This is a genomic window from Paenibacillus sp. TY11 (genome assembly GCF_059772165.1).
In genome coordinates, this window is the sequence record NZ_JCBAIQ010000011.1 from 1 (window position 1) to 57,671 (window position 57,671).

The window sequence follows — 57,671 nt, forward strand, 5'->3', positions numbered from 1 at the left end:
TGGACGTACCGCTGGTGTACCAGTTGTTCCGCCAGGAGCACCGCTGGGTAGCTATGTACGGAAGGGATAAGCGCTGAAAGCATCTAAGCGTGAAGCCCCCCTCAAGATGAGATTTCCCAATTAGTAAGACCCCTTGAAGACGACGAGGTAGATAGGTTGGGGGTGGAAGTGCAGTAATGCATGGAGCTGACCAATACTAATCGGTCGAGGGCTTATCCTAAGATAAAACGCAAATGAGTTTCGGATCCAGTTTTCAGGGTGTAACCTTGAAATTGCGCTTGATATTCCAAATCACATTGGTGAGATACAGAATAACTTGCGGAGTTTTGCTAAGCGAGTCCATTTATATGGAGAGATACCCAAGTGGCTATAAGGGGACCCTCTGCTAAGGGGTTAGACTGCGAAAGTGGTGCGAGGGTTCGAATCCCTCTCTCTCCGCCATTTAGGACAAGCTAGCGAAATATTATGTTATGGCGGTGTAGCTCAGCTGGCTAGAGCGTACGGTTCATACCCGTGAGGTCGGGGGTTCGATCCCCTCCGCCGCTACCATACATACCCAGGAGGCTTAGCTCAGCTGGGAGAGCATCTGCCTTACAAGCAGAGGGTCGGGGGTTCGATCCCCTCAGCCTCCACCATTGTGCCGGTGTAGCTCAACTGGTAGAGCAACTGACTTGTAATCAGTAGGTTGGGGGTTCAAGTCCTCTCGCCGGCACCATTTTTGAATTTTGAAAAATCTAGGGAACTGTGGTGTAGAGGCCTAACATGCCTGCCTGTCACGCAGGAGATCGCGGGTTCGAATCCCGTCAGTTCCGCCATTTTTCAATTCAATAGTTTTACCGTACTAAAGTGGGAAGGGGTATCCCTCCGCACTTTATTTTTTTGTTAATGGGTATGGCTCGGTAGCTCAGTCGGTAGAGCAGAGGACTGAAAATCCTCGTGTCGGCGGTTCGATTCCGTCCCGAGCCACCTTTATATGGAGGATTAGCGAAGTGGCCAAACGCATCAGACTGTAAATCTGCTCCCTTACGGGTTCGGTGGTTCGAATCCATCATCCTCCACCAGTTTTACGAGCCATTAGCTCAGTTGGTAGAGCACCTGACTTTTAATCAGGGTGTCGAAGGTTCGAGTCCTTCATGGCTCATCAGAAGTCATCAACTATAGGTTGATGGCTTTTTTGTATTATTTTAAGTTGTGTTTTTATATAGCTTTTTTATTTTACGGTATCGACAGGTTATAATGAGTTCATTATATTCGCTTAGTGCTTATTCTATATTCTAAAAAAAAGTGAAGTGGTGATCGCGTGACTCTGGATACAGAATGGATTCAACAACAGCTTCAGAATATTATTCAAGCGCCTTTTACCATAGTGCCTTGGTGCCCGGAAATGATGGCAGAGGGAGAGACAGCCGATTCAGTTATTCCGAATAGATCGTTTGTACGTGACAACAAGTTATATTTTCCGTTTCGTGCGTCAGCAGGTGAACTGGCTACCTTTGTGGTAGAGGCCAGATATTTGACGGATCGAGAACGGAAACTGGTAGAAGCGCTATTGGGGAACATGGAGCAGGTCTGGCAGAACGGTCCACAATTGTCAGATAACCCGGTTTATAGCGAGGAAGAGCGGATGAATCGTTTTGGACAATGGCTCATACAGCAGGCTGCCAATCTAAACAGGGAAGAAGAGGTTCCTGATGAATTGCAGCTTCGTGATTCGCTATCAGCGTGTATGGTTCCGATTTTACTGAATGGAGAGGGAACACAGGAGGGGGCTATTACTTATACGCAGCTCCATCGATTGTTCGCGAGCTATTTTGGAGGGGATGTGTTACTTACTCCATTGGACGAACAGTCTTGGCTGATTATGGCTAAAAAGGAGCTTTTATTAGGAGCGGACGATGAACGGGATAAAGACACTGAGTCCAGGGATGCAGATTTTACGGAATCGCTGGAAGAGGTTCTTACGGCTTTTAGCTTGGGCCTATATGAGCTTATTGCGAATGAGTGGGTGGGTGTATTCCATTTGGCGGTTTCTAAGCCTTCGATCCCTTTGCAAAGTCTTTCCCAAGAGCTGAATTTGTTATGGGAGACGATACATCTGGGCAAGATTTTTCATGTAACAGAGCACATCCACTTTTCATGGGAGCTTCATTTAGAAAGGCTATTAAGCCGCATTCCCAAGGAACAACGCGTACTATTTTTAGAGCAGGTAATGAAATCATCTGTCATACTGGAAGACTCAGAAACGATGGCTACATTAGATATCTTTTTTCAACTGGATTGTAATGTGAGTGAGACAGCTAAGCGTCTCTATGTGCATCGAAATACATTGATTTACCGTTTGGACAAGATCAAACAGGAGACCGGATTGGACGTGCGGACGTTTAATGATGCAGTTTTGGTCAAGCTCTATCTGCTATTGTACAAAGTGACAAAAAGGAAATAGCATCTTTGTGCAGTTTGCGAATAGCCACGCTACGTGGACTAGGGTAAGATACAAGTAAGAAATGTATTCGATTTCATAACTTGATCTTAGGGAGGCAGAAGCTATGGCTGGTGTACGTTTAGAGCATATTTTCAAAAAATATCCGGGTGCAGATAAAGCTACGGTTGTTGATGTCAATTTGGACATTCGAGATAAAGAATTCCTCGTATTGGTTGGTCCCTCCGGTTGCGGGAAGTCTACTACACTTCGTATGATTGCTGGTCTGGAGGAAATTTCAGATGGTAAATTGTACATTGGGGATCGTGTTGTGAATGACGTGGCTCCAAAGGACCGCGATATCGCGATGGTATTCCAATCCTACGCCCTGTATCCGCACATGAGCGTGTACCAGAACATGGCGTTCGGTCTGAAACTGCGCAAAGTGAAGAAAGAAGAAATCGACAAGAAAGTACGCGAAGCTGCCAAAATCCTCGATATCGAGCACTTGCTGGAACGTAAACCTAAGGCGCTGTCCGGTGGTCAACGCCAACGTGTCGCTCTGGGCCGTGCGATCGTCCGCGATCCTCAAGTCTTCCTGATGGATGAGCCGCTCTCCAACTTGGATGCTAAACTTCGTGGTCAAATGCGTGCTGAAATCACTAAACTGGTTAAACGCCTTGAAACCACTTGTATCTATGTAACACATGACCAGATTGAAGCCATGACGATGGGTGATCGGATTGTCGTTATGAAGGATGGTATTATCCAACAAGCTGCATCCCCAGATGAACTGTACAACCGTCCAGTGAATCTGTTTGTAGCTGGTTTTATCGGCTCTCCTACGATGAACTTTATCACGGGTAAGCTGGTTGAAAAAGACGGTGCATTACATTTCACTGCACCAGGTCTGGATCTGTTCGTACCTGAAGGTAAGGGACAGATTTTAAAAGCGAAGGGCTATATCGGCAAAGAAGTGATCTTGGGTATCCGTCCTGAGGATATTCATGAAGAGCCTGTATTCTTGGAGGCTTCTCCGAATACGATCTTTACATCCACTGTGGATGTAACGGAAAATCTCGGTCATGAAATGCTGTTGTACCTGAGCGGTGCTGGAAACGATACGATTATTGCCCGTGTAGACGGACGCTCCAATACTCGTGATGGTGTTAAAGCGAAGTTGGCTGTTGATATGAACAAGGTTCATATTTTTGATAAGGAATCGGAATTGAGTGTTCTGGTTGGCGAATAAGATCAGCCTCTGGAAGAGAGTCGCAGTTTTCCCCAAGCGGAGAACTGCGACTCTTTTTGTATATCGTATACAGCTACCAGCTTCGGCATTGCATTCATTGGAAAATTCCGATACGATGGGTACAATGGTACAGGTCTAGGTTCAGGCAAGGTTCGTTGGCAGGAGTCCTAGGTTGGATCAATCCAACTGTCGGAATAGAGGTAACCTGGAATCATATTGTTGAATCAAGTGAAGTGTGGACTGGCGCAGGATAGACTGGCGTTGGGCTGTATGGTTAATAGGGTAAAGTTACATAAATCAAATGACGTATAGAATCCGGTTTTGCAGATGAAGGGGAGAATACAATGGCTAAACAGGTAAAGGTATCCGAGCTTGTACAGCAGTTTCAAATGGAGGTTATTTCCGGTGAAAAGGGTCTGCGCAGACTGATCACAGTGGACGATTTGAATCGTCCAGGTCTGGAGATGGCCGGGTATTTTGAATACCATACACAGGAGCGGGTACAGCTTTTGGGAAGGTCTGAGTTGGCCTTTCTGGGTATGCTGCCTCCTGAGGAGAGACGGGATCGGATGGAGCGTCTGTGTACAGAGCTGACTCCATGTATCATCATCACACGTGGTCTGGAGGTACCTGCTGAGTTAGTGGAGGCAAGCGCGGAGCGAGATATTCCCGTACTGCGAACCAATATGGCGACGACGATTTTATCAAGTCGCATTACAGGTTTTCTCGAAAGAAAGCTGGCTCCTACGGCGACTATTCATGGTGTACTGTGTGATGTCTATGGCGTGGGAATGCTTATCACAGGCAGTAGTGGAATTGGTAAAAGTGAAACGGCACTGGAACTGGTTAAACGTGGACATCGCTTGGTAGCAGATGATGCGGTAGAAATTCGGCAAACGTCCGATTTTCAGCTGCATGGTACAGCACCTGAGCTGATCCGTCACCTGTTGGAAATTCGTGGCGTGGGCATTATTAATGTGATGACGCTATTTGGTGCTGGTGCAGTTCGTAATAACAAACGGATTACATTGGTTGTCCGTCTGGAGGCATGGCAGCAGGACAAACAGTATGACCGTCTTGGTCTCGATGAGGAAACGACACGCATTATTGATACAGATGTTCCACTGGTTACGATCCCAGTTCGTCCGGGCCGAAACTTGGCTGTTATTATCGAGGTGGCGGCGATGAACTATCGTTTGAAACAAATGGGCGTTAATGCTGCCCTGCAATTTACAAACAAGCTGACTGCTACGATTTCTGAAGATATGGAAGAGATGGATTAAGGTTCGTTCGTTTGCAAGGAAGAACAAGGAGTGAGAGAAACATATGTCAACGGCAACATTACTGCTGAATCCGATCGCTTTTTCAATCGGGGCAATTAAGGTCCATTGGTATGGGCTTATTTTGGGGCTGGCGGCGCTTGTGGGTTTATATCTCGCCATCCGTGAAGGAAAAAGATTCGGTATTCCGCAGGATTTCTTTATGGATATGCTGCTTCTGGGTGTTCCATCGGCTATTATTGGAGCGCGTATTTATTATGTAGCCTTCAAATGGGAAGACTACCGAGATAATCTATGGGATGTCTTTAAAATTTGGAATGGCGGTATTGCGATATACGGTGCCTTGATCGGTGCCATTATATGTGCGGTCATTTATTTCCGCTACAAAGGGTATAATTTCTGGCGTATCGCTGATATTTGTGCGCCGGGTCTATTGATTGGTCAAGCGATTGGACGTTGGGGTAATTTTGTTAATCAGGAAGCCTACGGTGGACCGACGGAAGAAACGTTTTTGCGGAATCAACTGCATCTGCCGGATTTCATTGTAAATCAAATGAACGTTAATGGGGTATTCCACCACCCTACATTCCTGTATGAATCACTGTGGAGTATTGTAGGTGTGATTTTGCTGCTCGTTATTCGACGGATGAAATTTGTACGTGCGGGCGAAATGTTTGCGTTTTATTTCATTTGGTACTCGATTGGCCGTTTTTTCATCGAGCGTGTACGGACAGACAGTTTGGCTTTTCAGGGGCCGGATTGGCTGGCTTCCTTTGTGAATGCTCTGTGGTCACCTATGGTGTGGCTAGGGTTTGAACCAGGGCATCTGGACCCGAGTTACGGTAATGTACGGATCTCGCAACTACTCCCTATTTTCATTGTTGTAGCTGCCGTGATTTTCATCTTGATTCGTCGCCGGAAAGGGACATCTGTTGCGCTGTATAGCGATCCGATTGTCTCCAGCAAGGCGGGGATTGATCAGGTACCTGACGTGACGCCAGAACAGGTATCCCGTCCAGGACAAGATGCGGTCCCTCCAACAGCCACGGCGGATAAGCTACCTAAGGAAGACACGGACGAGGACAAGAAGGAGCATCTATGATAAATACGATTTTGTTTGATTTAGACGGTACCATTATGGATACGAATGAGCTGATTATCAGCACATTTTTACACATTTTGAATCATCCGGATGCTGACCCGCTGACTCGGGAGCATATTATTCCCCATATGGGTGGAACGCTGGATGATCAACTCCGTACTTTTTCGGGATTAACGGATGTATCTGAACTAGTTAAAGACTACCGTGCTTATAATCAGATTCACCATGATCAAATGGTGAAGCCATTTCCGTATGTCATTGAGGTTATTCAGGAGTTGCGTGCGCGAGGAATTAAGCTAGGGGTTGTGACAACTAAAATACGACCATCCACGATACGTGTACTTAATCTGTTCAATCTGACCTCCTCTATGGACTATATTGTGACGGTAGACGATGTGGAGCATCCGAAGCCACACGCTGAGCCAGTGCTCAAGGCATTGGCTGGTTTGAACGCTGAGGCAGAGCACACATTGATGGTTGGAGACAGTTCCTTTGATATTTTATCAGCTCAGGCGGCAGGTGCTAAATCTGCTGGTGTAGCCTGGTCGCTCAAGGGTGAGGAAACTCTGCGCGGATATGGGCCAGACTACATATTGCATGATATGCGGGATTTGCTGAAGCTGGAGCTTCAAGGTGTAAATGTATCGTGAGAAAGGTAAACCGCTATCCCGTAGAAGGTCCCAATGCGTTGTGGCAGATTTATCGGACGGTGAGCCGCTGGAAAGGCATTAAAAACTTCATTTTTATACAGATTGCCCGGTATTGTCCTGTGCTTTCTCTGAAAAACGTCATTTACCGCAGAATACTTGGGATGAAGGTGGGCCAACATGCGGCCTTCGGTCTGATGGTGATGGTGGATGTGTTTTTTCCGGAGCATATTACGATAGGGAACAATTCGGTCATTGGATATAACACGACTATACTGGCTCATGAATACCTCATACAGGAGTATCGTATCGGTAAAGTGGTAATCGGGGATCACGTGCTGATCGGCGCAAACACAACCATTTTGCCGGGTGTCACCATTGGTGATGGAGCTATAGTAGCGGCCGGAGCGGTCGTGCATAAAGACGTGCCTGCAGGAGCATTTGTAGGTGGCAATCCGTTGCGTGATTTAAAACGCACTGGTGTGGATGAGTAGTAAATAGCACAACAAGAAAGGCCCCTTATGTATTAAGGGGTCTTTCTTGCGCTGTTTTTCTGTATAATAAATGGGGTAATGCATGTTAGTTATGTTTAAAACTTGATAATAGACATATTTGCAAGGTGATATGGGAGCGTGTTGATTTGGCTAAAAAAGAACGTATACCAGAGCTTGATATTTATCGGGGAATGTTAATAGCAGCCGTTGTTACCATTCATGCGACTTCAATGGCTTTGATTGATGCGCGTCATTCGCTATTGTTTTATCCCTTTTTATTTTTAAATGTGTTTAGTAGCTTTGCGGTGCCAGTATTTATTTTTGTGAGCGGGTTTGTTTTATTTTACAATTATGTCGATAGGCCGCTTCATGGTAAGAATATGCTTGTGTTTTTTCGAAAAAGACTGATGTTTATTGTGTTACCCTACGTTTTGTTTTCTCTTATGTACTATTTGACCTTGGTGACACGCGGGCTGATGCCGCTCAGTGATCTTCCGCTTGTGCTGTTAACGGGAAAGGCGTACACGCATTTGTATTATGTCATCATCATAATCCAATTTTATTTGGTCTTTCCGCTGTTGCTGTGGGGAGTGCAGCGTTTACGCCATTGGATATCGAGCCCACGGAGAGCAGCCTTAGTCATTTTGACAGTAGGGTTAGTCATTCAATGGGGGTTTGTACTGCTGAACAAATACGTTTGGCAAGAGGAAAGAGGAAGTCTTGCGATTACGTATATCAGTTATTTTGCCTTGGGTGCAGCTGTCGCGATTGGATATGAAGGGTTTAAAAAGTGGTTTTTTCCGGTGTCAGGTACGGCAGTTGGTCGCGGTCAGTTGATCAGTTGGTGGGCCTTGTGGGTGGCTTGGCTACTCCTGGGTATAGCTTATGTGCAAATATGGTTTGTAGCATATGGCAAAGCCATCTATGCAGACTCGCTGATCTATGAACTGCTCCGTAACGCACATGCCCTCGTATCTGCGCTGGTGCTGTTTCAGTTCTCGGTTTTAATATATCGTCATACTAACGATAGGCTGCGAATGTTAATCAGTTGGCTGGGAGCATGCTCTTTCGGTATTTATTTACTTCACCCGGCGTTACTGCGGGTATACCGCAAGCTGGATTTGCATGGAACGCCGGTAGAATATATCTTCTTTGTTGCCGGTGGATGGTTGTTGGCGCTGTTTGGCTCATGGCTGATTGTGACGTTGTGTTTTCGATATGTACCATTTTCATGGATCGGTTTGGGCACGGTTCCGAAGTTTCCGTCCCAGAGTAAAGATGAACAGGTAAATAGCTAAATATTTTGACATGGACTGTTGGCTGAAAGGCTGGCAGTCTTTTTTTAGGGTTCATGCATTTTGCATTGGATAAAATATAGAGAGGGGCAACGTCTTGACGTGTCTGTAAAAATGGGCTACTCCGTTCGGTTGACGTTCACAAGTAGGGCATGATAATATATCGAATATACTTTAGTTTGTTAGCACTTTACCATGATAAAGATATTGTGAAATCATGAGGTGATAGAGATGTCTAAGCCAAAAGGATTCGAGATTCCTGTAGGGGTTCGAGATTATCTTCCACGTGCAGTGTCGAAGCTGCGGGCCATTGAACTCAATGTACTCGAATGCATGGAGCGTTGGGGTTACCGTCAGATTATGACGCCTACGATGGAATACTACGATACGGTGGGAGTGGCTAGTTCTACTTCCGATCGGAAGCTGTTTAAATTGCTCAATAACCGGGGGACTACGTTGGTGCTGCGATCTGATATGACCGCTCCCATTGCACGGGTGGTATCTTCGTTGCTAAAGGAAGAGGAAGTACCACTCCGGCTTTCCTATCACGCAAATGTATTTCGGGCCATTGAGGAAGAGGCAGGAAGAGAAGCAGAGTTTTTTCAAACGGGTGTGGAGCTGGTAGGTGATGATTCGCCTGAGGCTGATGCAGAAGTTGTAGCGTTGGCGATTGCATCGTTGCAGGCTGCAGGAGTTACTTCTTTTAAAATTGCCATGGGGCATGTGGGATTCCTGAACGGTTTATTTGAGGAAATCATTCCTGGTCGTCAGGCCGAACAGCAAGCGCTAAAGGAACTGTTGCTCAGTCGTGATGTAGTGGGCTACCGAACAGCGATTGAAGCTTTGGGCTTGGGTCCCGAACATCGGGATAAGCTGGAGGCTATCCTTCGGCTGCGCGGTGGAAAAGAAATTTGCGAACAGGCTACCCGCCTTAGTGTGGAGCAGCAGACGATTCAATCCATTGCGCATTTGTGCGAGGTGTGGGAAGTACTGGAGGCTTACGGCGTATCTGAGCATGTGTTAATCGATCTTACCATGATCGGGGATTTTTCATATTATACAGGAATGACTTTTGAGGGCTATGCGGCGGAAATCGGGTTCCCGGTATGCAACGGAGGTCGCTATGACAATCTGCTTCAGCAGTTTGGTCGATCCGTACCTGCGACGGGATTTGCATTGAAGACGAACCGGATCGTCGATGGTGTGGATGGAATACAGATTGAGACGAAGCGTCCTGTACTTATCCGTTATGACGAGCAGGGACGCCAAGAGGCGTTATCCGCAGCGGCACAGCTACGTGCAACAGGTCTTACTGTGGTGACAGGGCTCACGAGCGGACCAGAAGACCGACGTCGTGAGCAGCAGGGCCTGTACGCAGAGGTATACAGCTATACAGTCGAAGGTAGACAGCCAGTACAAAGGAGGGAATTACCATGACGGAAACATTAAAGGTAGCCATGCCGAAGGGACGGATTTATAAGCAGGCTTCCGAGCTGTTTCGCCAGGCAGGGGTTCCGATTCCACTGGATGTGGACGAAACGCGCAAGTTGGTCATTCCACTGCCCGAGCTGGGAATGGAATTTATTATGGCGAAGCCCGTCGATGTTCCTACGTATGTGGAGTATGGGGCGGCGGACATCGGCATTGTGGGCAAGGATGTTTTGCTGGAAGAAAACAAGGATGTGTATGAACTGCTGGATCTGGGGATTGCCCGTTGTCGGATGTCGGTGATTACTTTATTGGATTGGCAGCCAGGTATTCGTCAGCGGGTCGCTACAAAATATCCGAACGTGGCTTCCCAGTATTTTCGGGAGCAAGGCCAACAGGTGGAGGTTATTAAGCTGAATGGCTCCATCGAGCTGGCGCCGTTAATTGGTCTGGCAGACCGCATTGTTGATATGGTGGAAACGGGGCAGACCTTGCGGGAGAATGGATTGGTCGAGCAGATCAGCATACTGGATATTACCAGTCGTTTGATTGCCAACCGGGTCAGCTACCGGATGAAAAACAGCTCGATTCAGGCATTGTGTGATCGATTGCATCAGGTGATTCCAGCTGCGGTGGCACCCCAGGAGTAAATGAACTAAAGGAATAAGCCAATGGTTAAATGAACATTCTGCAAGTTGCAAGTAAGGGGGAATGGACAAATGAAGATCGTATCAGCCCGTGATTTCAGTCTCCAACGGGAGGTGGATTACGGCACACCTGAGCAAAATGAGGCTGTACGTACCATTATTCATTCGGTACGCCAAGAGGGAGATGAGGCTGTCCTGCGTTATGCGGAAACGTTTGATGGTGTATCGCTGATGGCGGAGCAACTTCGTGTGACGGAGGAAGAATTGAAGGCGGCATACGACAAGGTAGAGCCTTCTTTTTTACAGGCGATTCGAGAGGCGGCGGATAATATCCGTGCTTTTCACATGAAGCAAAAACGTAATTCGTGGATGGATTTACAGCCGGACGGTAGCTTGCTCGGTCAAATTATCCGACCGTTGAAACGTGTAGGCGTGTATGTTCCGGGCGGTAAAGCGGCCTATCCATCCTCGGTGCTGATGAATGTCATTCCTGCTCAGGTGGCTGGTGTACCGGAGATTGTCATGGTGACACCCCCGGCGACGGGCGGCAAGGCAGGGATAGATCCATATACACTGGTAGCTGCGGCAGAGGCTGGTGTAACGGAAATATACAGGGTTGGCGGAGCGCAGGCTATTGCCGCTCTCGCTTATGGGACAGATAGTATTGAACCGGTCGATAAAATTTGCGGTCCCGGCAACATTTATGTAGCGCTGGCAAAGCGCGAGGTGTACGGCGCGGTGGATATCGACAGTATTGCGGGACCGAGTGAAATTGTCGTGTTGGCTGACGATACAGCGAATGCCTCTTATGTAGCGGCTGATCTGCTTTCGCAGGCGGAACATGACGAAATGGCTTCAGCCATTCTGGTTACGCCCTCGCAACGCTTGGCCGAAGAAGTATCAGCTGAGGTACAGCGCCAATTGGCAGAGTTGCCGCGCAGAGATATTGCTGCTGCATCGGTGGAGGCATACGGGGCCATCATTGTCGTAGACACTTTGGAAGAGGGCATCCATATTGTAAACCGATTGGCACCGGAACATCTGGAAATCATGACAGAGCAGCCGATGGAACATGTGGGTCTGATCGAAAACGCGGGAGCTATTTTCCTGGGAGCGTACAGCTCGGAGCCGGTAGGCGATTATTTTGCAGGACCGAACCACATTATTCCGACGAATGGAACGGCGCGGTTTTCTTCGCCAGTGGATATAGATGATTTTATCAAGAAGTCGAGTATGATCTATTACAGCAAGGAAGCGCTGCTGCGCAATGGAGAGACAATTATGCAGCTTGCCCGGCATGAAGGGCTGGAAGGCCACGCAAGGGCGATACAAGTTCGATTGGACAATGAAAAGAAGGCGGTGGATGGCGATGGGGAACGAAAATAACGTAACAGAACGTACAGGGAGTGTCAGCCGAAAGACGAACGAAACCGATATTCAGCTGTCATTTGCAGTAGATGGGACAGGGCAGGCCGAGATTGAAACGGATGTTCCTTTTCTAAATCACATGCTGGATTTGTTCACCAAGCACGGACACTTTGACCTGAATGTACAGGCCAGAGGGGATGTTGATATCGACGATCATCATACCGTAGAGGACATTGGTATCTGTCTGGGGCAAACCTTGCTGGAAGCATTGGGTGATAAAAAAGGAATCAAGCGCTATGCCAGTGTCTTTGTACCGATGGATGAAGCGCTCGCGCAGGTTGTCATTGACCTGAGTAACCGCCCTCATTTTGAGTATCGTGCGGAGTATCCGTCACAGCAGGTAGGGAGCTTTTCGACAGAGTTGGTGCATGAATTTCTATGGAAATTTGCGTTGGAGGCTCGCATGACGCTACACGTCATCGTTCACTACGGGCAAAATACCCACCATATGATTGAGGCGGTGTTCAAAGCGCTGGGGCGTGCACTGGATGAAGCGACATCCATTGATCCGCGGGTGACGGGAGTGCCTTCAACGAAGGGAGTGCTGTAGTCCATGTCCATTGCCATTGTGGATTACGGCAGAGGCAATCTGCATAGTGTGAGCAAGGCGGTCGAGCGTCTTGGCTATGAGGCTGTAGTAACGGGAGATGCCCAAGTGATTCGTTCCTCCAGCGGTGTGATTTTGCCGGGTGTAGGGGCATTCGGAGACGCTATGGAGCATTTGCGTTCCAGCGGATTGGATCGGGTTATTCAGGAGGTTGCGAGTGCTGGACAACCGCTGCTTGGTGTTTGTCTGGGAATGCAACTGTTGTTCACCCGTGGTGAAGAATACGGCAGTCATGAAGGGCTTAATATTTTACCAGGAGAGGTCGTTCGATTTGCTCCTGATCTGGGCGTTAAAGTGCCGCATATGGGCTGGAATCGTCTGCGTATCACACAGCCGGAGCACCCGTTGCTGCGAGGCTTAGAGGAAGGACATGTGTATTTTGTGCATTCCTATCATGCGAAGCCGGAGGTCGAAAGTGATCTGCTGGCGGTAACTGACTATGGCGGGCCCGTAACAGCTATCGTTGGCAGGGGCCATGTATACGGCATGCAGTTCCATCCGGAAAAAAGTGGGGAAATGGGGATGCGGCTGCTTCGTCAGTTTTTGGAACTGGCGGAGACGGGAAAGCGACCGTAAGTACTCGTCAGTATGCGGTTTGTGGTACGGCCAACTTTGGCGTTGATTGATGTGAAGGTATATAGATGTTGAATAGCTCACAAGGGGGTCATACTTTGTTCACGATATACCCGGCGATTGATATTCGCGATGGCAAATGTGTACGACTGGTACAAGGAGATTATAACCAGGAGACGATATACAACGAAAATCCGGTGGAGGTTGCCCGAGAATGGGAGCGTTTGGGCGGCTCCTACATTCATTTGGTTGATTTGGACGGTGCTAAAGCAGGTCAACCGGTGAACGATGAGCTCATTGGGCGCATCGCTTCTGCGGTGCAAGTACCTGTACAAGTGGGCGGCGGCTTACGTACACGTGAGCATGTAGAGCGGCTATTGTCGCTGGGCGTGAGCCGTGTGATTTTGGGCACGGCGGCTATTGAGGACCGTGCTTTTACGGAAGCGGTATTGGGTACCTATGGTGACCGGATCGCCATCGGCCTGGATGCGCGGAATGGCTATGTAGCCACGCGCGGATGGCTCGAAACCTCGGAGGTTCGAGCGGACGAATTGGCTGCTGAATTGGCCTCCAAGGGAGCGGAAACGTTCATTTTCACAGACATTTCCCGCGACGGAATGATGCAAGGCCCGAATGTCGGGGCTATCGTAGCTCTTGCGAAAAGCAGTGGACAAACCGTGATCGCTTCCGGCGGTGTCAGCAAGATGGACGACCTAATCACGCTGAACACCTATGCGCAAGAAGGTGTAGGCGGTGCTATTGTGGGTAAGGCATTGTATACAGGAAGCATTGATTTACAGGTCGCCGTACAAGCTGTAGCAAAGGCATAGGGGGAGTAGGCATGCTGGCTAAACGTATTATTCCCTGCTTGGATGTAAAGGATGGCAGGGTGGTTAAGGGCGTTAATTTTGTAAACTTACGCGATGCAGGCGATCCTGTGGAACTGGCGGCGCTTTATGACCGGGAGGGGGCGGACGAAATCGTATTTCTGGATATTTCCGCTTCAGTTGAAGGTCGTGCCACCATGGAAGAAGTAGTTCGTCAGACAGCGGGGGAGATTGCCATTCCTTTCACCGTAGGTGGCGGGATATCTCATGTCGATGATATGAAACGTATTTTGCGTGCCGGAGCTGATAAAATCGGCGTAAATACGGCGGCTGTCCGTAACCCTCAGCTGATTGCGGAGGGTGCACGCAGCTTTGGCTCACAATGTATCGTTGTTGCCATTGATGCCAAGTACAATGAGGCGTGGGGCGAGTGGGAAGTATATACGCACGGAGGCCGCACGCCATCCGGTATCCGTGCCTTGGCCTGGGCCAAGGAAGCTGAACAGTTGGGAGCCGGCGAGATTCTGCTGACCAGCATGAATGCGGACGGAACCAAGGATGGCTTTGACCTGCCACTGACTTCCGCGGTGTCGGATACCGTCGGGATTCCAGTAATCGCTTCCGGCGGAGCAGGCAAACAGGAGCATTTCTATGACGTGTTTACGGCGGGCAAGGCGGATGCTGGATTAGCGGCAACGATTTTTCACTATAAAGAAATAGGAATCCCTGAGCTAAAACGGGATTTGAAGCGCAGAGGAGTGGAGATACGATGAGCAACGACTTGAACCAACAGCTATCTCTGGAGCAGATACTGGATAATGTCCGCTGGAATGAGGCAGGTCTTGTCTCGGCGATTGTGCAGGATAATGCTACGCTTCAGGTGCTGACGCTGGCCTACATGAACCGCGAGTCGCTGAAACTGTCTTTGGAGTCGGGAGAGACCTGGTTCTGGTCTCGCTCCAGACAGGAGCTGTGGCACAAGGGGGCAACTTCGGGGAATACGCAAAAAATCACCTCCATCCAGCTGGATTGTGACGGTGATGCTCTGTTGGTACGTGTCATTCCGAGCGGTCCTGCCTGTCATACAGGAGCAACGAGCTGCTTTTTCCGTGATATTTCCGCGCCAGGAACGGCTGTAGCACCTGTTGCAGGAAATGCAGGAGACCACGCGTTGGTAACTCGAACTAATGGTACTTCCAGCGCTACAACAGACCGCTTTGAGGTGCTTGCCCAGTTGGAGGCGATTATTAAGGAGCGCGAAGAGACACGTCCTGAAGGAGCCTATACGACCTATCTCTTTGATAAAGGCGTAGACAAAATCTTGAAAAAGGTTGGCGAAGAAGCATCCGAGACGATCATTGCCGCCAAAAATAAAGATAATGAGGAGCTGCGCCTGGAGGTCAGTGATTTGATTTATCACCTGCTAGTGCTGTTGCAGGAGCGCAAACTACCGCTCGATGACGTGCTGGCTGAGCTGAATCGCCGTCATGAACGTCCTCGCCGTGATTAGAACGGGTGTTGTAGTGTTGAAAGGGGGAGGGACGCATGAAAATTGACTATCATACGCATCATGCTCGCTGTGGGCATGCAATAGGAAGTCTGGAAGAGTATGTGCAGCAGGGGATTCGACTGGGGCTGGATCAGCTCGGCTTGTCCGATCACATGCCGTTGCTACATGTAAAACCGGCCGACTATTACCCCAAAATGGCGATGCCTATGGATGAGCTGCCCCGATACGTGGAAGAATGTTTGGAACTGAAGGAACGTTATAAAGAGCAAATTGATATTCGTGTCGGCTTGGAAGGCGACTACATCGAGGGATGGGAACGAGAAATCGAAGACATCATCACCGCGTACCCATGGGATTATGTGATTGGTTCCGTCCACTTTCTCGGTGAGTGGGATGTCACGGACTTCCGTCAGGTACATCATTGGGAAGGCAAAAACGTGCTGGAGGTGTACCGTACGTATTATGATGCGGTTTCAAATGCAGCAGCTACCGGTTTGTATGACATCATGGGTCATCTGGATGTCATTAAGCGCTTCGGCTATCATCCGAAGCCAGAGGAAAAGGAGGAGCTGCGTGAACTGGAGCGCTCCGCACTCTCAGCCGTTGCCCGCAGCGGTCAGGCAATGGAACTGAATGCATCAGGGCTTTCCAAGCCCTGTGCCGAGATGTTCCCGAGCCGTAGCATGCTGGAGGAAGCTTTTTTGCTAGGCATTCCGCTGACCGTAGGCTCGGATGCCCATGATCCGGCAAAGCTGTCCGAGCACTTAGAGAAGGCACGCGCCCTACTATATGAGGTCGGCTATCGACAGCTTGCCGTATTTCAGCATCGCGAGCGCTCGTTGGTGCCGCTGACGCTTTAATTACTATGCTTATTTGGTCTAAGTGTCGTATCCAGTGACTAGCCGAACGCTCCCTTTTTTTACAGGGACAAAGCGCTCGGCTATTTAGCATTTTCTTGTATACATATCTATCGGTATACGAGTAGGTATCCGTTTTTTGGAATGAGGTAGGATCGACTGTCAAGTCGTTTTGAAGTTGTGGTATACTGAAGGGTATGAACATGCCAGTTACTTTTAAAGGAGGTGCCTTGGTTATTTATGAAAGGGAAACATCTGCGAGTTTCGGAACCTAGCCCTAAGATTATTGCTTTGCGTTTCGACGCATCTTTCTTTTTTGAGAAAGCTGTGCGCTCGCTTGATCGCAATCATTATGACAAGGCATTGAAATATTTTCGCAAAGCCGTTGAATATGAACCGGATAATCCGGTGAATCATTGCAATATGGCGGGTATATTATCAGAGATGGGGGATTATGCAGGTTCGAATGAGATCCTGTCCTCCGTTCTGAGCGACGTAGACTCGTCGATGACAGAGTGTTATTTCTATATGGCGAATAATTACGCTAATATGGAGCAGTTTGAAGAAGCGGAGAAAGCATTGGTCACGTACCTGGAGGAGGACGAAGAAGGGCAGTTTCTTGATGAGGCGGAGGAAATGATGGAGCTGCTCTATTATGAGCTGGACCGTCCAACGAAGCTGAACCGCATTAAGGCCCGGCAAGGAGTGGTCGAGCATGATCAGGCCCGTGTCCTGCTGGAGGAGGGGAAATTTGCTCAGGCAGCCCAATTGCTCAAGCAAATTTCGGAGGAACAACCGGATATGTTCGCTGCGCGGAATAATCTGGCGCTGGCGTATTACTACATGGGATTGTTCCAAAATGCTAAGGCTACCATTATTCAAGTGCTGGAGGATGAGCCTGGTAATTTACACGCATTGTGCAACTTGGCAATCTTTTATCAGCACGAGGGCGGCGGCCCGGAATTGGATCGTCTGGTTCAAACCTTGGCGGTAACTATACCGTTTCAGGAGGAGCAGGTGTTTAAGCTGGCGACCACCATGGGAATTCTCGGACGCCATGAGGAGGCCTACAGACATTTCCGCAGGTTGCTTCATGGCGATGGAGAGAACAATGCTGACGCTTCTTTGTACCATTACACGGCGGTAGCTGCCAGCAATACGGGAAGATATGCGGAAGCTCGGCGGTTATGGAGTCATTTGCAAAAGCAGGATGCTTCCTCGGAAGTTCCGCGGTTTTTCCTGTCCCGGCTGGAGGAGCTCCAGCAGGAGGGTACACCGCTGCAAGTGCTCAGCTATCATTATCATCTCCCGTTTGAGGAGCAATTCCGCATGTGGGAGAAGTTTGGCGCTGACCAGGTGCCTGACAGTATGAAGAAGGACCCGCTAATCCGGTCATCCTTCTTCTGGGCCTTGCGCCATGGAGACCGGGCAACTCAGCTTCAGGTCATTCAGGCGTTAAGCTTGATCGGTGATGATGAGGTGCGTCAGGCACTGGAGTCCTTCGTAGAAGACCCGGATCAGGAGGGTGAGCTGAAACGCCGTGCCTTGCAAGTATTGCAAGAGCTGGCGGAGCAGGATGGGCAGAAAATGCCCTCGGAAACAGAACATTCTGAGCGGTTGGAGGTTGAAAAAGATCCACATACAACCGAAGGTGATGTATCTGCTTCCCCGGTCGATCCCCAATGGCAGGCAGTGCTGGATAAGGTACTGACCGTCATGAGCAAGCCATCAGATCCGGCCATGCAGCACGATTTGAGATCGCTTTGGCTGGAGTATTTGGATCGGCTTGCTCCGGAAGTCCCGATGGTTCAGCATACCGAGGGATGGGCAGCGGCGCTGGAATATTTGACAGCCAAAATGCATCATCATTCAGTCACCTATCAGGAAGTCGCCGACCGCTATGGTATTTCCGTATCGACCGTAAGTCGCTATGCACGTCAGATTGACAGCGTGTGTGGTATCAAACAGAAGCTGAAGCAGCCGCTCTCCACGTTTAAAAAGCAGGTCTGAGACCTGCTCCAAACATCACTTAAAGGAGGCAACAAACGTATGTATAAATCCATAATTATTGGTACAGGTCCTGCAGGCTACACAGCCGCTATTTATTTGGCACGCGCTAACATGAATCCGCTGATCATTGAGGGGATGCAGCCCGGTGGGCAGCTTACCACAACGACTGAAATTGAAAATTTCCCAGGTTTTGAGCAAGGTATCCTCGGACCTGAACTGATGGATAACATGCGCAAGCAGGCCGAACGTTTTGGCGCTGAGTTTACTTCCGGTTGGGTAGAGGAAGTGGATTTCAGCAAACGCCCTTTTAAAGTGAAGGTAGAGGGTAAAGGCATCATTGAGGCGGAGTCGGTCATTATTGCTACAGGCGCGTCCGCTAAATACCTCGGTATTCCGGGTGAGCAGGAGAATGTAGGTCGCGGAGTCAGCACGTGCGCAACTTGCGATGGCTTCTTTTTCCGTGGGAAAAAGATTGTCGTGGTCGGCGGTGGCGATTCAGCCATGGAGGAAGCGAGCTTCTTGACCCGTTTTGCTTCCAGTGTAACCTTGGTCCATCGTCGTGATGAGTTGCGGGCATCTAAAATTATGCAAGACCGCGCACGTGAGAATGAAAAAGTACATTGGGCATTAAATCGGACTCCTCTGGAAGTTGTGACGGGAGAAGCCGGCTTAAAGGGTCTGAAGGTACACAATAATGAGACCAATCAGGATGAGCTGATTGAGGCAGATGGCCTGTTCGTAGCGATCGGGCATACACCAAACACAGGTTTCTTGAACGGTCAAATCCATACAGACGATCACGGCTATATTGTAGTGAAGCCAGGCACGACGGAAACGAACATCCCCGGAGTTTTTGCCTGTGGGGACGTGCAGGATAACCGTTACCGTCAAGCCATTACGGCTGCGGGAACGGGTTGCATGGCGGCTATGGACTGCGAGAAGTATCTCGAAGGCAGTGCTGTTCATGACTGGAGCGAAACACTGGATCAATAAAGAGTGTCTATAATACACAATATGGCTAACTTGAAGGTGTAAGAAAACCTCTGTTATGCTGCGTCTTTTGTTCAGGAAGAGAAAGCCTGCTGCGTTTGCACAGGCTTTTTCCTTTTTATGGGTGAATGAGGTTAAAAGTTCCGCTAATCGTACACTTTTCAACAAGTAAGTGTCCTTGACCGTAACGGGGGCTTCAATTATAGTTGGAACGTAGGATTACTATTATGAAGTAGAAATTTTAAGCATATATTTTCATACCAGGTTTTTAAGTAAACATAAAGGTGGCTTGGAACATGTCTGAAAGTATCTATGTGGGTGTCGATTTGGGCGGTACAGCGATTAAGGTCGGCATTTGTAATGAAGACGGACAGCTTTTGCACACATACGAGGGACCAACTGAAACCGATAAGGGTGTAGACGTTGTCATCGGTAATATCGAAAAATATGTGCGGCACATTGTTGAGCAATCTCCTTATGAGTGGGATCAACTAAAGGGTGTCGGTGCGGGCGTTGCGGGTTTTACGAATGTTCGCGATGGTATTATTGTCCTCGCCCCCAATATTGGCTTTCGTGACGTACCGATTCGTGCGCTCTTGGAGGAACGGATCGGCAAGCCTGTAAAAATAGACAATGATGCTAATGTTGCCGCGCTTGGCGAAGCTTGGGCCGGAGCAGGCAAAGGCATAGATAACTGCGTATGCTATACCCTGGGAACAGGCGTTGGCGGCGGCATTATTATTAATGGTAAAATATATCAAGGTTTCTCGGGCATGGCCGGAGAAATTGGTCATATCAGCGTCGTACCTGACCTGGAGGCTATTCAGTGTGGATGCGGCAAACTGGGTTGTTTGGAAACCGTATCTTCCGCAACAGGTATTATTCGTATGGCCAAGGACGCTGTGGAACGTGGTGATCGTACCTCTCTGGCGCTGGAAGATCAAATTGCCGCCAAAGAAGTATTTGATGCGGCTAAAGCCGGTGATGAAGTCGCGCTGCGTATCGTGAACCGGGCTGCATTTTATTTGGGGAAATCTATGGCAGCAGTTGCCGCTGTGCTTAATCCAGAGTTGTTTATTATAGGCGGCGGTGTTTCCAAAGCAGGCGATTTTTTGTTTGAAGAGATGCGTCGCGTGTACGCCAAGCTGGCACCTGAGCCGCTTCAGAAAGGGGTATCTATTGTTCCAGCCGTGCTGGGCAATGACGCGGGTATCGTAGGGGCTGCAGGTTTGCTGCTACGTTCCTGATCACATAGGTTACTGATAATACAGGTACTGGCATAGAGCGAAGAAGCAGAAGGAGAGGGAAGTCCATATGACAGACAACCTAAAAAATGCTGCGCCGTGGGCAACGCTCATTATTATTACGGGGATGTCAGGCGCAGGGAAGACCATTGCGGTGCAGAGCCTGGAAGACTTGGGCTTCTTCTGTGTTGATAATTTGCCCCCTGTGCTGATTCCCAAATTTGCCGAGTTGATTGAGCAGTCTAACGGTAAAATAGGCAAAGTGGCACTCGTAATTGATTTACGCGGACGAGAATTTTTCACTGCCTTGTCGGAATCGTTGAATTATATTAAAGATCATTTTACGATTCATTGTGAAATTTTATTCTTGAATGCGAATGACGGCGTTCTCGTACAGCGGTACAAGGAAAGCCGTCGACGTCATCCGCTTGCTCCAGATGGTATGCCTTTGGATGGAATTCGCTTGGAGCGCAAGATGTTGGAAGAACTGAAAAGCTCGGCTACACAGGTTATTGATACAAGTGTGATGAAGCCTGCAACCTTAAAGGCGAGGATTATTTCACGATTTTCTCATATGGAAAGCAGTATGCTTTCCGTGAACATTACTTCTTTTGGCTTCAAGTATGGTATTCCCATTGATGCCGATCTTATATTCGATGTGCGCTTCCTGCCTAATCCTCACTATGTGGACCAACTACGTCCCCATACGGGGCAGGACAGCGATGTATATGATTATGTCATGAAATGGCCTGAGACTCAGGCGTTCTTGACCAAGTTGCTGGATATGTTACACTTTTTGATTCCGCAGTATCGCAAAGAAGGTAAAAGCCAAGTCATTATCGGTATTGGCTGTACTGGCGGTAAGCATCGTTCTGTTGCAATATCGGAGTATTTAGGAAAAATGCTGGGTGCCAGCGAGACAGAATCCGTTTCTGTATCGCATCGGGATGCTGATCGGGACCGGCATTAATGAGGTGAAATCATGAAAGAGACCGGATCACAACGGGAGCGCCCACGTATTGTTGTTATGGGCGGCGGAACCGGCTTGTCCGTCATGCTGCGGGGCTTGAAGCAAAAGCCGCTGGATATTACGGCTATTGTTACAGTCGCTGACGATGGCGGAAGCTCCGGGATATTGCGCAGTGAGCTGCAGATGCCCCCTCCAGGGGATATTCGCAATGTGCTGACTGCCTTGGCTGACGTGGAACCAGTGATGTCAGATATGCTGAAATACCGTTTCGGTGCGGGATCAGGATTGTCAGGCCACAGTCTGGGTAATCTGATTTTAGCAGCGATGACCGATATATCGGGGGATTTTGTAACGGCGGTGCGTGAGCTTAGCCGTGTATTTGCTGTCCGGGGGCGTGTGCTGCCGGCAGCCGAAGAAGGAGTTGTGCTGAGCGCCGAAATGGAGGATGGCACGGTGATTACCGGAGAGTCCAAGATCCCGGAAGCGGGCGGGCGAATCAAACGCGTCTTTCTTGAACCGACTCACGTGGAGCCGTTGCCTGAGGCTGTAGAAGCCATTAATGAAGCCGATGCGATTCTGATTGGCCCCGGCAGTCTATATACCAGCATTTTACCGAATTTGCTTGTGCCGAAGCTCGCTGAGGCTGTAGTGAAATCAGACGCTATCAAAATATTTGTCTGCAACGTTATGACCCAGCCAGGAGAAACCGATGGTTATACGGTGGGAGATCACCTGCAAGCGATTTTTGAGCATGTAGGGCACCATCTCTTCGACTATGTCATTGTAAATAACGGAGAAATTCCACCCCAAGTACAGGAAATGTATGCCGAGCAGGGAGCCAAGCCAGTTCAAGTAGATATGGGCGAGCTGACCGACCGGGGATATAAAGTGGTGGCAGATACGTTAGTTCTGTTCCGCACGTATTTACGGCATGATGCCGACAAACTGAGCCAGCACATTTACCAATTGGTACAAAACTGGATATTAAGAAGGAGGTGAGTCCCTTGTCCTTTGCGGCACAAACGAAAAAAGAGCTTACGATGATAGAAAGCCAGCCCTGCTGTGAAAAAGCGGAACTATCTGCGCTCATACGTATGCTCGGATCCGTACAACTGTCGAATAAAAGGGTGATATTGGACGTGTCCACAGAAAATGCCGCGATTGCAAGGCGGATCTACTCCTTGATCAAAAAGCATTTTCAACTTCATATCGAACTGCTTGTACGGAAAAAAATGCGCTTGAAAAAAAACAATGTGTACATTGTCCGTATTCCAAACGGTGTGCAAGAACTGCTAAAGGATCTTTATATCGTTTCAGAAGGTTTCTTGTTCACTGACGGGATTAATCGGGATATTATTCGGAAAAACTGTTGTAAGCGGGCTTATCTGCGGGGCGCCTTTATGGCAGGTGGCTCTGTCAACAATCCGGAGGGATCGTCCTACCATCTTGAAATTTCCTCGATGTATGAGGAGCATTGTCAGGCGCTAGTTGATCTCGCGAATGAGTTTCATCTAAATGCCCGCTGTATTGAGCGAAAAAAAGGCTTTATTCTCTACATCAAAGAAGGCGAGAAGATCATTGAGCTGCTTAGTATCATTGGGGCGCATCAGGCTTTGTTCAAATTTGAAGATGTACGCATTATGCGTGATATGCGTAATTCAGTAAATCGCATTGTCAATTGTGAAACAGCTAATTTGAACAAGACGATCGGAGCTGCGGTCCGGCAAATTGAGAATATCAAGCTGCTGGAGAGGGAAGTTGGTTTGGAGACCTTGCCGGATAAACTGCGTGAAGTGGCAGAAATTCGGCTCGCTCATCCCGATTTGAATTTAAAAGAAGTCGGGGAAATGCTCAAAGGGGTCGTGAGTAAATCGGGTGTAAATCATCGACTTCGCAAAATTGATGAGATGGCTGACAAAATCAGGGGAGAAAACGGCCTGATTCCGTAAAAAGAGTGTCCGTGGGGCTTTCAGCCCCGGTTTTTTTAGTTTTTTTTCTAGTGTCTGTCCCGGGTTAATGTTATAATGTGATAAATAAAATGGAGTAAGTAGTGTCCAGATTTATTTGATGAGGGGGTAAGCTGACATGTCAAAACATCCGGTAGTCGTACGCTTGAAAACAGGACTGCACGCCAGACCTGCTGCGTTGTTCGTACAGGAAGCGAATAAATATTCATCTGAGATTTTTGTGGAAAAAGAAGACAAAAAGGTTAATGCCAAGAGCATCATGGGTATTATGAGTCTTGCCATCAGTACAGGTACTGAAATCAATATTAGTGCTGAAGGTGCGGACGCCGAACAGGCTGTAAACGCTTTAGTAAGTCTGGTTAGTAAGGTAGAGCTGGAAAATCAATAAACAAACATTTGCTTTGTGATATGGTATATGCTCTTAGTGAAAAGCCCCTCTGGGGCTTTTTTTGTATCCTGAAAAAAGTCTCTAGACACTCCTCCGTTAACTGTTTGCGTGTGGCTTTGTTGAATATGGCTATCGCATTTAGCCCAAGCTACAAATATTGAAATCCCGTGGTAATGCTCTATTGCGAAAATGTGAACGCTTGGCTGCAACCTTTTCCCGTCTTTTCCGTCAGGAAGGTACAAACATTTTCAAGAAAGAGGTCGGATATGATGAAACGTTGGACGAAAACGGTAAGCACGGCAGTTCTTGCAGGAGCTTTATTGGCAGGGGGAGTAACTGGAGGATTATGGACAGGGGCAGATCGTGCTTATGCTGCGTCAACAGCTTCGACAGTAAGCAGTGTAATCAATGTGACTGGAAGCGGCGAAGTTTTGACTAAGCCCGATATTGCTTATCTCTCCATCGGTGTACAATCGGAAGGGAATACGGCAGCCGCTGCTCAAAAGGCCAATGCCACAAAATTAAACAAGGTTACACAACTGCTGAAAGAAAAGTGGAGCATCAGCGCAGATGACATTCAGACCAGCCAGTTTTATGTACAACCTAACTATACCTATAACGAAAAAGAAGGACAGAAGCTTAAAGGCTACACTGCCAACCATACGCTTACCGTCAAATACCGCGATTTGGATAAAATCGGTCAGTTGTTGGATGAGGCTACAAATTCCGGGGCGAACAATGTGGATAATGTACGTTTCTCTGTAGAAAATCCTTCGACTTATGAAGAAGAAGCCATTACTAAGGCGTTGGGAAACGCTCAATCTAAAGCCAGTGCGGTAGCTAAAGCAGCCAAACGCGGGCTAGGTGCTCTTGTAAGTGTGACGGTAGATGGTGGGGAAGCCCAAATTTTCGCACAACGTGAGAATGCCATGTCAAAATCGCTCTTGGATGCAGGTGGTGGAACAGAGATACAATCGGGTCAAGTAACGGTGAAAGTTCAGGTGTCGGCTCAATACGAAATGAACTAATACAGATCATCAAACGAAGCCACAAGCGGCCTGTATCATTTTCAGGCTGGCTTGCTGGCTTTTTTTGTGCATCGAAACCATTTTGTAATGAGTCTGTCATAGCTAAGGCTAATTGGTGTACAGATTGAAATCGGGGAGTGTACAGATTGTAAACTACATACAATGGGGTATAGATATAATAAGAAAAGTAATCATTACACATAAATAATACAGATCTACAACAGGAGGAATACTTAATATGAGTAAACATACGAAAAAATGGGGTTCAGCACTGCTGGCAGCAGGGATTTTAGCAGGAGCCGCAGTTATTCCCGTTTCCTATATCCAGGCAGCTTCGACCAAACAGCAAGCTACAACACAGCAAGCAGGGATCACCATCCAATGGAATGGTAAAGCGTCGGCTGCTAAAGGTATTCAAGTGAATGGGAACACAATGATCCCTGTGGCCGCACTGCGTGACAGCCTGGGGATTCCGGTAAGCTATGATACAAAAACAGCGACATATACCGTAGGTAGCGGGTACAACAAGCTTTACATTATGGCTTCTTCTTCGGGTACCTATGTCAATGTCAATGGAATCAATACACGCAGCATGGACGCTAAACAGATCGCCGGGAAGATATATATTCCTATGAGTCTGCTGAAAGACTATCTGGGTATCGATGCTCAGTGGAATGCAGTTCGGAAAACAGTAACGCTGAGTAAAAGCCAGCTAAATCCGATCACAATTGCGTCCCAATCTCTTCCGGCTTCTAGTAATGCGAAGGTGTCCTACAAAGTTAAGTACCCGCAAATCAGCGGTAATCAGCTAAACCCTGAAGCTCAACAGGCCATTAACAGTGTGCTTAAAAAGCATGCAGAGGGAGTAATGGCAGCAGGCAAAAAGATGATGGCTGAGGGAGAGGCTACAACAGAAAGACCGTATGAGTTTGGGAATGATTTTGCGATTGCCTATAACAAGGATGGTATTTTGAGTGTGATTATGCAGGATTACTCGTATACAGGTGGCGCACACGGTATGACGGCACGTAAAGGATATACGTTCTCGCTCGCTGATGGTAAACTGCTGCAATTATCTGATGTATTGAAGGCAAATCCAAACTACAAAAAGTTCCTCAATGCTGATTTAAAGAAAAAAATTGATGCGCTTCAGGCTGGCGAAGGTTTCGGAAAATTTAAAGAGCTGGCGGCAGATCAGAATTTTTATGTGACCAGCAGTGGAGTAACAATCGTGTTTGATTTGTATGATTATGCTCCATACGCGTATGGAATTCCGGAGTTCACCTACTCGTTTGCTCAACTGCTACCTCAGGGCGGAAAGCCTTTTGCAGGACAAAATGAATAGCACCAAAAAAGCTGCCTACCGGATACGAACATCCGGGGCAGCTTTTTCATTTACCAGCTATTCAGAAGTACATTTCTTCTCTTATACACCTTCTGGAGAAGAGCTGGTTAATACTTTATCAATAATACCGTATTCCTTGGCATCATCAGCGGACATGAAATAGTCACGGTCTGTGTCTTTTTCAATGCGTTCTAGTGGTTGGCCTGTGCGATCTGCGAGAATGCGGTTCAATTTGTCACGCATTTTCAGAATACGGCGGGCACGGATTTCGATATCCGTTGCTTGGCCTTGTGCACCACCCAGTGGTTGGTGAATCATAATTTCACTGTTCGGCAAAGCAAAACGTTTGCCTTTGGCGCCTGCGTTCAGCAAGAACGCACCCATGGAAGCAGCCATACCTACACAAATCGTAGACACGTCAGGCTTAATGTATTGCATTGTATCGAAAATGGCCATACCGGCTGTAATGGAACCGCCAGGACTGTTAATATACAAGTGAATGTCTTTTTCAGGATCTTCGGCAGCCAAAAACAGCATTTGCGCAATAATAGAGTTGGCTACAACGTCATTGACGTCCGAGCCCAACAAAATAATGCGATCCTTCAACAGTCTGGAATAAATGTCATAGGCGCGTTCGCCGCGGTTACTTTGTTCTACTACCATAGGAACATAGCTCACGTCAAAAAACCTCCCTTAAATATCGTTAATGGATTTGGTGGACATGCCGATTACATGCCCCTATCTATAAACTGTTACCGTATTAACCACATGATAAACAATTTCAAACAAAAAGTCAAAGAAAGTCAAACTAATGATCAAAAAAAAGAGCCCTCTAAGCTCTTATTGGTTAAAACATGATATGGAAACATTTAAGCGTTCATTTAAAAATGACGCGCCCGCGAGGAATCGAACCTCGATCTCAGGCTCCGGAGGCCTACGTCATATCCGTTGGACCACGGGCGCACAGTAATTTAGTACAATTAACAGCTAATTCGTCAGCTAATTGGAAACAAAGATGATTATATGATATACGGCATTGAATTGCAAGCTTTTATTACGTGCGCATATTCACATAAAAAGTTGAGAAATATAGGTTCAGATAGACTTGCATGTGGAGCAAATATTGGTTAAGATATACGTGGGACTTAAAAAGTTATCCCGGGACATTTTAAGACCAGTTAGAGATATAGCTTATAGACAGAACTTTGAAGTGTGCGGGAGTGGAAAGCATGCGAAAGATATTAGAAATACAGAAGCAGCTTCTGCCCGACCTCATGGATGTTTTGAAAAAAAGGTACACGATCCTGCATCAGATCATGCTGTCCGATGTTATTGGACGCAGAACACTGGCAGCTTCACTGGATATGACCGAGCGCGTGCTGCGCGCCGAAACCGATCTCCTTAAAGCCCAAGGGCTAATTGAGATTGAGAGTGTGGGCATGAAGGTGAGCAAAGCAGGACTGGATCTGCTGGAACAGCTGGAGCCGATTGCGAACAACTTGTTCGGCCTGTCCCAATTGGAGGACCAGATTCGTCAAGCCTATGGTTTGAGGAAGGTGGTTGTCGTTCCAGGGGATTCGGATGCTTCACCGTTAGCGAAGCAGGAGCTGGGCCGTGCTGGTGCAAAGGCGCTGCTGAGTGTTATGGATGACGAGGACGTGGTCGCTGTAACAGGCGGCACGACGATTGCAGATGTGGCGGAACAACTGACATTACCTGCTAACGGCCCGCTTAAGGGCGGATGGTTTGTACCGGCACGCGGGGGTTTGGGAGAAAGCATGGAAATGCAGGCTAACACAATTGCTTCCACGATGGCTCGCAAGGTCGGCGCTCAATACCGTCTGCTCCATGTACCGGATTTGCTCAGCAATCATGCTTACAACTCCTTGCTTGAGGATACGAATATTCAGGATATATTAAGCCTGATTCGAGAGAGTCGTATTATCATTCACGGGATAGGCAACGCCATAGCGATGGCACAGAGACGTAAACTTGACCCCGAAACCTTTGCTCAGATCAGCAGTGAGGGCGCGGTTGCCGAATCGTTTGGTTATTATTTTAACGAAGACGGCATCGTTGTTCACAGAATGCTGACGCTTGGACTCCGATTGGAGGATATTAGGCGTACCGAGACGGTTCTAGGTGTAGCTGGTGGGAAGAGCAAGGCGGCCGCTATTCATGCGGTACTGCGTTTCGGGCAAGAAGACATTCTTGTCACCGACGAAGGCGCTGCTGCTGAGATTGTAAGCCATTATTTAAAAGGTTAATACGGATTGATTAAGTGTGTTGTCTTGACGGGCTTTCGGGTCTGTCTTGAATATATAAAACTAAACTAAACGAACTTTGGGAGGAACTCACTCATGACAGTTAAAGTTGGTATTAACGGTTTCGGACGTATTGGACGCCTTGCTTTCCGCCGGATTCAAAACGTGGAAGGTATTGAAGTAGTAGCAATCAATGACTTGACAGATTCCAAAATGTTGGCACATTTGTTGAAATATGATACAACACAAGGTACTTTCCAAGGAGAAGTAGAAGTACATGACGGCTTCTTCAAAGTAAACGGTAAAGAAGTTAAAGTTTTGGCTAACCGCAACCCAGAAGAACTGCCTTGGGGAGACCTGGGTGTAGACATCGTTCTGGAATGCACAGGTTTCTTCACAACTAAAGAAGCTGCTGAGAAACATTTGAAAGGCGGCGCTAAAAAAGTTGTTATCTCCGCTCCAGCTACTGGCGACATGAAAACTGTCGTTTACAACGTAAACCATGAAATTCTGGACGGTACTGAAACTGTAATCTCCGGTGCTTCTTGCACAACAAACTGCCTGGCTCCTATGGCTAAAACACTGCAAGACAAATTTGGTATCGTTGAAGGCCTGATGACTACAATTCATGCTTACACTGGCGACCAAAACACTTTGGATGCTCCACATGCTAAAGGTGACTTCCGTCGTGCTCGCGCAGCAGCTGAAAACATCATCCCTAATACAACTGGTGCTGCAAAAGCAATCGGTCTGGTAATTCCTGAGCTGAAAGGTAAACTGGATGGCGCGGCTCAACGTGTTCCAGTAGCAACAGGTTCCCTGACTGAGCTGGTAACAGTTCTGGAGAAAAACGTAACTGCTGAAGAAATCAACGCAGCGATGAAAGAAGCTTCCGATCCTGATACTTTTGGATACACTGAAGATCAAATCGTTTCTTCCGACATCAAAGGTATCACTTTCGGTTCTTTGTTTGATGCAACTCAAACTAAAGTCCTGACTGTTGGCGACAAACAACTGGTGAAAACTGTAGCTTGGTATGACAACGAAATGTCCTACACTGCTCAATTGATCCGTACGTTGGAATACTTCGCTAAATTGGCTAAATAAGAATTTCCTTATCGAGCAACATCATAGAGCGGAAACAGCAGTTATTGTTTCCGCTCTTTATATATCAAAATGTGCCTTAAATTCCTGTTTCGTAAAATTATAAGGGTGCGGAGGAATATGGAGATGAACAAAAAAAGCGTACGTGATATAGAACTGAATGGAAAACGGGTGTTTGTTCGTGTAGATTTTAACGTTCCAGTTGAGGACGGTAAAATTACGGATGACAAGCGTATTCGTGAAACTTTGCCAACGATTAACTACCTGATTGAAAAAGGTGCAAAAGTTATCTTGGCGAGTCACTTTGGACGTCCAAAAGGTCAGGTCGTTGAATCCATGCGTCTGACTCCTGTTGGCGTGCGTTTGTCTGAACTGCTCAAAAAACCTGTTGTTAAAGTGGACGAAGCAGTTGGTGAGGCTGTTAAAGCAAAAGTGGCTGAACTGCAAAACGGCGACGTGCTGTTGCTTGAAAATGTACGTTTCTATGCAGGAGAAGAAAAGAATGATCCTGAATTGGCGAAGCAATTTGCAGAACTGGCCGACATTTTCGTGAATGACGCATTTGGCGCAGCACACCGTGCTCATGCTTCCACAGAAGGTATCGCTCATATTCTTCCGGCTGTTTCCGGCTTGCTGATGGAAAGAGAATTGTCTGTCATTGGTAAAGCTCTGTCAAATCCAGACCGTCCTTTTACAGCCATTATCGGTGGTTCCAAAGTAAAAGACAAAATCGACGTGATCGACAACCTGCTGAACATTGCAGATAACGTAATCATTGGTGGCGGTTTGACTTATACATTCTTCAAAGCTCAAGGTCATGAAGTGGGTCAATCTTTGCTGGATGAATCCAAACTGGACGTAGCTCTTGGATTTATTGAAAAAGCGAAGAAGCTCGGCAAAAACTTCTACCTTCCGGTGGATATTGTTATTTCTGACGATTTCAGCGCTACGGCGAATACTAACATTGTGGACATCGACGGTATTCCTGCAGATTGGGAAGGCGTGGATATCGGACCGAAAACTCGTAAAATCTATGCAGATGTTATCAAAAACTCCAAGCTGGTTGTATGGAATGGACCAATGGGTGTATTTGAAATCGAACCTTTCGCTGGCGGTACGCGTGAAGTAGCGGAAGCTTGCGCAACAACAGAAGCATACACCATCATTGGTGGCGGTGATTCTGCGGCTGCGGCTGAGAAATTCCAACTGGCTGACAAAATGGATCACATTTCCACTGGCGGCGGCGCATCCCTGGAATTTATGGAAGGCAAAGCACTTCCGGGTGTTGTTGCACTTAACGATAAATAATCAAAGGCTTTAGGGTACCTAATAGTTAGGAGTTGAAACCATTGAGAACACCGATTATCGCGGGTAACTGGAAAATGTTTAAAACCGTACCAGAAGCTAAAACCTTCATCGAAGAGATCAAAGGTAAAGCAGAGGTTGCAGGAGTGGAAAGCGTGATTTGCGCACCATTTACGAATCTTCCTGCTCTGGTTGAAGCAGTAAAAGGCACATCTATTAAAATCGGCGCACAAAACCTGCACTTTGCAGAAGATGGCGCATTTACAGGTGAAATTAGCGGCGGAATGCTGAAAGATCTGGGCGTAGACTACGTTGTGATCGGACACTCCGAGCGTCGTGAATATTTTAATGAAACAGACGAAACGGTGAACAAAAAGGTTCATGCGGCATTCCGCCACGGCCTGACTCCAATCGTATGTGTAGGCGAAAAGCTGGAAGACCGTGAAGCGGGTCAAACCAAAGAGGTTGTAAAAGTGCAAACTGTAGCAGCTTTTGCTGGTTTGGCTAAGGATCAGGCTGCACAAGTAGTTGTTGCTTATGAGCCAATCTGGGCCATCGGAACAGGCAAATCCTCCACTTCGCAGGATGCGAATGAAGTGATTTCCTATATCCGCAGTCTGATTAAAGAGCTGTATGATGAAAACACAGCAAATGCTGTACGTATTCAGTACGGTGGCAGTGTAAAACCTGAAAATGTTACTGAGTACCTGGGTCAAAGCGATATCGACGGCGCGCTCGTGGGCGGTGCCAGTCTTCAACCGGCGTCGTACATCGCGCTTGTTGAGGGGGCGAAGTAAGATGACAGCACCAAAACCGGTAGCTTTAATTATTATGGACGGATTCGGACTGCGCGACACCGTGGAAGGCAATGCGGTTGCACAGGCCAACAAACCGAATTACGACCGGTATTTAAAACAGTATCCTCATACAACGCTGACAGCTTCTGGCGAAGCGGTGGGTCTGCCGGAAGGACAAATGGGTAACTCCGAAGTAGGTCACTTGAACATCGGCGCAGGCCGAATTGTATATCAAGACTTGACTCGTATTTCGAAGTCCATCCGTGAGGGTGAGTTCTACGACAATGAAACACTGGTTAAAGCAGTCCAACATGCCAAGAAGAACAACACGAAACTTCACCTGTACGGACTTCTGTCCGACGGCGGCGTGCATAGCCATATCAGTCATCTGTTCGCTATGCTGGACTTGGCGAAAAAAGAAGGCTTAACAGAAGTGTACATTCATGCTTTCATGGATGGGCGCGACGTTATGCCTGACAGCGGTGTAGGCTTCATGCAGCAGCTGATCGCTAAAATTCAAGAAGTGGGCGTAGGACAAATTGCGACTGTACAAGGACGCTATTATGCTATGGACCGCGACAAACGTTGGGAACGTGTAGAGAAATCCTACCGTGCAATCGTGTACGGAGAAGGCCCACAATACACAGACCCAATGGAAGCATTGAAAGAATCGTATGAAAAATCAGTGTTCGACGAATTTGTGGAGCCAACCGTTATTGTGAAGGCTGACGGAAGCCCTGTAGGGCTGGTCGAGAGCAATGACTCTGTTGTCTTCCTCAATTTCCGTCCTGACCGCGCGATTCAACTGTCTCAGGTATTTACGAATGCGGACTTCCGTGGTTTTGACCGTGGTCCGAAATGGCCTAGAAATTTGCACTTTGTTTGCCTGACGTTGTTCAGCGAAACGGTTGAAGGCTTTGTAGCTTACGAACCGAAAAACCTGGATAACACGTTCGGTGAAGTGTTGGTTCAAAACAACAAAAAGCAATTGCGTATTGCCGAGACTGAAAAATATCCGCACGTTACTTTCTTTTTTAGTGGCGGACGTGATGTGGAGCTTCCTGGCGAAACTCGTATTTTGATCAACTCGCCTAAAGTAGCTACATATGACTTGCAGCCGGAAATGAGTGCGTATGAAGTAGCGGATGCTGCTGTTAAGGAAATCGAAGCGGACAAGCATGATGCGATTATCCTGAACTTTGCCAATCCGGATATGGTTGGACACTCTGGCATGCTGGAGCCAACGATTAAGGCGGTAGAGACGACGGATGAATGTGTTGGACGTGTTGTAGATGCGGTTAAAGCCAAAGGCGGCGTGGTTATTATCATTGCCGACCATGGTAACGCGGATATGGAAATTGATGAGCAGGGACGTCCGTTCACAGCTCACACAACTAATCCGGTTCCGTTCATTTTGACTGACGAAAATATCGTTTTACGTGAGCATGGAATACTGGCTGACGTAGCTCCAACGCTTCTGGATTTAATGCAACTTCCGCAACCTGCGGAAATGACAGGAAAATCTATGATTGCATCCCGCAAGTAAGCTTGATTTAATAAGTATAGGCTTGACCAATAAATCATGAATCACAAAGGAGATTAAGTACAAATGACTATTATTTCTGACGTGTACGCTCGCGAAGTTCTCGACTCCCGTGGTAACCCTACGGTTGAAGTTGAAGTATATCTGGAATCCGGTGCTATCGGTAGCGCTATCGTTCCTTCCGGTGCATCCACAGGTGCTCACGAAGCTGTAGAGCTTCGCGATAACGACAAATCCCGTTACCTGGGTAAAGGCGTTCTGCAAGCTGTTAAAAACGTGAACGAAATTATTGCTCCTGAAGTAATCGGCTTGGATGCTGTGAACCAAGTAGAAATCGACACGCTGATGATCAAATTGGATGGTACTCCAAACAAAGGCAAACTGGGTGCAAACGCAATTCTGGCTGTATCCATGGCTGTAGCTCGCGCTGCTGCTGAAGCTCTGGGCTTGCCACTGTACACATACCTGGGCGGATTCAATGCTAAACAATTGCCAGTACCAATGATGAACATCGTTAACGGTGGCGCTCATGCCGACAACAACGTTGACGTACAAGAGTTCATGGTTCTGCCTGTAGGAGCTCCTACATTCAAAGAAGCTCTGCGTGTTGGCGCAGAAATCTTCCACAACCTGAAATCCGTACTGAATTCCAAAGGTTTGAACACAGCTGTTGGTGATGAAGGTGGTTTTGCTCCTAACTTCAAATCCAACGAAGAAGCTCTGTCCACTATTATCGAAGCGATCGAAAAAGCTGGTTACAAACCAGGCGTTGACGTATTCCTCGGTATGGACGTTGCCTCTACTGAGTTCTACAAAGATGGAAAATACACATTGGAAGGCGAAGGCAAATCCTTCACTTCTGCTGAGTTCGTTGACCTGCTTGCTTCTTGGGTTGATAAATACCCAATCATCACTATTGAAGATGGTTGCTCCGAAGATGACTGGGAAGGTTGGAAATTGCTCACTGAAAAACTGGGCAACAAAATCCAATTGGTTGGTGACGACCTGTTCGTAACTAACACAGAACGTCTGGCTAAAGGTATCGATGAAAACATCGGTAACTCCATCCTGATCAAAGTAAACCAAATCGGTACGCTGACTGAAACATTCGATGCTATCGAATTGGCTAAACGCGCAGGATACACAGCTGTAATCTCTCACCGTTCCGGTGAATCCGAAGACAGCACAATCGCTGATATCGCTGTTGCAACAAATGCAGGCCAAATTAAAACAGGTGCTCCTTCCCGTACTGACCGTATTGCGAAGTACAACCAATTGCTCCGCATTGAGGATCAACTGGGTGAACTGGCTCAATACCACGGCCTGAAATCTTTCTACAACCTGAAAAAATAATATTGCGCAAAAATCTGACGGCGTCTCAGACCCATGATTTATGATCACGAAGTCTGAACACCCCGAAGCTTTTACGCATGAATAAAACAGACCTGCTTGCCACGGCGAGCAGGTCTATTTTTTGTTATTATTGATGTATATGTGAATATATAAACTTGCAAAGGCTTAATAGCTGAGTGACTGGCTGTAGCTGTTGTTATCTACTGGAAGCTGTGGTAGAATGAAAATAGTGTTTTGCGTTAATTTCCGGCTATTTATAACATGATATGTACATGTTTTCATAAAAGAGGCTGTGTTGTTTTGCAAAACAGATGTATAAGCTCAGGAGGTGGGATTTTTCATGGAAATCTTTTTGAAAGTGCTGCTCGTCGTGTTCTCGATTGCTGTTATTGCGGTTGTTTTACTGCAAAAGGGGAAAAGCGCAGGTTTGTCCGGTGCCATCTCTGGCGGTGCTGAGCATCTGTTCGGCAAGACAAAAGCTCGTGGGATGGATTTGATTTTACAACGCGCAACGGCCATTTTGGGTGCGGCTTTTATGATCGTTTCCGTTTTGGTTGCATTTTTTGCAAAATAAGATAAATATGTACCTTAAGCCTTCGTTTCACGGGAAACGGGGGCTTTTTTTGGATTTTAGACAGGCAGGGATGCCGTCGATTAAATTCGTGTATACTAGGGTATGAGTATATTAAGAGCCTTGTATCAGGCACAAGGAACACGCGAATTTATTACTGAAAATTAAAGGTCACCCGAGGTGGACAATATTATGATAACAGAGCAACAACTACTCGATTTTATGCGCGAGACCGCATACAAACCCATGACTTACCAGGAGCTGGAGCAGCACTTTGATATTAAGGATGCGGAAGATTTCCGTGAATTCCTTAAGCTCTTGAATGCTTTGGAGGAAGAGGGAAAAATTCTGCTGACCCGCACAAACCGTTATGGCGTGCCGGAACGGATGGATTTGCAGCGTGGGCGTTTGCAGGCTCATGCCAAGGGATTTGCTTTTCTGATTCCAGAGGACCGGGAGCACCCGGATGTATATATTCATGCTAACGACTTAAAGAGTGCGATGAATGGAGATACGGTACTGGTAAGAGTGACGTCGAAGGGACCTGCGGGTGGCCGATTAGAAGGCGAAGTTGTGCGGATTGTGAAGCGCGCCGTGCTTCAAGTAGTCGGCGTGTTTCAGAGCCACGAAGCATACGGTTTTGTTTTGCCGGATGATAAGCGTATTAACCGGGATATTTTCATTCCAAAAACGAGCTTCAATGGAGCCGTAAACGGTCAAAAGGTCGTTGTGCGAATTGTGAGCTATCCGGAAGGACGAGCTGCGGCGGAAGGCGAAGTGTTGGAGGTTTTGGGTCATAAGGATGATCCAGGCGTTGACATTTTGTCAGTTATTCGCAAGCATCAGCTTCCGGAAGCTTTTCCGGATGAAGTGACAGAGGAAGCCGATAAGGCTCCCGACGCGATTACGGAAGAAGAGATTGTACGTCAGGGACGGCGCGATCTGCGTGATAAGATCATTGTTACCATTGATGGTGAGGACGCCAAAGACCTGGATGATGCTGTAAATGTAGAGCGCTTGCCGAACGGAAACTACCGTCTGGGCGTTCATATTGCCGACGTAGGGTATTATGTGCGTGAGAATTCCAAGCTGGATCAGGAGGCATATAACCGCGGTTGTAGCGTGTATTTGGTTGACCGTGTCATTCCTATGCTTCCACATCGGCTTTCGAACGGAATATGTTCTTTGAATCCACAGGTGGATCGACTGACTTTATCCTGTGAGATGGAATTCAATGAGCATATGAAGGTCGTAAAGCATGATATTTTCACCAGTGTGATTAAAACGAAGGAACGGATGACGTACACTAACGTTCGCAAAATCCTCGAAGAGGAAGATGCTGAACTGATGGAACGGTACAAGGATCTCGTTGAAGTATTCGGCACGATGAAGGAATTGGCATTGAAGCTGCGTGCTAATCGAATGCGCCGAGGCGCGGTTGATTTTGACTTTGATGAAGCCAAAGTAATTGTGGATGATGAAGGCAAAGCTGTCGATATTGTAAAGAGGGATCGTACGATAGCTGAACAAATTATTGAAGAGTTTATGTTGGCGGCCAATGAAACCGTAGCCGAACATTTCCATTGGCTCAAAGTACCTTTCTTGTACCGGATTCATGAGGACCCAGATCCAGAGAAGCTGCAAAACTTTATGGCTTTCGCAGCTAATTTTGGGCATCAGATCAAAGGTAGAGGAAATTCCATTCATCCGCGTGCTCTGCAAACGTTGCTAGAAGACATTCAGGGTACGAAGGAGCAAACCGTGCTTAGCACGATGATGCTGCGTTCGATGAAGCAGGCAAAGTATGATGCGGAGTCGACAGGACATTTTGGATTGGCAGCGGAGTATTACTCTCATTTTACATCGCCGATCCGTCGTTACCCTGACTTGGTGATTCACCGTGTTATTCGTGAGGTATTGGAGAATGGTGGGGCTTTAACAGCCGAGCGTCAGGAATATTTGACTGCACGTATGCCTGATATTGCGCAGCAATCTTCCGACCGTGAACGTGTAGCTGTGGATGCAGAGCGTGATACAGAGCAGATGAAAAAGGCTGAATACATGCTGGACAAGGTCGGCGAGGAATTCGAGGGGATCATCAGCAGTGTAACCAGCTTTGGGATGTTCATTGAGCTGGACAATACAGTGGAGGGCCTGACGCGTCTAAGTGCGCTTACGGACGACTATTATCATTTTGACGAGCAGCATATGGCGTTGATCGGCGAACGCACCTCCAAGGTATTCCGCATTGGGGATGAGGTTAAGGTCCGCGTCGCACGCGTGAACATGGAAGATTACACAATTGACTTTGAACTCGTCGATATGAAGCAACGGCAACGCCGTGAACGGACGGGCGGTTCAGGACAAGGCGGAGACTTTGCGCGTGGCGAGGGCCGTGGTAAAGGCAAAGGCCGAGAAGGACGTGACCGTAAGGGCGGCCAGGACAAGACTGGCAAAGAGCGTAAAGGCGGTCGTGATGTAACCGGGAAGCCAAAAGAAGTTGGCGCAGGTAACGGAGGTATTAGCACCGCAGGCCGTGCAGGGCGCAGCGGTGGAAACGGAGCAGGAGCTGGTTCAGCTAGCAGCTTCGGCTTTGGCAGTGGCAAGGGCGGGTATAACTCGCCAGCATCCGCTGCAAGCAAGCGACGGAAGAAGACGTCTGCCAGCGGTATTTTCATCGGCGGTGCAGCTACACCAGGTAGTGATGCCAAACCAAACGGTGAAGGCGCAGCGCGTCGTAAGCGGAAGAATAAGGGCGGCAGTGGCGGCAATAGCACCGCTGGGTTTGTGCGGAAAAAGAAGAAGTAAGTTGTTATAACTTACTTACTTGTTAGAAGGCTGGAGCTTTCATGGCAGTGTATCAAGCTGATTTGGGCTTAAGTATAAGGCGGCTTCTGTCTGCAGTAATGGATGGAAGCCGCCGCTTCGTTCTAAAGACTTGACCTTTCTTGCTTTTACCATCTGAAATTTGTTACAATATATTTCTAGGTGGCTCTTTGTAGCCAGATTTTGATGCCTGGATTTCAAGAGTGAATTACGTTATTTATAAGGAGTGGTATTCATGGGTAAGAAGGCAGACGGGAAAGTGCTCGCCCAGAACAAAAAAGCTTCCCATGACTATTTTATTGAGGACACCTACGAGGCGGGCATGGTATTAACGGGAACGGAAATTAAGTCTCTGCGAAATGGTCGTTCCAATATAAGTGATGCATTTGCTACGATCCGTAATGGCGAAATTCATATTCACAATATGCATATCAGTCCTTTTGAGCAAGGTAATCGTAATAATCCTACCGATCCGACTCGTACGCGTAAACTGCTGTTGCACAAAGAGCAGATTCGCAAGCTTATCGGCCTGTCCAAACAGGAAGGTTACACGATTGTACCGTTAAAGATTTATGTTCGCAACGGTTATGCCAAGCTTTTGCTCGGACTGGGTAGAGGTAAAAAGCAGTATGATAAACGTGATGCTGCCGCTAAACGCGATGCACAGCGTGATATCCAACGTGCTTTGCGTGAGAAGCAGAAAATTGCAAGATAAGTTGCTGTATTATTGAGTATGGTACAAATTACGTGGAGAAGTTACTTGTTCCTGTAATGGTGCTATTTTATAAGGCTTAAATGGCTTCATTCCGTTTCGTTATGACCTGTAATATGCTATACTAATGAAGTAGTAAGTTTTAATGCTTTTGACTTTGTTCGAGTGTTGAATCTTAGGATTCAGCTTTTGATATTATGCATGCTTATGCTCCGGTATTTCCGGATTTATCCGTGGAGCCCTTTTATAATAAGGGGGCGTTTATGGATTCGACGGGGATAGTTCGAGCATGGGTAGCGGGTAGTGGGGACGCGTCCGCTTCATCAACGCTAAAGCCTATTAAACGGCAAACAACAAAACAACTACGCTTTCGCAGCCTAAGAAACTGTGTGCGTGCTTCTACCCAGCATCGTCCATGTGACTGGGATAGGGGCTAACAAATAGTGGAATACGCTGTCTCATCTCCGCCTGCGGTGAGCTGAAGAAGACAATCAGGCTGACCCAACGTATAGCCGGTTACGGGGCGATACTCGGGTGACATCAAAACTGTGACTACACCCGTAGAAGCTTATGTGTCGTTATCTTCGGACAGGGGTTCGACTCCCCTCGCCTCCATCTAAAAAACCCGCTCACTGAGCGGGTTTTTGCTTTATATTACGCAAAAATGTAGACCAAATGTAGACATGAAATTATTAAGGGTCAAAATTTACTAGAACTTGTAGACATCATGTCTACAAACCTGTATTGTAATAAATTTATACTTTGGATGCGATGGTGATCAGCGATTTCGTATTGACATGGGCGCATGAGATGTAGAAGAAATGAAACAGTAGGAAACCATAGCCCCAGTCAGCTGAACGTTCCTCTTTCGAATGTCCAGCCTAACATTTGTTTTAGGAGAATTGGAGTAACCGTAGCAGAATCACACAAGACACGCTTTTACTCTTCTAAAGGATATATGGGTATTTGGCAAAAGGGAAGCGAGACAAATGCATGTTCATTTGATCTTGGATAAGAGTTGCAAGAGCGCGTTTTTCTTTTTCCGTAAAGGTTAACGTTGACATGGTTTTTGCTCAATTTGAGAATAGCGACAGTATGGACGTTCAGATGCCCGTACTGTCGTTTTTTTTGGTTGGTAAGATTAATTTACAAGGAGAAGGAATCATCTCCTTTTGCACTCTGCATGAACAAGATGCGTTGCTCCGGTGTAAGGAGCGGGTCTTCTAGCGCGATATAACAAGGATCGGCTAACTCATTCACCCAACGTAAGGCATCTGTAATTTCACCGCCATGAAATACAGGGCTGTCTGACAATACTTTATCCTCTTTTATAATCCTACAATTTGAGTATTCTGGTCTATCGTCACACACAGATTCGTACCATCCACGTATCTGTGTATCCCACGCTGCTTCATGCTCATCCAAACAGGCGGGTAGAAACTGTTTTTGGTCATGGGTGAACGGCCTAATCGACAGTGCCATGATCCAAGTGGTTCTGTAAGAATTAGGATTATTTACTATATCCCCGTTGTATTCAATGGCCTCTTTTAGCTTATTCGATATGTTGTCCTCATTTACTTTTAAACTTCTGCGTGTTCTTTCAGCCATTGTTCGGCCCCCTTTGGGTGAATTCCGAGTTGTGTAAACAGAGTGACGATGTAGTCATTGGTGTTCATGACAGCAATTTTGTAAATTTGGATGTTGCCGAAGTCGTACATTCGATGTATTCAGGGCAGCCACCCAACAGACCGTCATCTTGTCTTCCAAGTCCAACGAGGCTGAGATCGTGTAGCTTATCCCCTGCTTCCAGGATGAAGATGGGGCCGTAAGGCTATACGGATCGTCTTTGTCATGGAATGAGTTGCGAATCTGAGTGAAGTATTCCTGGATGTGTTTTAAGAAAGCGGGGGAAAGCGGAGAGTATTGCAGTGAGTTTATGTTTCGCTGGGTCAATATTATACGTACAACGTAACCTCCTAAAAGAAAATAAAACTTCACCAATAACAGGGAGCCTTTCAGATTTAATATCTATTTTCTTTTTTGACTAAGACGATTAATTTATGTAATAAATTCACTTGGAATTTAATGTGTTTAAGAAAATTATATAAAATTAAGAATTGATTAAGTAAAAGGGAATTTATCGAGTGAGGTAAAAAACACGTTTCTTTTCAAGAGGATAAGTTAAAAATTTATGTAATCTAACCTAAAATAGAGATTACAAAGAAAAAATAGAAAAATTACATTTGGTTTTTAAATTCAAAAAAACCTTTATTCGACATAATTTTATGTCATATATAAAAATAAAATGTCGAATATAGTATTTTATTGTTGGAAATATATCCTATAAAACATTTATTTGCAAAAAAATTGGTATATAAGTTCTATATATAATTTTATTGTTTTTTATGGTATAAATTACATAACAAATTTAGGGAGGTGAGCACAATGAAAATCAATGTAAAACAAGTAGAAGTATTGGTACCACTGATTTGCCACTATAACTAATTTCATTTATTTCATCCAAGGACGAGATTAAGGAGGTGAGCACAATGAAAATCAATGTAAAACAAGTAGAAGTATTGGTACCACTGATTTGTCACTATAACTAATTTCATTCATTTCATCCAAGGACGAGATTAAGGAGGTGAGCACAATGAAAATCAAGTAAAACAAGTAGAAGTATTGGTACCACTGATTTGTCACTATAACTAATTTCATTTATTTCATCCAAGGACGAGATTAAGGAGGTGAACACAATGAAAATCAATGTAAAACAAGTAGAAGTATTGGTACCACTGATTTGTCACTACAACTAATTTGCTACATATAGTTGGTGAATTTAAGGGGACGTTGTTACTAAACAACGTCCCCATTATTTAATAATTGATAGGAGATATAATATATGAAACCAAAATTTAAGAACATAATGAACCCTGTAATTAATGTTGAGAACAATATACGTTTGGGGTTTGATAAAGAGGTATTTGAAATAGAAGATCCAACAGGAGTTATTTATAAGTTTATCAAACTACTGAATGGATCAAATACAATTGAGGATTTGGTTAATTTAAGTGGACTTACAAAGGAAGAGGTAACAGATGGAATTGCAACGTTGAATAGTATCGGTGTTATAGAAGATGAAACTGCAATAAATGGTCAATTAGATCAGTCTGAAATGGAGAGATACAGGGCAAACCTCACTTTTTTTTCTAATTTTAGTGACATAAACGTTGATAAATATAGCTTCCAAAAAAAGCTCAAAGACTCTAAAGTAGTGGTTATAGGATTAGGGGGTGCTAGTCTTACGGCTGCATCTTTGGCTGGTCTCGGGATTGGCAATTTGGTTGGAATTGATTTTGATACTATAGAATTAAGTAATCTCAATCGTCAATTTTTATATACTGAAGAGAATATTGGTCAATTAAAGTCAGAAGAAACGCAAAAGAGATTATCTCAAATTAATAGCAATATAGAAATTCAAACTCACAACATAAAAGTTACTTCTGCTAATGATATTTTGAAAGTAATAGAAGGAAGTGATGTTATAATCAATGGAATTGATTCCCCAGGAATAATTGCTAGCAGATGGGTCAATGCTGCTGCAGTATATTATAATATTCCAATTATACAAGGTGGTATTAGTAACACTAAGCTTATATGGGAGACCATGCTTCCTAATGAAGGTTGTTATGATTGTTTTCTTATAAATAGCTTAAGAAAAGATTCCTTTTTTGAGTACCAATTGAGGGCATTATATAGTACACGTTTTGAGCACACAAATCCTTCTATTGCTCCTCATGTAGCTTTACTATCAGGTTTTATTTCCGCTGAAGTAGTTAAGCTACTTTCTGGCTATACTCAATCCATGTTGCCATCCACTGCTCATATATACGATACAACAGAGATGCAAATTACTAAGACAGATAGATGGTTTAAAGTATCAGAATGTCCTACATGCGGGAAAAATCATTCAGGAATCGAACCTGTCGATTTAGAAGAACTTATTCTAATTGCAAAGCAAGGGATAAATGCATGATTGATATATCCTTAAATTCAGTTGTCGATGCACATCACTTAACAATTCAGGGAGATGGTGAGGAATATACGGTTGGAGATCCTAACCAAAGCATATTTATAAGAATACCTGTTGAGGGCAAAAATGCAATAGAATTAATGGATGGGAAGAGTAGTTTAAATGAGATCCAAGAGAAGTTACAAAGAAATGGGAATATTGAAGTGGACCTTGTAGATTTTGTACAAACCCTTGTGGAATTAAATCTCATCCATAAAATAGACAATCAAGTATTAGTTGAAATAACTGAACACCAAAAGATTAGTGAATACAAAAAAAAGCTAGGAATGATTTTCTTTAATCGAATTACCTATTTAATTTACAGTGTATCGTTTATTATATCTCTGATACTAATCCTATTACATCCAAATCTTGTTCCTCACTACAAAGACTATTTTATTTTTGAAAATTCAGTAGGCTTAAGCCTTTTGGTACTTTTTGTAATTTCTTGGCTATTAACGATTATTCATGAGTCTGGCCACTATCTGTCAGCTTCTGCCCTAGGTGTTCCAGTTAATTTTAAAATAAATATAAGATGGTTCTGGATGGTAATAGAGGCTAACATGAATGCCCTCTGGTCAGTTGATAAAAGGAAAAGATTTGTTCCCTTTTTAGCAGGCATGGCTTGGGATTCCGTTATTCTACTATTAGCAATTTTGGTGCAGATCTATTATTATAATGTCGAATTTGTTGTCGACTTATCACGATTAGTAGTCTTGCTTCAAATTTACAAATTCTTATGGCATTTACTAATTTTCTTTAAAACTGATTTATATTACGTTCTTATCACAGTTACAAATTCTTCGAATCTGTTATCTCATGCTATATTATACTTAAAAATACTTATAGGATTTAAGAAAAAAACTGATCCATATTGGAGTAACTTAAGCGTCAAAGAACAAAGGATTTCTAAATTATTTTCTGCAATTTATGTTTCAGGAATAGTTTCTGCCATTGTTCTGTTTTCATTTTACTCTGTTCCGGGCTTTTTTATGGCTTCTTCAAGTGCATTCACAAGTATTAATGTGAATCATTGGTCATCTTTGAAATTCTGGGATGGAATGATCGTTATTTTAATTACCGCTTTTAATTTGTTTTTATGGTCTTTAGGAGCTTTAAATTGGCTCAAAGCTAGAAAAAATAACGTTGGAGTAGGTGTTTGAATGAAATCCCATGTTTTAATTTATGATGGTTATGTTAGTTTTGAGATTATGTTAGCAACCTATTTTTTGAAAACCAAGGGGGATATCGTTACAATTGGAGTATCTAAAGACCCAGTAATGTCCCATGAAGATTTTAAGGTTATTCCTTCGATAGATCTTAGTGAAGTGGTTACGGATGATATTCAACTCTTAATTATACCTGGTGGTGATATTACTGAATTAAAGACTAATAAAAGAGTTCTATCTTTAATTAATACTCTGAATAATGACAATAAATTTATTGGAGCAATTTGTTCCGCTGCTGATCTATTAGAAGTTGCAGGTGTCTCCAATAGAATAACACAACAATTAAACAATCCAAATGGTGTTGAAATAAATGAGAACATCATAACTGCTAAAGCAAATAAGTATGTAGACTTTGCTATTGAACTAGGAAAGGTAATGAACATTTATACAAATAATGAAGATTTAAATGAAACAATTGACTTTTTTAAGTTATTTAAAGATAGCTAGCTGATACTGTAAAGAAGTGAATATGTTCTTCTCCCCTATATGTATAAAAAGAAAGCGACGATACTGACTTTGGCGAGGTTTGACGCTTTCGTCGATATCGTCGCTTTTTTTGGATTGGAAAAGGGGAAAGAGGAAAGACGTTTTATAGCTTTATAGTGAACAGTACAATACAAATTTACGAAGAAAAATCACAGGCTTCTTTATAAGTGTTTATTCCAGTTTCTATCAGTTTAAGAGCAACCATATTACCATCGTCATGCTATTGACTCTTAGTTATCACTACATAATATAACTTTTAGATATTATCCCGGTACGTAGAATAAATTGTGTACAAGCCTATCAGTGCCTGTATAAGGATAACGTAAACAATAAATACGGGCAACCCGAAGGCTAGTGACAGAAGGAAAAACTTTGCTAAAGCTGATGAATTATTAGCAAGAGAATGGTCGACTCCAGAGAAAAAATGGACTAAGGACGATGTCGCTAATTGGAGAGAAGATAATAAATATACTTGGCGTGAACTTAATGACCTTGAGAGCATGCATCTTGTACCGGGTTAAATTAATGGTACATACACCCACTTGGGTGGAGTTGGGAAGCATAATATTAAAGAAAAGTTAGGAGAATGATAGTATGGATAGACTTAATCATGAACTCTTTGGAGAAGTCTCTTACGATTTGTACTGGAATGGGCAACAGGAAATAAAAATTTTCGGGGAAAAGAGAAAGGTAATATTAAGTATAGATGGAAAAGAAGATGGAAAAGAAGATGGTGAATTTCAAGATGCTCAAAAGGAAGCATATATAAACTTTTTTAACGATATGGAAAATATAATGACAAAAGCTGAGAAATCTATATTTGACCATTACCAAGAAGCTTACATGGATTATAGAGATATGGTAGGAGAGGAAGAAGCAGATAAAATTGCTCCAATTATAAAAGATATAGAAGAGTTAGGAAAACTAGTTGAGCCTACTCAATTAATCATTAGAAGAGTTCGTAAAAATGGTATTAGAAGAATCGGGTTGCTTTTTAATTGCACTTGGGAAATAGAACATGGACTTGCTGTAAAGATAGAGAATGAGGAAATAACCGAAGTTGGATTTCAAGATATAGTTCTATAAATTGGATTATGGGAATAATAATATTTTGTTTGAATCGGTTCTACTCGCCATCTCAACAAGCTTATTATTTATATTAACTGTACCTACACAAAATTATAGTCATGGTCCAAAAGTGCAACTTCAAAAAACAATTGGAGGATATTAAGCTGACTAATGCATAAGGATGGAGTTTAAGTTTTGAAGTATATCTTTTAAATATTAGACTGCTATTAAAATCAACAAAAGTAAATAGCGAACGATATCGACTTTTGCGTAGTTTGACGCTTTCGTCGGTATCGTCGCTAAAGAGTTATTGATAGAGTTTGAGTAGGTACATATAATGGACAATTAAAAAAGTAAGGGATTGGACTAGTATGGCGAAAAATACTGGAAACGACTACAGAAAAGGAGCAGTAAGAGATAGATCTCAAACTTACAATCCTAAAAATGACACGTGGGTTAAAAGGGATGCAAGTAACGGAAGATTCTTAGAAGCTAAAACGTCTGATAACACTCCTTTTAAGGGAGTTAGGAAGGAAAAGTAACTTTTTGATAGAGGGTTAGTAAATTTTATATGTGTCAATTGATAGTGGTAGAACTCAAAAAGTCACAATAAAAAATCAAAATGGAGGTTGAGCAGGCTATGGAGAAACAAATGGATCAGTTATATCCTCAAATTGCAGAGCATGTTTTAGATATGATACCTGAAGACAAATGGCATGAGATTTATTTGTATGCTGAAATATTAGGTGACTCTAGTAATGTATACTTTTATTTTAATACGTCTGAGAACGGAGATTTTATATACTCTCATGATATCCCCGAAAAATATGGTGTAAGTGAGAAAATTTATGATGACTTGCTATTAGGGTTACAATCCAAATTTGAAAAGCTAAGAAAAATATTTATTGATAATGATCAAGAGGCGTGGACGAATTTAACCACTGAAGTATCCTGGTAAATTAAATATTCAATATAATTATGAAGATATAATAGCTTCAAAAGTAACACCAACTCAACGACAAATGATTTTTGAATATCAACATTTAGGATTGTTACCTATAAGTGAGAGAAACAGACGGTTTTTAGAGGAATATTTAAATAATCAAGATAAGTATCAGTAGAGCCAAACCCACTTTGACATAATTTGTCATTGTGGGTTTTTATTATGAACCCGGCCTTACTATAACCTGGGGATGAAAGAGCACTACATACTGGGCATATGGGATTGGGAATAAGTGAAGTAGAATAAATAAAGCGAATCCACTTTCTAAACCTAAAAAAGGGAGACCATAATGAAGCCTATAATGATAACTAAAGGATGGAATAAACACGATCTTTGGAAGGGATGTATACTTTCATCTATTGCGCACGCAATTATGGTGGCCCATTATCCTGAACTGTCCTATGAACATTCTTGGGATGGAATGAACTATAGTGTTATTGACGGAACAGGTGGGAGAGCAACAATTACATTCAGTGAAAAGTATTGTGTTGCAGCATTCCGAAATGATAATGTTACTCGTTCTGATGTTACAGCTGCTATTGATTATTTTAAAGGAGCACCCGATGAAGTCTTGGAGTTAGCGAAAAGCGAAACTTTGGAGTATCTTCTGGAAGAAGGGGAAGATGGTGTGCCCATCCCTTCCATTACTACAGCTTTCTGGGGGGATCAGGATAACATGATCTCTATAGATAACGTAGTAAGGATCGTTTTAAATGGAGGCTATCTTTTAGAAAGACAGTTAATGGAATATGATTCAGCAGTTGAATCTTGGCGAGATTATTATGAGATGACGGATGAACAAGTTGATCTTCTTAAATCAATATACACGAGAAAGATTAAAGATTTAAATAATGACATAATATTAACCAAGAAAGAAATTGAAGCGATTGGAACGAGTGATCCTGAGGGATTGAATGAAAGTGAGACTTCCTTTGAGGGAATTGGAATAGGTTGGGGCAATTAACGCTGGGTAGTAGATGTTATTGTCTTGCTTTATCTGAATGATAAGCGACAGTAGAAAGATGAGTGGCCTTCTAAATGTTTCAGGTATAAATAAGCGATGGTACTGACTTTGGCGTAGAGTGACGCTTTCGTCAGTATCGTCGCTTTTTAAGGTTAAAGATCCCGGTCGTATTTCGGCTTCACTGATTAGGGAAATCAGTTGATTCTTTTCTTCGTTATTAACAGTTTCAGTGAGCGTCCTCCTTCTAAGATGGCCCCATATGAATATATGGCTTACTTAAGGGATACGATATCGATAAATTCATAAGAAAGGTTTGATGCAAGTGTCTGCTCTACAGGAAACGGAAGCTATTCGGCAGCCCCACTACCCTATCATATCAGGGTCAATACCTCATCACCAAGCGGATAAAGAAGGGCGAACTGCCCTTGAATCAACCCGAATCATTGAAGCACATTTAAAAAATCCTCAGTTGATAAGCTCATCCGAAGGTGCCTTAAAAAAAATATTGCTGACCATTCCCTCTTATGCCGTTCATGACCCTGCCCAACGGAAAAACCCCTACAAGGCGATTTACATGGACTTGTTGCATAAGCTCCCCGAGTATGTGGAACTGTTCATTATTGTTAACAAAGGCAGTGAAGAAGCAGTTCACTCTTGGTTGCAGGAAGAGAACAGGTATGAAAAATCAACCATAATTGTCTTACCAGACAATCTACATTTTAGTGTATGGGCTGAGGATGCTTACTCCATCGTGTACGACTCCGATACCGACAAATATTACTTTTTAGAGCCTCTCGATTTTATTCGCTATGCAGATTCCATGGTTGCAGAATATATCTCAAACGGAACAGAATTTGATTCTCTTCAAACTCCGCTTCACTTTCAGGGAGGGAATATTCTAATTGGTGATACCTTTTTTCTTATCGGAGCCGATTATCCGGCTTTGACTTTGAAATACGTAAATGACGCCATACTTCCGGACGGCGACGAAACGCCTCAACAAACGGTTTATCACGCTTATGGACAGTATCTAGATTCCACAAGAGAATTGTTTTACGTTAAAAGTAATGTACCTGTTCCTACCGAACGCTCAAGAAGAGTGACCATTGGTGGAGAATTGTGGACGGAGCATATCTATTTCGGAAACATTGATGGAACCCAACAGCCCCTCTTTCATATTGATATGTTTGTTACGCTTATTGGACGAAATCAAACAGGCAAATATGTAGTTCTGGTTGGCAGTCCCAAGTTGGCAGCAGATTTACTGGCTGTTCCGCTATGGGATCACTCTATGAATGATGTTTTTGACAGTGTGGCCGAACAATTAAGCCGGGATGGGTTCGAAGTGCATCGCAACCCGCTCCCTATGGCGTATTTTGATGATAAGGAAGCGAAGACAAGGCAGTGGTATTTTTGCACCTACAATAACGCGTTAGTGGAGCGAACAACAACAAGCAAGACCGTGTGGCTTCCAACATTCGGATATGAGGAATGGACTGAATTACAAAAAACTGACCTGGAAAATAAAACACTTTGGGAATCATTGGGTTACCGTGTTATACAGATAACAGATTGTCATGTGCTTGCATCCAATTTAGGTGTTCTACATTGTATAAAAAAGTATCTGGAACGTAGCAAATAAATCGAAGGAAGGATGAATTACATGTCTATTCTTACAGTAGATGAAAAAACAGCAAAACAGGCTCAAGAACAATCCGCTATGAAGCGTTATGTTGAAAGAATCGCGATAAGAGAACGGAATTTAGTGGGGTTGCAAACCAAAACACCTGTTGAGTTAGATAATCCCGACCGAGTAGCTTCACGAAAAGAGATGATTCAACCAGGAGATGAGTTTACTCTGGAGCGACTCATTGGCAGAAATGATTTATTTCCGTTTCACTATTTGGAGAAAGGAATTATAGCGGGGAAACCGGTTTGCAGAATTGTTATTCATAATGGCAGCGGACGAGAACCGGGGCATGGGACGGGATTTCTAGTCACTCCCCAACTACTGCTAACGAACAATCATGTACTGAGAAATCCCGAAATAGCAAGTATGAGTCTTGCCCAATTTGATTATGAACAAGATATAAACTTCAATGATCGAGTCTTTCAGCAATTCCGATTAGCACCGGAAATCTTTTTTATGACTGATTCAAAGCTCGACTTTACCTTAGTTGCTGTTCAGGAGAGATCGGCGGCTGGAAAGAGCATTCAAGATTATGGCTTTTTGCCGCTTGTAAAGCAAACGGGGAAAATCCTTTTAGGGGAGTATGTCTCTATTATCCAGCATCCAGAGGGACACCATAAGGCGGTTGTCATCCGGGAGAACAAAATTACCGACATGCTTGATAACTTTATCCATTACACTGCCGATACCTGCGAGGGTTCCTCTGGCTCAGCAGTTTTCAGTGATGACTGGAAGGTTATTGCCCTACATCATGCAAGTGTCCCTGATCCAGATCATTCCGGTAAATTTATCGCCAATGAAGGAACCCGTATCAGTAGCATTTTAAATTATATCGAACAGAATACGTCTTCTCTTTCGGAACAGCAAAAAACACTGATAAAAAACTTGAGCCACAATGTTCCTATTGTTTCCGACCAGGAAGAGAGTATGGTTGTGGGAGAACCATTCAACTTGGAATGGTTCGAGGGCTCTACCGGGCATGATCCAGCATTTTTAGGAGACGGGCAGGATGTTCCTCATCCCAAGCTCAGCTCGGCTTTAGCAAGAGATGTGGCGAAACTAGATAATGGAGAAAATATTCTCAATTACACTCATTTTTCCATCGTAATGAGTAAATCCCGACGCCTGGCTTTTTATACTGTTGTGAATATTGACGGAAAGCAATCTAAAGATGCTGAAAGAGATGATAATTGGCGGTACGATCCAAGAATTGACGAGAGTTATCAATGCGGCAATGAGCTGTACAAAAGAAATAAGGTGGACAAGGGCCATTTGGTTAGAAGAAGAGATCCAATTTGGGGTACTAATTCCGAAGAAGCGAATAAGGATACGTTCCATTTTACTAACTGCGCGCCCCAACATTGCAGCTTTAATCAAAGCAGCAATTTATGGCTCGGTCTTGAGGATTACCTTCTGAATCATGCAAAAAACAATCAACAAAAAATGACTGTATTCACCGGTCCCATCTTTCGAGAGAACGATATCGTTTACCGTGGCGTTCAAATTCCAGAGGAGTTTTGGAAGGTTGCGGTAGTTGTAAAGGATAACGGAGAGCGATCCACTACTGCATACCTTGTTTCACAGAAGCCTTTCCTCAACGATCTGGAGGCAGACGTTCCCGGAGCATTCATGACCTTTCAGGTGAAAGTGTCGTTGATCGAAGGCTTAACGGGACTCGATTTTAACGATCTCCGCAATTATGACCCATTGGAACGGCAAGAGGCGACTATAGGAAATCCGATTGAACGATTAGAGGACATACAACTATAGTTTTAAATCATACAGGGAATCGATCCAGTCGATTTCCTGTATTATACTATATCTTGTGCGTTAAAATATGTTCGCTAAAAAAGCTAATATGTGAGTTAAGATTGTTCACTCGATGATAATATACAATTCACAAAAAAAGTGGTTGTTGACTTTAGGATTAATGGTTCTAAGGATGTTAGAAGAGCAATTGAATCCAACATGGGACAAATACTTCTGAATCACTAGACGATGAGCGAGACTAAAGATGGAGCAGGATTTATTAGTGCAGCGATTGGACTTATGAGCAAAATAAATACACTATTCTCTTTTTATCATAATAGTCAAGGACTCTACTCAGGTGCAGTACAATTTTTAAAATCACTAAACTAAACAAAGGGTTAAATTATATATCGAGAATTAATCGAGTATAATTTTAAAAGAAACAAGCGACGATACTGACTTTGGCGAAGTTTGACGCTTTCGTCGGTATCGTCGCTTTTTTTGGATTGGAAAAGGGAAAGAGAAAAGACGTTTTATAGCTTTACGGTGAGTAGTACTAATACATATTTACGAAGAAAAATGCAGACTTCTTTATAACTATTTATTCCAGTTTTATCCGTTTAAGAGCAACTATATTACCGTCGTCATACTATTGACTCTTAGTTATCACTTCAATAATTTAACATAATATAACTTTTAGATATTATCCCGGTACGTAGAATAAATTGTGTACAAGCCTATCAGTGCCAATATAAGGATAATGTAAACAATAATTACGGGCAACCCGAAGGCTACTCCATTACCCAATGCAATACCTATTTTTCTCATTATTTTTCACCTTGTTTTTTTGTTTATTCTTTTCAAATGGAAGATTAACGAACTGGTTAAACAGCGTTTTGGTCTGATCCGATTTTAAAAATTCAAGTATCATCTGGTGTTTTCCAAAAGCGAGCATAGCTAATATGAGATAGCGAATTAGTGTTACATTCCTGCAAGTGAAGCCACCTGGATAAAACCTATTAATCTGATGTACTATTTCCTTTAAAACAGAGTTAACGGTGGGACTTTCGCTTACAGCCTCAATTTCATTCCAGTATTGTTGAATGCAATGGATGATTTCTAGAATGTTGTCATAGTCATCTTTTTCTGAACGTTGTATGGACTCTTTTATCGTTCGTAGTTTAACCAGTCCAAGAACATATCGGCATCAGCAATAGTTTGAGTTGTAACATTTGGATTAGGTCTAGAGAAGAGCTTTAGCCCCTGACATGTCATACTACTACCTGCTGCTAACAGTTGTACAAGACTGAGGATATTTCGGAAAGATCCTTTCTCTGCCTCCTGTTGTTGTTTTAATTCTTTAAGATCTTGATTTGAAGGCCGCCCTGGTTTTTTCTTGGGTACAGATTCTTCAATCATCTCATTCAAAATGTAGTCTGCAAATTCTGGATCTTTAGTCTTGTTATTGACCTCGGTGAACTTATCCTCAATTTCAAGTGCAAAATTATAAACCGCATCCTTTAGTTTATGCCAGAACTTCTTGATCTCAGGAAGTTCGGCTGGTGATTTGCTCCTGAAAGCCATAAAGCAGTTATCATAGAGCATCCTCTGTGATAACTGCTTTTTCTTTTTCTCCGTAAGCAATCAAGAGCTCATCTTCTTTTCTTTTCGAAAAAGTATTGACAAGGATAGAAAAGTATTATATCTTTATATCAAGATAAATAAATTAAAGATAAAACGTCAGAAAATTTTGAATAGGGAGGTATATAACATGCTTACAATTTTAGAAAGAATTAACCAGCTTGCAAACAAAGCAAAAGAAGTTGGGTTAACTGAAATCGAAAAAACGGAACAAACCGATCTTCGCAAAGAATACCTTCAAATCTTTCGGGGTTCTGTAAAAAGCATTCTCTTGAACGCTACGATTTATGATCCACATGGAGATGATGTTACTCCTGAAAAACTAAAAAAAGAACAGGCCCAAATCGTTAAACAATAAGTTTAATTTTATCTAATATCTCTAATTCGAAAATCTTTAAATAAAATATAATATGGGAGGGATTTTATGTTGGCAAGTGGATTGTTACTGGTACGTTTGGTGATTGGATTGTTATTGGTGGGGCACGGAGCACAGAAACTTTTTGGTTGGTTTGGCGGCTATGGTCCAAAGGGCACCGGCGGTTGGATGGAATCGATCGGCATTAAGCCCGGAGTATTCATGGCAGTGTCTGCTGGGTTGATGGAATTGTTGGGAGGAGCTCTATTTGCTTTAGGACTACTCACTCCACTGGCTGCATTGTTGATTACGGTGACTATGCTCGGAGCAATTTTCAAAGTACATGGACAAAACGGGATCTGGGCAACAGCTAACGGCTATGAATATCCGCTAGTTCTTATTGCAGTCGTAATTGGTATTGCGTTGACAGGAGCAGGTTCATATTCCATCGATGCATTACTTAGATAAAACATGATGTTTAGACCATTAAAAGTCATCAACAACAACAAATAAAGGTTCCTACGATTAAAGGAGGGTTTCATATGTCACTTCAAACTACAGGTATCCATCATATTACAGCTTTTGCCGGTAATCCGCAGGAAAATGTCGACTTCTATGCCGGCCTCCTGGGGCTTCGGTTAGTGAAGAAAACAATCAACTTCGATGCTCCTGAGGTTTACCACTTGTACTTTGGCAACGAGGCAGGAAGTCCTGGAACAATCATTACTTTTTTTCCTGCACCAGGAACTCCTAAAGGACGAATCGGAGGTGGCCAAGTGGGCATAACCTCGTATGTGGTACCCCCAGGTTCACTTGATTTTTGGGAGCATCGCTTGGAAAGCTTTGATATTCAAGTTACGAAAACGAGCCGTTTTTCTGAACAATATCTTCAATTCGAGGATAATGAGGGTTTACGCCTTGAGCTTGTCGAACGTGAAGCGGGAGCGAATAGTACTTGGTCTTACGGTGGCATTCCAGCTGATAAAGCAATTAAGGGATTTGGAGGGGCCGTGCTATTTAGCGTCAACCCACAGAGAACGATGGATGCATTGGAGAGCATACTCGGATTTACGAAAATCGCTGAAGACGCAGAATATGCCCGTTATCAGTCCGTAGGAGAAATCGGCAACATCGTAGATGTTCCGCTCGCCAAAATGGGTTTAGGCTTTGGTGGAGCAGGCACGGTACATCACATTGCGTGGCGTGCAAAAGATTTTGAACAACATGAAGAATGGAGAAGCGCAGTCCAGCATTATGGATATCAGCCGACTCCCATTATAGACCGCCAATATTTTAATGCGATATATTTCAGAGAAGCGGGCGGCATCCTATTTGAAATTGCTACAGATCCACCGGGATTTGCTAACGATGAACCTGCTGAATCTTTGGGACAGGAATTAATGCTGCCAGAGTGGTATGAACCGCAGCGGGCTCAAATCGAGGCGAATCTGCATCCTATTAAAGTGAGAACATTAACGGAAAAACAAAAGTAAGAAAAAGTTGCATATGACTCTTCCATAAGACAGCTTGCCGAGTTTGGCCTGCTCTCAGATGGAGGAGTCTTTTTATTACGGGAAAAATTCATGTGTTTTGTGTCCTTCCGGCCTCTTGCTACTCCACCAGCTTTTCAGACTTCACTAGCATTTCTCGTAACACATGAGCGACTCGACTTTTCCGGTTCGCTGCTTTCTTTTTTATCAAGTGTAATGATTTTTTGTATGCATGAGTATGGCTTTGTTCGTAGAACTGTTTGGCTGCAATGTGTAGTGTTCTTCTTAATAACAGTGCTGATGAGCGTGTTAACTTAGAGCGGAATCCCCTGCGCAATACCCGCAACGTATTTTTGTAGGTCTCAAAATCCTCGGATGGAGGGATAAGGGCGAATAAATTTAACGAGGAGTCATTGAATCCGTAAGTTTCATACATGATTCTCAGATTTTCCGTATTTAACACGTTTCCTCTGAGATAGGTTGGATGTTCCTGATGATATCCGACCACTTCTTTGATGCAATAAAAAGGGATTTTTAAGCGATGCAGTCTATAGCCAAGGTCCCAGTCTTCGAGTCCATAGAGCACAAACCGTTCATTAAAACCTCCAATACGAATCAAGTGGCTGCGTCTGATGGCTACACAACGAGTCACCAGTAACATCCAGGGAGCTACATCCGTTGTGGCAAATTGTTTTTTAGTATTTGGAGGGACTCTTGTGGGGCTAATTACTTTTGACAATGCACCCGTTTGATGAAGGATATCTTCTGGCGTTATGATCGGAATAATTTCATTCGCTGCTTCAAAGTCGGCATTCCATAAGCCTGATTGTGTAAGTATGTTGCGACAATGCTCTTTTTCTTCAGGGGAAAAGTCAGGGTAATAATGGGTGAAAGCATCGTCCCACGAGTGAGGAATGCCTGAAAGCACGGCCATGGGATGTTTACGGTGGTAACGGCTTACGATCCTAATGAATTCAGGCAACACGAGAAAGTCAGCGTCGCAAAAGATGATGTATAGTCCTTTCGCACGGCGCAGTCCCAAATTTCTAACGGCAGATCGACCGCGTTGTTCCTGATGTGACACATAGATAAGAGGATAGGATGCTTTGAAGCCTTCGACCATTTCTTTCGTTTCGTCTGTAGAACCGTCATCAGCTACAATTACTTCGAATAGTTGCTTCGGATAGGTTTGTGTTTCAAATGAAGCGAGTGTGAGCAACAGTTGCTGGGCTCGATTATAGGTTGGAATGATGATGCTGTAGCGGATAGCCAATATGATCTCCCCCCACCATTCTTATTAGAAAACGTTTGAACAAGATAAATAATAACAATGTATTCAAGGATTGTAGCCTGGTCTAGTCAAACATCTCTCAAAGTTCGAAACAGGCTTGGTCTTATTGCGGATGTATTTGTAGCCTCCCACCCATAGGTGATTGTGTTCCGTTATCTTTGGGCAAGGGCTCGACTCCATTTATGCCATCCGTGAGATTACCTTGCAAGGTGGCATTACTGTATTTCCGGTAAGAAACATCATCAATTCATTCGCGAAGAAGGCATTGACTTACCAGAGGTAGAGAACTGGGTATGGAAAGGCTTGAAGTAAAAAAATATAGTCTACATCGACTTAGTGTTGGACACCCAAGTATATTATGAAGTGGAATATATGATTTGTTAGTACGATACAAGTGCCAGGCCCCCGTGACTTCAAGTGTGATTTCGACGGGGATCAGGCACTTTTTTGATTTAGCAAACAGAGAACTTGATAATGAATTCACAGCTGATGCCAATCCTTATATTGAACGGGCAACTAATAAAACTTAATGTCCCGATTAGGTTTGTTTCAGAGGTTATACTAAATCTTTTTAACCTAGTGGGTATATAAGATATAAGGAATGAATGGCTTGCTGTATTTTGCCCGAACATTGAAGAGGTGTTCTGTACGAAGAGAGGAATTGTTGATTTGCTCCAAACTACCGGGTCGTCGACATGCTTATCAGGAAGCCATTGGAACAATTGAAGAGTCATTATACAGAGGAGGCCTGGATTATTATGATCTTTATCTGATCCATTGGCCGAATCCCGAAATTGATCAATAGGTCAGTATATATAGCTATGATGAACATTTTTTACCGGATTTAATGTATGATATGGTGGGATGTAGTCCTTTCGAAGGAGGTCATCATGGGAATTTTGTCGAGGTTTAGGGATATTATGAGGGTGAGTGTTAACGCCTTATTGGATAAGGTGAAAGACCCGGAGAAGACGATTGACGATTATATGCGGAACTTGAACAGCGATCTGGGCAAGGTGAAAGCAGAAACGGCCTCAGTGTTGGCTGATGAGAGAAGGGCGAAAAGAGCATTGGATGAATGCAAAGCCGAGATCAAAAAGCTCCAGCATTATGCGAGTAAGTCCGTGGAAGCCGGTAATGATGAAGAAGCTCGAAAGTTCCTGGAGAGAAAGGTAACGCAGGCGGAGAAAATGCAACCACTACAAACCTCTTATGACTTAGCTTCAGCAAACGCCGAGAATATGAAACAAATGCAGGATAAATTGCTATCTGATATAGGACAGTTGGAAATGCGGCGTACTGAACTTAAAGGGAAAATGGCGGTTGCCAAAGCACAGCAAACCTTGAACTCTATGGGCAGCAAGAATTCTGCTTTCGAAGTCATGGAAGAGAAGGTGAACAGAGCGTATGATGAAGCGATGGCTATAGCCGAGCTTCGGACAGGAACGAAGGACGACCTGGATGCTTTACTTGCACAATACGAGAGGAGTACCAATGCAGAAGATGATCTGGCTGCAATCAAAGAAAAAATCAACCATAAGGAATCATAACAGTTTCTACATGAAGAGGTGAGCAGATGCCGGTTATCCAATACAAATGCCCAAACTGCGGCAGCGGCATGGTCTTTAACGGTGAGACAGGGATGTTATCCTGTCATAGTTGCGGAAGAGAAGACAATATCGAATCTATTCCTGATCCTCTGACGAATCGTATTTTTTCAGAAGATGAGGCCCATGAGTATCATTGTAATAACTGCGGAGTAGTGATTATGACCGAAGTGGAGACGAGTGCAACGGTGTGCAGCTTTTGTGGTTCTGCCGTGGTTCTCGGGGATCGACTGACTGGGAAGC

Annotated in this window: 51 protein-coding genes, 9 tRNA genes, 1 rRNA gene, 1 other RNA gene and 2 pseudogenes (1 of these 64 running past the window's edge); 59 read left to right on the forward strand and 5 right to left on the reverse strand. The window is 44.6% G+C overall.

Going from position 1 to position 57,671, the window contains the following annotated elements; genetic code table 11:
* The 34 genes from AC6EJC_RS13915 to AC6EJC_RS14080 form a co-directional block, all read left to right on the forward strand.
* Positions 1–220 (forward strand): 23S ribosomal RNA (locus AC6EJC_RS13915); the annotation flags it as partial.
* Positions 221–349: 129 nt separating this feature from the next.
* Positions 350–441: transfer RNA gene (locus tag AC6EJC_RS13920), tRNA-Ser, on the forward strand.
* 31 nt (positions 442–472) lie between these two features.
* Positions 473–549, forward strand: a tRNA-Met gene (locus tag AC6EJC_RS13925).
* A gap of 10 nt (positions 550–559) precedes the next feature.
* Positions 560–635 (forward strand) — tRNA-Val (locus AC6EJC_RS13930).
* A gap of 4 nt (positions 636–639) precedes the next feature.
* A tRNA-Thr gene (locus tag AC6EJC_RS13935) sits at positions 640–715 on the forward strand.
* A 23-nt stretch (positions 716–738) separates the two neighbouring features.
* Positions 739–815 (forward strand) — tRNA-Asp (locus AC6EJC_RS13940).
* A 78-nt stretch (positions 816–893) separates the two neighbouring features.
* A tRNA-Phe gene (locus AC6EJC_RS13945) sits at positions 894–966 on the forward strand.
* Between the two features lie 9 nt (positions 967–975).
* Positions 976–1,061 (forward strand) — tRNA-Tyr (locus AC6EJC_RS13950).
* A 7-nt stretch (positions 1,062–1,068) separates the two neighbouring features.
* Positions 1,069–1,141: transfer RNA gene (locus tag AC6EJC_RS13955), tRNA-Lys, on the forward strand.
* 159 nt (positions 1,142–1,300) lie between these two features.
* Positions 1,301–2,443 (forward strand): PucR family transcriptional regulator, encoded by a 1,143-nt coding sequence (locus AC6EJC_RS13960; protein WP_444954480.1) that lies wholly within the window; start codon positions 1,301–1,303, stop codon positions 2,441–2,443.
* Positions 2,444–2,546: 103 nt separating this feature from the next.
* Positions 2,547–3,671 carry an ABC transporter ATP-binding protein gene (locus AC6EJC_RS13965; RefSeq protein ID WP_444954481.1) on the forward strand — a complete coding sequence of 375 codons (1,125 nt, stop codon included), beginning with the start codon at positions 2,547–2,549 and terminating at the stop codon, positions 3,669–3,671.
* A 344-nt stretch (positions 3,672–4,015) separates the two neighbouring features.
* Positions 4,016–4,954 (forward strand): HPr(Ser) kinase/phosphatase, encoded by a 939-nt coding sequence (gene hprK, locus AC6EJC_RS13970; RefSeq protein ID WP_013308232.1) that lies wholly within the window; start codon positions 4,016–4,018, stop codon positions 4,952–4,954.
* Between the two features lie 43 nt (positions 4,955–4,997).
* On the forward strand, positions 4,998–6,053 hold the full coding sequence (lgt, locus tag AC6EJC_RS13975; RefSeq protein WP_444954482.1) for a prolipoprotein diacylglyceryl transferase: 1,056 nt from the start codon (positions 4,998–5,000) through the stop codon (positions 6,051–6,053).
* Positions 6,050–6,703, forward strand: coding sequence for a pyrophosphatase PpaX (gene ppaX, locus AC6EJC_RS13980; RefSeq protein ID WP_444954483.1), 654 nt, complete (start codon positions 6,050–6,052; stop codon positions 6,701–6,703). The genes lgt and ppaX overlap by 4 nt, the downstream gene beginning before the upstream one ends.
* On the forward strand, positions 6,700–7,194 hold the full coding sequence (locus AC6EJC_RS13985; protein ID WP_444954484.1) for an acyltransferase: 495 nt from the start codon (positions 6,700–6,702) through the stop codon (positions 7,192–7,194). Before ppaX ends, AC6EJC_RS13985 begins: the two co-directional genes overlap by 4 nt.
* Positions 7,195–7,340: 146 nt before the next feature.
* Positions 7,341–8,492 (forward strand): acyltransferase, encoded by a 1,152-nt coding sequence (locus AC6EJC_RS13990; RefSeq protein ID WP_444954485.1) that lies wholly within the window; start codon positions 7,341–7,343, stop codon positions 8,490–8,492.
* Between the two features lie 228 nt (positions 8,493–8,720).
* The gene (locus AC6EJC_RS13995; protein WP_444954486.1) at positions 8,721–9,926 is read left to right on the forward strand and encodes an ATP phosphoribosyltransferase regulatory subunit; all 1,206 of its coding nucleotides are present in this window, start codon (positions 8,721–8,723) and stop codon (positions 9,924–9,926) included.
* Positions 9,923–10,567, forward strand: a complete 645-nt coding sequence (gene hisG / locus AC6EJC_RS14000; RefSeq protein WP_444954487.1) for an ATP phosphoribosyltransferase — start codon at positions 9,923–9,925, stop codon at positions 10,565–10,567. Before AC6EJC_RS13995 ends, hisG begins: the two co-directional genes overlap by 4 nt.
* Before the next feature lie 69 nt (positions 10,568–10,636).
* A complete protein-coding gene (gene hisD / locus AC6EJC_RS14005; protein ID WP_444954488.1) occupies positions 10,637–11,950 on the forward strand; it encodes a histidinol dehydrogenase in 1,314 nt (437 codons plus the stop codon).
* Positions 11,934–12,542: an imidazoleglycerol-phosphate dehydratase HisB gene (hisB, locus tag AC6EJC_RS14010; protein ID WP_061830248.1), complete on the forward strand. Its 609-nt coding sequence runs from the start codon at positions 11,934–11,936 to the stop codon at positions 12,540–12,542. The genes hisD and hisB overlap by 17 nt, the downstream gene beginning before the upstream one ends.
* Before the next feature lie 3 nt (positions 12,543–12,545).
* Complete coding sequence (hisH, locus tag AC6EJC_RS14015; RefSeq protein ID WP_444954489.1) at positions 12,546–13,175, forward strand: imidazole glycerol phosphate synthase subunit HisH; 630 nt, start codon at positions 12,546–12,548, stop codon at positions 13,173–13,175.
* A 95-nt stretch (positions 13,176–13,270) separates the two neighbouring features.
* The gene (gene hisA / locus AC6EJC_RS14020) at positions 13,271–14,002 is read left to right on the forward strand and encodes a 1-(5-phosphoribosyl)-5-[(5-phosphoribosylamino)methylideneamino]imidazole-4-carboxamide isomerase (protein ID WP_444954490.1); all 732 of its coding nucleotides are present in this window, start codon (positions 13,271–13,273) and stop codon (positions 14,000–14,002) included.
* A gap of 11 nt (positions 14,003–14,013) precedes the next feature.
* The gene (gene hisF / locus AC6EJC_RS14025; protein WP_013308248.1) at positions 14,014–14,772 is read left to right on the forward strand and encodes an imidazole glycerol phosphate synthase subunit HisF; all 759 of its coding nucleotides are present in this window, start codon (positions 14,014–14,016) and stop codon (positions 14,770–14,772) included.
* Positions 14,769–15,509 (forward strand): bifunctional phosphoribosyl-AMP cyclohydrolase/phosphoribosyl-ATP diphosphatase HisIE, encoded by a 741-nt coding sequence (gene hisIE / locus AC6EJC_RS14030; protein ID WP_444954491.1) that lies wholly within the window; start codon positions 14,769–14,771, stop codon positions 15,507–15,509. Before hisF ends, hisIE begins: the two co-directional genes overlap by 4 nt.
* Positions 15,510–15,544: 35 nt before the next feature.
* Positions 15,545–16,369: a histidinol-phosphatase HisJ gene (gene hisJ / locus AC6EJC_RS14035; protein ID WP_444954492.1), complete on the forward strand. Its 825-nt coding sequence runs from the start codon at positions 15,545–15,547 to the stop codon at positions 16,367–16,369.
* 237 nt (positions 16,370–16,606) lie between these two features.
* Positions 16,607–18,376, forward strand: a complete 1,770-nt coding sequence (locus AC6EJC_RS14040; protein ID WP_444954493.1) for a tetratricopeptide repeat protein — start codon at positions 16,607–16,609, stop codon at positions 18,374–18,376.
* 39 nt (positions 18,377–18,415) lie between these two features.
* Complete coding sequence (gene trxB / locus AC6EJC_RS14045) at positions 18,416–19,369, forward strand: thioredoxin-disulfide reductase (RefSeq protein ID WP_444954494.1); 954 nt, start codon at positions 18,416–18,418, stop codon at positions 19,367–19,369.
* A gap of 293 nt (positions 19,370–19,662) precedes the next feature.
* Positions 19,663–20,613 carry an ROK family glucokinase gene (locus AC6EJC_RS14050; protein ID WP_444954495.1) on the forward strand — a complete coding sequence of 317 codons (951 nt, stop codon included), beginning with the start codon at positions 19,663–19,665 and terminating at the stop codon, positions 20,611–20,613.
* Positions 20,614–20,680: 67 nt separating this feature from the next.
* On the forward strand, positions 20,681–21,580 hold the full coding sequence (gene rapZ, locus AC6EJC_RS14055) for an RNase adapter RapZ (RefSeq protein ID WP_444954496.1): 900 nt from the start codon (positions 20,681–20,683) through the stop codon (positions 21,578–21,580).
* Between the two features lie 12 nt (positions 21,581–21,592).
* Positions 21,593–22,579: a gluconeogenesis morphogenetic factor MgfK gene (mgfK, locus tag AC6EJC_RS14060; protein WP_023986485.1), complete on the forward strand. Its 987-nt coding sequence runs from the start codon at positions 21,593–21,595 to the stop codon at positions 22,577–22,579.
* Positions 22,580–22,584: 5 nt separating this feature from the next.
* Positions 22,585–23,529, forward strand: a complete 945-nt coding sequence (whiA, locus tag AC6EJC_RS14065; RefSeq protein WP_444954497.1) for a DNA-binding protein WhiA — start codon at positions 22,585–22,587, stop codon at positions 23,527–23,529.
* A gap of 136 nt (positions 23,530–23,665) precedes the next feature.
* Positions 23,666–23,935: an HPr family phosphocarrier protein gene (locus AC6EJC_RS14070; RefSeq protein ID WP_013368811.1), complete on the forward strand. Its 270-nt coding sequence runs from the start codon at positions 23,666–23,668 to the stop codon at positions 23,933–23,935.
* 269 nt (positions 23,936–24,204) lie between these two features.
* Positions 24,205–24,963, forward strand: coding sequence for an SIMPL domain-containing protein (locus AC6EJC_RS14075; protein ID WP_444954638.1), 759 nt, complete (start codon positions 24,205–24,207; stop codon positions 24,961–24,963).
* Positions 24,964–25,201: 238 nt separating this feature from the next.
* On the forward strand, positions 25,202–26,308 hold the full coding sequence (locus tag AC6EJC_RS14080) for a PdaC/SigV domain-containing protein (protein WP_444954498.1): 1,107 nt from the start codon (positions 25,202–25,204) through the stop codon (positions 26,306–26,308).
* Positions 26,309–26,389: 81 nt separating this feature from the next.
* Here AC6EJC_RS14080 and clpP read toward each other — a convergent pair whose 3' ends face one another.
* Positions 26,390–26,986, reverse strand: coding sequence for an ATP-dependent Clp endopeptidase proteolytic subunit ClpP (clpP, locus tag AC6EJC_RS14085; RefSeq protein WP_013368815.1), 597 nt, complete (start codon positions 26,984–26,986; stop codon positions 26,390–26,392).
* A gap of 213 nt (positions 26,987–27,199) precedes the next feature.
* Positions 27,200–27,271, reverse strand: a tRNA-Arg gene (locus AC6EJC_RS14090).
* A gap of 266 nt (positions 27,272–27,537) precedes the next feature.
* Here AC6EJC_RS14090 and AC6EJC_RS14095 point away from each other — a divergent pair.
* From AC6EJC_RS14095 to ssrA, 10 genes are all read left to right on the forward strand, one after another.
* The gene (locus tag AC6EJC_RS14095) at positions 27,538–28,575 is read left to right on the forward strand and encodes a sugar-binding transcriptional regulator (protein WP_444954499.1); all 1,038 of its coding nucleotides are present in this window, start codon (positions 27,538–27,540) and stop codon (positions 28,573–28,575) included.
* A 93-nt stretch (positions 28,576–28,668) separates the two neighbouring features.
* Positions 28,669–29,679 (forward strand): type I glyceraldehyde-3-phosphate dehydrogenase, encoded by a 1,011-nt coding sequence (gene gap / locus AC6EJC_RS14100; RefSeq protein ID WP_444954500.1) that lies wholly within the window; start codon positions 28,669–28,671, stop codon positions 29,677–29,679.
* Between the two features lie 123 nt (positions 29,680–29,802).
* On the forward strand, positions 29,803–30,984 hold the full coding sequence (locus tag AC6EJC_RS14105; RefSeq protein WP_444954501.1) for a phosphoglycerate kinase: 1,182 nt from the start codon (positions 29,803–29,805) through the stop codon (positions 30,982–30,984).
* A 41-nt stretch (positions 30,985–31,025) separates the two neighbouring features.
* On the forward strand, positions 31,026–31,778 hold the full coding sequence (tpiA, locus tag AC6EJC_RS14110; RefSeq protein WP_013308264.1) for a triose-phosphate isomerase: 753 nt from the start codon (positions 31,026–31,028) through the stop codon (positions 31,776–31,778).
* A 1-nt stretch (position 31,779) separates the two neighbouring features.
* Positions 31,780–33,324 carry a 2,3-bisphosphoglycerate-independent phosphoglycerate mutase gene (gpmI, locus tag AC6EJC_RS14115; protein WP_444954502.1) on the forward strand — a complete coding sequence of 515 codons (1,545 nt, stop codon included), beginning with the start codon at positions 31,780–31,782 and terminating at the stop codon, positions 33,322–33,324.
* 63 nt (positions 33,325–33,387) lie between these two features.
* Positions 33,388–34,674: a phosphopyruvate hydratase gene (eno, locus tag AC6EJC_RS14120; protein WP_444954503.1), complete on the forward strand. Its 1,287-nt coding sequence runs from the start codon at positions 33,388–33,390 to the stop codon at positions 34,672–34,674.
* A 340-nt stretch (positions 34,675–35,014) separates the two neighbouring features.
* Positions 35,015–35,248: a preprotein translocase subunit SecG gene (gene secG, locus AC6EJC_RS14125; protein ID WP_444954504.1), complete on the forward strand. Its 234-nt coding sequence runs from the start codon at positions 35,015–35,017 to the stop codon at positions 35,246–35,248.
* Positions 35,249–35,437: 189 nt separating this feature from the next.
* Positions 35,438–38,053 (forward strand): ribonuclease R, encoded by a 2,616-nt coding sequence (gene rnr / locus AC6EJC_RS14130; RefSeq protein WP_444954505.1) that lies wholly within the window; start codon positions 35,438–35,440, stop codon positions 38,051–38,053.
* 253 nt (positions 38,054–38,306) lie between these two features.
* The gene (gene smpB / locus AC6EJC_RS14135) at positions 38,307–38,786 is read left to right on the forward strand and encodes an SsrA-binding protein SmpB (RefSeq protein ID WP_013308270.1); all 480 of its coding nucleotides are present in this window, start codon (positions 38,307–38,309) and stop codon (positions 38,784–38,786) included.
* Between the two features lie 250 nt (positions 38,787–39,036).
* Positions 39,037–39,401, forward strand: a transfer-messenger RNA (tmRNA) gene (gene ssrA, locus AC6EJC_RS14140).
* A 528-nt stretch (positions 39,402–39,929) separates the two neighbouring features.
* Here the strand turns inward: ssrA and AC6EJC_RS14145 are convergent.
* On the reverse strand, positions 39,930–40,391 hold the full coding sequence (locus AC6EJC_RS14145) for a hypothetical protein (RefSeq protein ID WP_444954506.1): 462 nt from the start codon (positions 40,389–40,391) through the stop codon (positions 39,930–39,932).
* Positions 40,392–41,685: 1,294 nt separating this feature from the next.
* Here AC6EJC_RS14145 and AC6EJC_RS14150 point away from each other — a divergent pair.
* From AC6EJC_RS14150 to AC6EJC_RS14190, 9 genes and pseudogenes are all read left to right on the forward strand, one after another.
* Entirely contained in the window at positions 41,686–42,819 is a 1,134-nt protein-coding gene (locus AC6EJC_RS14150) for a HesA/MoeB/ThiF family protein (RefSeq protein ID WP_444954507.1), read from the forward strand.
* The gene (locus AC6EJC_RS14155; RefSeq protein WP_444954508.1) at positions 42,816–44,018 is read left to right on the forward strand and encodes a hypothetical protein; all 1,203 of its coding nucleotides are present in this window, start codon (positions 42,816–42,818) and stop codon (positions 44,016–44,018) included. Before AC6EJC_RS14150 ends, AC6EJC_RS14155 begins: the two co-directional genes overlap by 4 nt.
* Entirely contained in the window at positions 44,019–44,531 is a 513-nt protein-coding gene (locus AC6EJC_RS14160; RefSeq protein ID WP_444954509.1) for a DJ-1/PfpI family protein, read from the forward strand.
* Positions 44,532–45,164: 633 nt separating this feature from the next.
* Positions 45,165–45,656: a DUF6985 domain-containing protein gene (locus tag AC6EJC_RS14165; RefSeq protein WP_444954510.1), complete on the forward strand. Its 492-nt coding sequence runs from the start codon at positions 45,165–45,167 to the stop codon at positions 45,654–45,656.
* 353 nt (positions 45,657–46,009) lie between these two features.
* Positions 46,010–46,180 (forward strand): hypothetical protein, encoded by a 171-nt coding sequence (locus tag AC6EJC_RS14170; RefSeq protein ID WP_162833927.1) that lies wholly within the window; start codon positions 46,010–46,012, stop codon positions 46,178–46,180.
* A gap of 98 nt (positions 46,181–46,278) precedes the next feature.
* Positions 46,279–46,759, forward strand: a pseudogene (locus AC6EJC_RS14175) (antitoxin YezG family protein).
* A gap of 171 nt (positions 46,760–46,930) precedes the next feature.
* Complete coding sequence (locus AC6EJC_RS14180) at positions 46,931–47,605, forward strand: hypothetical protein (RefSeq protein ID WP_444954511.1); 675 nt, start codon at positions 46,931–46,933, stop codon at positions 47,603–47,605.
* A 574-nt stretch (positions 47,606–48,179) separates the two neighbouring features.
* Positions 48,180–49,247 (forward strand): hypothetical protein, encoded by a 1,068-nt coding sequence (locus tag AC6EJC_RS14185; RefSeq protein WP_444954512.1) that lies wholly within the window; start codon positions 48,180–48,182, stop codon positions 49,245–49,247.
* Positions 49,248–49,268: 21 nt separating this feature from the next.
* Positions 49,269–51,065 (forward strand): DNA/RNA non-specific endonuclease, encoded by a 1,797-nt coding sequence (locus AC6EJC_RS14190; RefSeq protein WP_444954513.1) that lies wholly within the window; start codon positions 49,269–49,271, stop codon positions 51,063–51,065.
* Between the two features lie 1,146 nt (positions 51,066–52,211).
* Here the strand turns inward: AC6EJC_RS14190 and AC6EJC_RS14195 are convergent.
* Positions 52,212–52,688: a hypothetical protein gene (locus AC6EJC_RS14195; RefSeq protein WP_444954514.1), complete on the reverse strand. Its 477-nt coding sequence runs from the start codon at positions 52,686–52,688 to the stop codon at positions 52,212–52,214.
* A gap of 127 nt (positions 52,689–52,815) precedes the next feature.
* Between AC6EJC_RS14195 and AC6EJC_RS14200 the strand changes: the two genes are divergently transcribed.
* The 3 genes from AC6EJC_RS14200 to AC6EJC_RS14210 all read left to right on the forward strand — a co-directional run bounded on the left by AC6EJC_RS14200 (position 52,816) and on the right by AC6EJC_RS14210 (position 54,533).
* Positions 52,816–53,043 (forward strand): DUF896 domain-containing protein, encoded by a 228-nt coding sequence (locus AC6EJC_RS14200; protein ID WP_444954515.1) that lies wholly within the window; start codon positions 52,816–52,818, stop codon positions 53,041–53,043.
* Positions 53,044–53,109: 66 nt separating this feature from the next.
* Positions 53,110–53,508: a DoxX family protein gene (locus AC6EJC_RS14205; RefSeq protein ID WP_444954516.1), complete on the forward strand. Its 399-nt coding sequence runs from the start codon at positions 53,110–53,112 to the stop codon at positions 53,506–53,508.
* A 74-nt stretch (positions 53,509–53,582) separates the two neighbouring features.
* Positions 53,583–54,533 (forward strand): ring-cleaving dioxygenase, encoded by a 951-nt coding sequence (locus AC6EJC_RS14210; RefSeq protein ID WP_444954517.1) that lies wholly within the window; start codon positions 53,583–53,585, stop codon positions 54,531–54,533.
* Between the two features lie 118 nt (positions 54,534–54,651).
* Here AC6EJC_RS14210 and AC6EJC_RS14215 read toward each other — a convergent pair whose 3' ends face one another.
* The gene (locus AC6EJC_RS14215) at positions 54,652–55,803 is read right to left on the reverse strand and encodes a glycosyltransferase family 2 protein (RefSeq protein ID WP_444954518.1); all 1,152 of its coding nucleotides are present in this window, start codon (positions 55,801–55,803) and stop codon (positions 54,652–54,654) included.
* Positions 55,804–56,452: 649 nt separating this feature from the next.
* Between AC6EJC_RS14215 and AC6EJC_RS14220 the strand changes: the two are divergent.
* The 3 genes and pseudogenes from AC6EJC_RS14220 to AC6EJC_RS14230 all read left to right on the forward strand — a co-directional run.
* Positions 56,453–56,623: pseudogene (locus AC6EJC_RS14220) on the forward strand (aldo/keto reductase); the annotation flags it as partial.
* 88 nt (positions 56,624–56,711) lie between these two features.
* Positions 56,712–57,371 (forward strand): PspA/IM30 family protein, encoded by a 660-nt coding sequence (locus tag AC6EJC_RS14225; RefSeq protein ID WP_444954519.1) that lies wholly within the window; start codon positions 56,712–56,714, stop codon positions 57,369–57,371.
* A gap of 26 nt (positions 57,372–57,397) precedes the next feature.
* Positions 57,398–57,671, forward strand: the beginning of a protein-coding gene (locus AC6EJC_RS14230) for a TFIIB-type zinc ribbon-containing protein (protein ID WP_444954520.1). The gene runs 761 nt beyond the window's last position; only the first 274 of its 1,035 coding nucleotides appear in the window; it begins with the start codon at positions 57,398–57,400; its stop codon lies off the right edge, out of view.

Coding starts and splice junctions, on each gene's coding strand:
- ppaX (WP_444954483.1), top strand. CDS start 6,050: ATGATAAATACGATTTTGTTTGATTTAGACGGTACCATTATGGATACG.
- smpB (WP_013308270.1), top strand. CDS start 38,307: ATGGGTAAGAAGGCAGACGGGAAAGTGCTCGCCCAGAACAAAAAAGCT.
- hisD (WP_444954488.1), top strand. CDS start 10,637: ATGAAGATCGTATCAGCCCGTGATTTCAGTCTCCAACGGGAGGTGGAT.
- AC6EJC_RS14170 (WP_162833927.1), top strand. CDS start 46,010: ATGGCGAAAAATACTGGAAACGACTACAGAAAAGGAGCAGTAAGAGAT.
- AC6EJC_RS14165 (WP_444954510.1), top strand. CDS start 45,165: ATGGATAGACTTAATCATGAACTCTTTGGAGAAGTCTCTTACGATTTG.
- AC6EJC_RS14040 (WP_444954493.1), top strand. CDS start 16,607: ATGAAAGGGAAACATCTGCGAGTTTCGGAACCTAGCCCTAAGATTATT.
- AC6EJC_RS14190 (WP_444954513.1), top strand. CDS start 49,269: ATGTCTATTCTTACAGTAGATGAAAAAACAGCAAAACAGGCTCAAGAA.
- AC6EJC_RS14210 (WP_444954517.1), top strand. CDS start 53,583: ATGTCACTTCAAACTACAGGTATCCATCATATTACAGCTTTTGCCGGT.
- AC6EJC_RS14205 (WP_444954516.1), top strand. CDS start 53,110: ATGTTGGCAAGTGGATTGTTACTGGTACGTTTGGTGATTGGATTGTTA.
- AC6EJC_RS14180 (WP_444954511.1), top strand. CDS start 46,931: ATGAAGCCTATAATGATAACTAAAGGATGGAATAAACACGATCTTTGG.
- hisB (WP_061830248.1), top strand. CDS start 11,934: ATGGGGAACGAAAATAACGTAACAGAACGTACAGGGAGTGTCAGCCGA.
- trxB (WP_444954494.1), top strand. CDS start 18,416: ATGTATAAATCCATAATTATTGGTACAGGTCCTGCAGGCTACACAGCC.
- AC6EJC_RS14050 (WP_444954495.1), top strand. CDS start 19,663: ATGTCTGAAAGTATCTATGTGGGTGTCGATTTGGGCGGTACAGCGATT.
- AC6EJC_RS14105 (WP_444954501.1), top strand. CDS start 29,803: ATGAACAAAAAAAGCGTACGTGATATAGAACTGAATGGAAAACGGGTG.
- hisF (WP_013308248.1), top strand. CDS start 14,014: ATGCTGGCTAAACGTATTATTCCCTGCTTGGATGTAAAGGATGGCAGG.
- gpmI (WP_444954502.1), top strand. CDS start 31,780: ATGACAGCACCAAAACCGGTAGCTTTAATTATTATGGACGGATTCGGA.
- hprK (WP_013308232.1), top strand. CDS start 4,016: ATGGCTAAACAGGTAAAGGTATCCGAGCTTGTACAGCAGTTTCAAATG.
- AC6EJC_RS14160 (WP_444954509.1), top strand. CDS start 44,019: ATGAAATCCCATGTTTTAATTTATGATGGTTATGTTAGTTTTGAGATT.
- hisH (WP_444954489.1), top strand. CDS start 12,546: ATGTCCATTGCCATTGTGGATTACGGCAGAGGCAATCTGCATAGTGTG.
- AC6EJC_RS14070 (WP_013368811.1), top strand. CDS start 23,666: ATGTCAAAACATCCGGTAGTCGTACGCTTGAAAACAGGACTGCACGCC.
- rapZ (WP_444954496.1), top strand. CDS start 20,681: ATGACAGACAACCTAAAAAATGCTGCGCCGTGGGCAACGCTCATTATT.
- AC6EJC_RS14155 (WP_444954508.1), top strand. CDS start 42,816: ATGATTGATATATCCTTAAATTCAGTTGTCGATGCACATCACTTAACA.
- AC6EJC_RS14145 (WP_444954506.1), bottom strand. CDS start 40,391: ATGGCTGAAAGAACACGCAGAAGTTTAAAAGTAAATGAGGACAACATA.
- hisJ (WP_444954492.1), top strand. CDS start 15,545: ATGAAAATTGACTATCATACGCATCATGCTCGCTGTGGGCATGCAATA.
- rnr (WP_444954505.1), top strand. CDS start 35,438: ATGATAACAGAGCAACAACTACTCGATTTTATGCGCGAGACCGCATAC.
- hisIE (WP_444954491.1), top strand. CDS start 14,769: ATGAGCAACGACTTGAACCAACAGCTATCTCTGGAGCAGATACTGGAT.
- AC6EJC_RS13965 (WP_444954481.1), top strand. CDS start 2,547: ATGGCTGGTGTACGTTTAGAGCATATTTTCAAAAAATATCCGGGTGCA.
- AC6EJC_RS13995 (WP_444954486.1), top strand. CDS start 8,721: ATGTCTAAGCCAAAAGGATTCGAGATTCCTGTAGGGGTTCGAGATTAT.
- mgfK (WP_023986485.1), top strand. CDS start 21,593: ATGAAAGAGACCGGATCACAACGGGAGCGCCCACGTATTGTTGTTATG.
- AC6EJC_RS14200 (WP_444954515.1), top strand. CDS start 52,816: ATGCTTACAATTTTAGAAAGAATTAACCAGCTTGCAAACAAAGCAAAA.
- AC6EJC_RS14225 (WP_444954519.1), top strand. CDS start 56,712: ATGGGAATTTTGTCGAGGTTTAGGGATATTATGAGGGTGAGTGTTAAC.
- AC6EJC_RS14095 (WP_444954499.1), top strand. CDS start 27,538: ATGCGAAAGATATTAGAAATACAGAAGCAGCTTCTGCCCGACCTCATG.
- eno (WP_444954503.1), top strand. CDS start 33,388: ATGACTATTATTTCTGACGTGTACGCTCGCGAAGTTCTCGACTCCCGT.
- lgt (WP_444954482.1), top strand. CDS start 4,998: ATGTCAACGGCAACATTACTGCTGAATCCGATCGCTTTTTCAATCGGG.
- AC6EJC_RS14080 (WP_444954498.1), top strand. CDS start 25,202: ATGAGTAAACATACGAAAAAATGGGGTTCAGCACTGCTGGCAGCAGGG.
- AC6EJC_RS14150 (WP_444954507.1), top strand. CDS start 41,686: ATGAAACCAAAATTTAAGAACATAATGAACCCTGTAATTAATGTTGAG.
- AC6EJC_RS14075 (WP_444954638.1), top strand. CDS start 24,205: ATGAAACGTTGGACGAAAACGGTAAGCACGGCAGTTCTTGCAGGAGCT.
- secG (WP_444954504.1), top strand. CDS start 35,015: ATGGAAATCTTTTTGAAAGTGCTGCTCGTCGTGTTCTCGATTGCTGTT.
- AC6EJC_RS14185 (WP_444954512.1), top strand. CDS start 48,180: ATGGACTTGTTGCATAAGCTCCCCGAGTATGTGGAACTGTTCATTATT.
- hisG (WP_444954487.1), top strand. CDS start 9,923: ATGACGGAAACATTAAAGGTAGCCATGCCGAAGGGACGGATTTATAAG.
- gap (WP_444954500.1), top strand. CDS start 28,669: ATGACAGTTAAAGTTGGTATTAACGGTTTCGGACGTATTGGACGCCTT.